At 70.1% G+C, this 53,200-nt stretch carries 58 protein-coding genes and 1 tRNA gene; 29 read left to right on the forward strand and 30 right to left on the reverse strand.

What is annotated here, in order from left to right:
- Window positions 1–296: 296 nt before the first annotated feature.
- The 8 genes from K8Z61_RS17845 to K8Z61_RS17880 all read right to left on the reverse strand — a co-directional run bounded on the left by K8Z61_RS17845 (window position 297) and on the right by K8Z61_RS17880 (window position 9,442).
- Window positions 297–1,217, reverse strand: a complete 921-nt coding sequence (locus K8Z61_RS17845) for a nuclease-related domain-containing protein (RefSeq protein WP_224131575.1) — start codon at window positions 1,215–1,217, stop codon at window positions 297–299.
- Between the two features lie 77 nt (window positions 1,218–1,294).
- Window positions 1,295–1,963, reverse strand: a complete 669-nt coding sequence (locus K8Z61_RS17850) for a hypothetical protein (RefSeq protein ID WP_224131577.1) — start codon at window positions 1,961–1,963, stop codon at window positions 1,295–1,297.
- A gap of 190 nt (window positions 1,964–2,153) precedes the next feature.
- Window positions 2,154–3,263 carry a cellulase family glycosylhydrolase gene (locus K8Z61_RS17855; RefSeq protein ID WP_224131579.1) on the reverse strand — a complete coding sequence of 370 codons (1,110 nt, stop codon included), beginning with the start codon at window positions 3,261–3,263 and terminating at the stop codon, window positions 2,154–2,156.
- A 228-nt stretch (window positions 3,264–3,491) separates the two neighbouring features.
- Window positions 3,492–3,578: transfer RNA gene (locus tag K8Z61_RS17860), tRNA-Ser, on the reverse strand.
- A 117-nt stretch (window positions 3,579–3,695) separates the two neighbouring features.
- The gene (locus tag K8Z61_RS17865; RefSeq protein ID WP_224131581.1) at window positions 3,696–5,375 is read right to left on the reverse strand and encodes an ABC transporter family substrate-binding protein; all 1,680 of its coding nucleotides are present in this window, start codon (window positions 5,373–5,375) and stop codon (window positions 3,696–3,698) included.
- Window positions 5,376–5,415: 40 nt separating this feature from the next.
- Window positions 5,416–7,527 (reverse strand): ABC transporter ATP-binding protein, encoded by a 2,112-nt coding sequence (locus tag K8Z61_RS17870; protein WP_224131583.1) that lies wholly within the window; start codon window positions 7,525–7,527, stop codon window positions 5,416–5,418.
- Complete coding sequence (locus tag K8Z61_RS17875) at window positions 7,524–8,459, reverse strand: ABC transporter permease (RefSeq protein ID WP_224131585.1); 936 nt, start codon at window positions 8,457–8,459, stop codon at window positions 7,524–7,526. Before K8Z61_RS17875 ends, K8Z61_RS17870 begins: the two co-directional genes overlap by 4 nt.
- On the reverse strand, window positions 8,459–9,442 hold the full coding sequence (locus K8Z61_RS17880) for an ABC transporter permease (protein WP_224131587.1): 984 nt from the start codon (window positions 9,440–9,442) through the stop codon (window positions 8,459–8,461). Before K8Z61_RS17880 ends, K8Z61_RS17875 begins: the two co-directional genes overlap by 1 nt.
- 301 nt (window positions 9,443–9,743) lie before the next feature.
- Here K8Z61_RS17880 and K8Z61_RS17885 point away from each other — a divergent pair, with 301 nt between their 5' ends.
- From K8Z61_RS17885 to K8Z61_RS17895, 3 genes are all read left to right on the forward strand, one after another.
- The gene (locus K8Z61_RS17885) at window positions 9,744–10,931 is read left to right on the forward strand and encodes a helix-turn-helix domain-containing protein (RefSeq protein WP_224131589.1); all 1,188 of its coding nucleotides are present in this window, start codon (window positions 9,744–9,746) and stop codon (window positions 10,929–10,931) included.
- A gap of 155 nt (window positions 10,932–11,086) precedes the next feature.
- Window positions 11,087–12,610 (forward strand): aldehyde dehydrogenase family protein, encoded by a 1,524-nt coding sequence (locus K8Z61_RS17890; RefSeq protein WP_224131590.1) that lies wholly within the window; start codon window positions 11,087–11,089, stop codon window positions 12,608–12,610.
- A 22-nt stretch (window positions 12,611–12,632) separates the two neighbouring features.
- Entirely contained in the window at window positions 12,633–12,992 is a 360-nt protein-coding gene (locus K8Z61_RS17895; protein ID WP_224131684.1) for a DUF779 domain-containing protein, read from the forward strand.
- Window positions 12,993–13,016: 24 nt separating this feature from the next.
- On the opposite strand, the gene K8Z61_RS17900 is transcribed toward K8Z61_RS17895, so the two are convergent.
- The 3 genes from K8Z61_RS17900 to K8Z61_RS17910 are packed head-to-tail and all read right to left on the reverse strand — an operon-like array spanning window position 13,017 to window position 15,047.
- The gene (locus K8Z61_RS17900; protein WP_224131592.1) at window positions 13,017–14,027 is read right to left on the reverse strand and encodes an aldo/keto reductase; all 1,011 of its coding nucleotides are present in this window, start codon (window positions 14,025–14,027) and stop codon (window positions 13,017–13,019) included.
- 49 nt (window positions 14,028–14,076) lie between these two features.
- Window positions 14,077–14,508, reverse strand: coding sequence for a nucleoside deaminase (locus K8Z61_RS17905; protein ID WP_224131686.1), 432 nt, complete (start codon window positions 14,506–14,508; stop codon window positions 14,077–14,079).
- 35 nt (window positions 14,509–14,543) lie between these two features.
- Entirely contained in the window at window positions 14,544–15,047 is a 504-nt protein-coding gene (locus K8Z61_RS17910; protein WP_224131594.1) for a tRNA adenosine deaminase-associated protein, read from the reverse strand.
- A 125-nt stretch (window positions 15,048–15,172) separates the two neighbouring features.
- Here K8Z61_RS17910 and upp point away from each other — a divergent pair, with 125 nt between their 5' ends.
- Window positions 15,173–15,814, forward strand: a complete 642-nt coding sequence (upp, locus tag K8Z61_RS17915) for a uracil phosphoribosyltransferase (protein WP_224131596.1) — start codon at window positions 15,173–15,175, stop codon at window positions 15,812–15,814.
- Between the two features lie 42 nt (window positions 15,815–15,856).
- Here upp and K8Z61_RS17920 read toward each other — a convergent pair whose 3' ends face one another.
- Together K8Z61_RS17920 and K8Z61_RS17925 are read right to left on the reverse strand one after the other, a co-directional pair.
- Window positions 15,857–16,618, reverse strand: coding sequence for a VIT family protein (locus K8Z61_RS17920; RefSeq protein ID WP_224131598.1), 762 nt, complete (start codon window positions 16,616–16,618; stop codon window positions 15,857–15,859).
- A gap of 132 nt (window positions 16,619–16,750) precedes the next feature.
- Window positions 16,751–17,896, reverse strand: a complete 1,146-nt coding sequence (locus tag K8Z61_RS17925; RefSeq protein WP_224131599.1) for an acyl-CoA dehydrogenase family protein — start codon at window positions 17,894–17,896, stop codon at window positions 16,751–16,753.
- Window positions 17,897–18,042: 146 nt separating this feature from the next.
- Here K8Z61_RS17925 and K8Z61_RS17930 point away from each other — a divergent pair, with 146 nt between their 5' ends.
- The 5 genes from K8Z61_RS17930 (at window position 18,043) to K8Z61_RS17950 (ending at window position 22,342) form a co-directional block, all read left to right on the forward strand.
- The gene (locus tag K8Z61_RS17930; protein ID WP_224131600.1) at window positions 18,043–18,336 is read left to right on the forward strand and encodes a hypothetical protein; all 294 of its coding nucleotides are present in this window, start codon (window positions 18,043–18,045) and stop codon (window positions 18,334–18,336) included.
- The gene (locus K8Z61_RS17935; protein ID WP_224131601.1) at window positions 18,333–19,691 is read left to right on the forward strand and encodes a hypothetical protein; all 1,359 of its coding nucleotides are present in this window, start codon (window positions 18,333–18,335) and stop codon (window positions 19,689–19,691) included. Before K8Z61_RS17930 ends, K8Z61_RS17935 begins: the two co-directional genes overlap by 4 nt.
- Complete coding sequence (locus K8Z61_RS17940) at window positions 19,688–21,001, forward strand: hypothetical protein (RefSeq protein ID WP_224131603.1); 1,314 nt, start codon at window positions 19,688–19,690, stop codon at window positions 20,999–21,001. Before K8Z61_RS17935 ends, K8Z61_RS17940 begins: the two co-directional genes overlap by 4 nt.
- Before the next feature lie 79 nt (window positions 21,002–21,080).
- Window positions 21,081–21,677, forward strand: coding sequence for a hypothetical protein (locus K8Z61_RS17945; protein ID WP_224131605.1), 597 nt, complete (start codon window positions 21,081–21,083; stop codon window positions 21,675–21,677).
- Window positions 21,677–22,342 carry a hypothetical protein gene (locus tag K8Z61_RS17950; protein ID WP_224131607.1) on the forward strand — a complete coding sequence of 222 codons (666 nt, stop codon included), beginning with the start codon at window positions 21,677–21,679 and terminating at the stop codon, window positions 22,340–22,342. Before K8Z61_RS17945 ends, K8Z61_RS17950 begins: the two co-directional genes overlap by 1 nt.
- On the opposite strand, the gene K8Z61_RS17955 is transcribed toward K8Z61_RS17950, so the two are convergent.
- Complete coding sequence (locus K8Z61_RS17955) at window positions 22,335–24,533, reverse strand: MMPL family transporter (RefSeq protein WP_224131609.1); 2,199 nt, start codon at window positions 24,531–24,533, stop codon at window positions 22,335–22,337. The genes K8Z61_RS17950 and K8Z61_RS17955 overlap by 8 nt on opposite strands.
- 92 nt (window positions 24,534–24,625) lie before the next feature.
- On the opposite strand from K8Z61_RS17955, the gene K8Z61_RS17960 reads away from it, so the two are divergent.
- Window positions 24,626–25,408 (forward strand): TetR/AcrR family transcriptional regulator, encoded by a 783-nt coding sequence (locus K8Z61_RS17960; protein ID WP_224131611.1) that lies wholly within the window; start codon window positions 24,626–24,628, stop codon window positions 25,406–25,408.
- On the opposite strand, the gene K8Z61_RS17965 is transcribed toward K8Z61_RS17960, so the two are convergent.
- From K8Z61_RS17965 to K8Z61_RS17990, 6 genes are all read right to left on the reverse strand, one after another.
- Window positions 25,398–26,096 (reverse strand): NAD-dependent deacylase, encoded by a 699-nt coding sequence (locus K8Z61_RS17965; RefSeq protein WP_224131613.1) that lies wholly within the window; start codon window positions 26,094–26,096, stop codon window positions 25,398–25,400. The genes K8Z61_RS17960 and K8Z61_RS17965 overlap by 11 nt on opposite strands.
- A 178-nt stretch (window positions 26,097–26,274) precedes the next feature.
- Window positions 26,275–26,622, reverse strand: coding sequence for a DUF4333 domain-containing protein (locus K8Z61_RS17970; protein WP_224131615.1), 348 nt, complete (start codon window positions 26,620–26,622; stop codon window positions 26,275–26,277).
- Between the two features lie 586 nt (window positions 26,623–27,208).
- Window positions 27,209–27,445 carry a hypothetical protein gene (locus K8Z61_RS17975; RefSeq protein WP_224131617.1) on the reverse strand — a complete coding sequence of 79 codons (237 nt, stop codon included), beginning with the start codon at window positions 27,443–27,445 and terminating at the stop codon, window positions 27,209–27,211.
- 260 nt (window positions 27,446–27,705) lie between these two features.
- Window positions 27,706–27,885, reverse strand: a complete 180-nt coding sequence (locus K8Z61_RS17980) for a hypothetical protein (RefSeq protein ID WP_224131620.1) — start codon at window positions 27,883–27,885, stop codon at window positions 27,706–27,708.
- A gap of 10 nt (window positions 27,886–27,895) precedes the next feature.
- Window positions 27,896–28,099, reverse strand: coding sequence for a heavy-metal-associated domain-containing protein (locus K8Z61_RS17985; protein WP_224131622.1), 204 nt, complete (start codon window positions 28,097–28,099; stop codon window positions 27,896–27,898).
- Window positions 28,100–28,166: 67 nt separating this feature from the next.
- On the reverse strand, window positions 28,167–28,577 hold the full coding sequence (locus K8Z61_RS17990; protein WP_224131624.1) for a DUF2752 domain-containing protein: 411 nt from the start codon (window positions 28,575–28,577) through the stop codon (window positions 28,167–28,169).
- Between the two features lie 341 nt (window positions 28,578–28,918).
- Between K8Z61_RS17990 and K8Z61_RS17995 the strand changes: the two genes are divergently transcribed.
- The 6 genes from K8Z61_RS17995 to ccsB all read left to right on the forward strand — a co-directional run bounded on the left by K8Z61_RS17995 (window position 28,919) and on the right by ccsB (window position 35,228).
- The gene (locus K8Z61_RS17995; RefSeq protein ID WP_224131626.1) at window positions 28,919–29,599 is read left to right on the forward strand and encodes a M23 family metallopeptidase; all 681 of its coding nucleotides are present in this window, start codon (window positions 28,919–28,921) and stop codon (window positions 29,597–29,599) included.
- A 231-nt stretch (window positions 29,600–29,830) separates the two neighbouring features.
- A complete protein-coding gene (locus K8Z61_RS18000) occupies window positions 29,831–31,423 on the forward strand; it encodes an N-acetylmuramoyl-L-alanine amidase (protein WP_224131628.1) in 1,593 nt (530 codons plus the stop codon).
- Between the two features lie 143 nt (window positions 31,424–31,566).
- Window positions 31,567–31,821 (forward strand): hypothetical protein, encoded by a 255-nt coding sequence (locus tag K8Z61_RS18005; protein ID WP_224131630.1) that lies wholly within the window; start codon window positions 31,567–31,569, stop codon window positions 31,819–31,821.
- Window positions 31,822–31,829: 8 nt separating this feature from the next.
- Window positions 31,830–32,666 carry a prolipoprotein diacylglyceryl transferase gene (gene lgt, locus K8Z61_RS18010; protein WP_224131632.1) on the forward strand — a complete coding sequence of 279 codons (837 nt, stop codon included), beginning with the start codon at window positions 31,830–31,832 and terminating at the stop codon, window positions 32,664–32,666.
- Complete coding sequence (locus K8Z61_RS18015; protein WP_224131633.1) at window positions 32,659–34,275, forward strand: cytochrome c biogenesis protein ResB; 1,617 nt, start codon at window positions 32,659–32,661, stop codon at window positions 34,273–34,275. Before lgt ends, K8Z61_RS18015 begins: the two co-directional genes overlap by 8 nt.
- Window positions 34,272–35,228 (forward strand): c-type cytochrome biogenesis protein CcsB, encoded by a 957-nt coding sequence (gene ccsB / locus K8Z61_RS18020; RefSeq protein ID WP_224131635.1) that lies wholly within the window; start codon window positions 34,272–34,274, stop codon window positions 35,226–35,228. The genes K8Z61_RS18015 and ccsB overlap by 4 nt, the downstream gene beginning before the upstream one ends.
- Before the next feature lie 62 nt (window positions 35,229–35,290).
- On the opposite strand, the gene K8Z61_RS18025 is transcribed toward ccsB, so the two are convergent.
- Genes K8Z61_RS18025 through K8Z61_RS18035 form a run of 3 tightly spaced genes read right to left on the reverse strand, consistent with a single transcriptional unit; the run spans window position 35,291 to window position 37,493 of the window.
- The gene (locus tag K8Z61_RS18025; protein WP_224131638.1) at window positions 35,291–36,241 is read right to left on the reverse strand and encodes a M56 family metallopeptidase; all 951 of its coding nucleotides are present in this window, start codon (window positions 36,239–36,241) and stop codon (window positions 35,291–35,293) included.
- Window positions 36,234–36,581, reverse strand: coding sequence for a BlaI/MecI/CopY family transcriptional regulator (locus K8Z61_RS18030; RefSeq protein ID WP_224131640.1), 348 nt, complete (start codon window positions 36,579–36,581; stop codon window positions 36,234–36,236). The genes K8Z61_RS18025 and K8Z61_RS18030 overlap by 8 nt, the downstream gene beginning before the upstream one ends.
- 48 nt (window positions 36,582–36,629) lie before the next feature.
- The gene (locus K8Z61_RS18035; RefSeq protein ID WP_224131642.1) at window positions 36,630–37,493 is read right to left on the reverse strand and encodes a hypothetical protein; all 864 of its coding nucleotides are present in this window, start codon (window positions 37,491–37,493) and stop codon (window positions 36,630–36,632) included.
- 126 nt (window positions 37,494–37,619) lie between these two features.
- On the opposite strand from K8Z61_RS18035, the gene K8Z61_RS18040 reads away from it, so the two are divergent.
- The 3 genes from K8Z61_RS18040 to K8Z61_RS18050 are packed head-to-tail and all read left to right on the forward strand — an operon-like array spanning window position 37,620 to window position 39,414.
- Window positions 37,620–38,171, forward strand: a complete 552-nt coding sequence (locus K8Z61_RS18040) for a TlpA disulfide reductase family protein (RefSeq protein ID WP_224131644.1) — start codon at window positions 37,620–37,622, stop codon at window positions 38,169–38,171.
- Window positions 38,168–38,941, forward strand: a complete 774-nt coding sequence (locus tag K8Z61_RS18045; protein WP_224131646.1) for a cytochrome c biogenesis CcdA family protein — start codon at window positions 38,168–38,170, stop codon at window positions 38,939–38,941. The genes K8Z61_RS18040 and K8Z61_RS18045 overlap by 4 nt, the downstream gene beginning before the upstream one ends.
- Window positions 38,942–38,976: 35 nt before the next feature.
- Complete coding sequence (locus K8Z61_RS18050) at window positions 38,977–39,414, forward strand: hypothetical protein (protein WP_224131648.1); 438 nt, start codon at window positions 38,977–38,979, stop codon at window positions 39,412–39,414.
- A gap of 3 nt (window positions 39,415–39,417) precedes the next feature.
- Here K8Z61_RS18050 and K8Z61_RS18055 read toward each other — a convergent pair whose 3' ends face one another.
- Entirely contained in the window at window positions 39,418–39,978 is a 561-nt protein-coding gene (locus K8Z61_RS18055; RefSeq protein WP_224131650.1) for a TetR/AcrR family transcriptional regulator, read from the reverse strand.
- A gap of 96 nt (window positions 39,979–40,074) precedes the next feature.
- Between K8Z61_RS18055 and K8Z61_RS18060 the strand changes: the two genes are divergently transcribed.
- Window positions 40,075–40,671, forward strand: coding sequence for a DUF2218 domain-containing protein (locus K8Z61_RS18060; protein ID WP_224131653.1), 597 nt, complete (start codon window positions 40,075–40,077; stop codon window positions 40,669–40,671).
- Window positions 40,672–40,680: 9 nt separating this feature from the next.
- On the opposite strand, the gene K8Z61_RS18065 is transcribed toward K8Z61_RS18060, so the two are convergent.
- From K8Z61_RS18065 to K8Z61_RS18080, 4 genes are all read right to left on the reverse strand, one after another.
- Window positions 40,681–41,328 (reverse strand): hypothetical protein, encoded by a 648-nt coding sequence (locus K8Z61_RS18065; RefSeq protein ID WP_224131655.1) that lies wholly within the window; start codon window positions 41,326–41,328, stop codon window positions 40,681–40,683.
- On the reverse strand, window positions 41,325–42,395 hold the full coding sequence (locus K8Z61_RS18070) for a HAMP domain-containing sensor histidine kinase (protein WP_224131657.1): 1,071 nt from the start codon (window positions 42,393–42,395) through the stop codon (window positions 41,325–41,327). Before K8Z61_RS18070 ends, K8Z61_RS18065 begins: the two co-directional genes overlap by 4 nt.
- Before the next feature lie 71 nt (window positions 42,396–42,466).
- Complete coding sequence (locus K8Z61_RS18075) at window positions 42,467–43,189, reverse strand: response regulator transcription factor (protein ID WP_224131659.1); 723 nt, start codon at window positions 43,187–43,189, stop codon at window positions 42,467–42,469.
- A gap of 30 nt (window positions 43,190–43,219) precedes the next feature.
- Complete coding sequence (locus K8Z61_RS18080) at window positions 43,220–45,712, reverse strand: heavy metal translocating P-type ATPase (protein WP_224131661.1); 2,493 nt, start codon at window positions 45,710–45,712, stop codon at window positions 43,220–43,222.
- 30 nt (window positions 45,713–45,742) lie between these two features.
- On the opposite strand from K8Z61_RS18080, the gene K8Z61_RS19460 reads away from it, so the two are divergent.
- The 7 genes from K8Z61_RS19460 to K8Z61_RS18115 all read left to right on the forward strand — a co-directional run bounded on the left by K8Z61_RS19460 (window position 45,743) and on the right by K8Z61_RS18115 (window position 51,142).
- Window positions 45,743–46,051, forward strand: a complete 309-nt coding sequence (locus K8Z61_RS19460) for an SHOCT domain-containing protein (RefSeq protein WP_224131663.1) — start codon at window positions 45,743–45,745, stop codon at window positions 46,049–46,051.
- A 39-nt stretch (window positions 46,052–46,090) separates the two neighbouring features.
- A complete protein-coding gene (locus K8Z61_RS18090) occupies window positions 46,091–47,620 on the forward strand; it encodes a multicopper oxidase family protein (RefSeq protein ID WP_224131664.1) in 1,530 nt (509 codons plus the stop codon).
- Window positions 47,621–47,688: 68 nt separating this feature from the next.
- On the forward strand, window positions 47,689–48,300 hold the full coding sequence (locus tag K8Z61_RS18095) for a DUF305 domain-containing protein (RefSeq protein WP_224131666.1): 612 nt from the start codon (window positions 47,689–47,691) through the stop codon (window positions 48,298–48,300).
- Between the two features lie 69 nt (window positions 48,301–48,369).
- Window positions 48,370–48,954, forward strand: a complete 585-nt coding sequence (locus K8Z61_RS18100) for a class I SAM-dependent methyltransferase (RefSeq protein ID WP_224131668.1) — start codon at window positions 48,370–48,372, stop codon at window positions 48,952–48,954.
- A gap of 463 nt (window positions 48,955–49,417) precedes the next feature.
- Window positions 49,418–49,948 (forward strand): DUF3152 domain-containing protein, encoded by a 531-nt coding sequence (locus K8Z61_RS18105; RefSeq protein ID WP_224131670.1) that lies wholly within the window; start codon window positions 49,418–49,420, stop codon window positions 49,946–49,948.
- Window positions 49,949–49,980: 32 nt separating this feature from the next.
- Window positions 49,981–50,427, forward strand: a complete 447-nt coding sequence (locus tag K8Z61_RS18110) for a hypothetical protein (RefSeq protein ID WP_224131672.1) — start codon at window positions 49,981–49,983, stop codon at window positions 50,425–50,427.
- Window positions 50,360–51,142, forward strand: coding sequence for a hypothetical protein (locus K8Z61_RS18115; protein ID WP_224131674.1), 783 nt, complete (start codon window positions 50,360–50,362; stop codon window positions 51,140–51,142). The genes K8Z61_RS18110 and K8Z61_RS18115 overlap by 68 nt, the downstream gene beginning before the upstream one ends.
- A gap of 19 nt (window positions 51,143–51,161) precedes the next feature.
- Here the strand turns inward: K8Z61_RS18115 and K8Z61_RS18120 are convergent, their stop codons facing one another.
- Together K8Z61_RS18120 and K8Z61_RS18125 are read right to left on the reverse strand one after the other, a co-directional pair.
- Window positions 51,162–51,449, reverse strand: a complete 288-nt coding sequence (locus K8Z61_RS18120; RefSeq protein ID WP_224131676.1) for a hypothetical protein — start codon at window positions 51,447–51,449, stop codon at window positions 51,162–51,164.
- A 196-nt stretch (window positions 51,450–51,645) separates the two neighbouring features.
- Window positions 51,646–52,116 carry a hypothetical protein gene (locus K8Z61_RS18125; RefSeq protein WP_224131678.1) on the reverse strand — a complete coding sequence of 157 codons (471 nt, stop codon included), beginning with the start codon at window positions 52,114–52,116 and terminating at the stop codon, window positions 51,646–51,648.
- A gap of 173 nt (window positions 52,117–52,289) precedes the next feature.
- Between K8Z61_RS18125 and K8Z61_RS18130 the strand changes: the two genes are divergently transcribed.
- Both K8Z61_RS18130 and K8Z61_RS18135 read left to right on the forward strand, forming a co-directional pair.
- Window positions 52,290–52,451, forward strand: a complete 162-nt coding sequence (locus tag K8Z61_RS18130; RefSeq protein ID WP_224131680.1) for a hypothetical protein — start codon at window positions 52,290–52,292, stop codon at window positions 52,449–52,451.
- On the forward strand, window positions 52,448–53,128 hold the full coding sequence (locus tag K8Z61_RS18135) for a hypothetical protein (RefSeq protein ID WP_224131682.1): 681 nt from the start codon (window positions 52,448–52,450) through the stop codon (window positions 53,126–53,128). The genes K8Z61_RS18130 and K8Z61_RS18135 overlap by 4 nt, the downstream gene beginning before the upstream one ends.
- Window positions 53,129–53,200: the final 72 nt, after the last annotated feature.

Raw genomic sequence — 53,200 nt, forward strand, 5'->3', positions numbered from 1 at the left:
GCCTCGATCCCTACCTCGTGACGCGGTCGGTCTACTTGCGCTGAAGACCGCAGGACCGGCCTTCGAGGCGTGGGGGGGGCCCCGGGGGGCGGCGCCCCCCCCCCCCCCGCCCCGGGGGGGGGGGGGCCGGCCCCCCGCCCCCCCCCCCCCGACCGGTTTCGCCTGCCGCGATCAGGCGCGGGCGTGGTCGCGCGCCCAGCGCACCTGACCACCAGCGACAGCAGCCGGGCGTCGGCGGCAGGCTTGCCGAGGCCGACGACGGCGCGAGCCGGCAGCTCCGGCGCGGAGCCGATCCCTCAGCGCCAGGTCGTCGACCGTCGCGCCGCCTCGAACACGGCCTCGCACGCCTCCGGGGCCAGCACCTCGCCGTGGCGGGCGAGCCAGCGGCCGAGCTGCATGCGCGGGAGCAGCGTGACGTCCGCCGGCTGCGCCTTCACCACGACGTCCCCCGCCCGGACGACGGCGATCACCCCGACCACCGGCACCTCCAGGCCGGTGGCCTCGGAGAGCAGTCGCGCCGCGCGGCGCGCCTCGTGGCGGGCGTTGCGGACGTACGGCACCCGCGCGCCGTCGATCATCACGGTGTCGCCGCCGACCCACACCGTCGCGCCCGGGTGGTGCTTGGCGTTGACGGTGAAGACGCCGCCGGGGCCGACGACGACGTGGTCGATGTCGGAGCCACGCGAGCCGACCGGCACGGCGTGCAGCGCGCGCCACCGCGGGTCCTTGCGGGCGAGCCGGGCCAGCTGCGCGGCCACCTTCTCCTCCCCGTCGGCGCCGATGCGCCACGCGCGCTCGTCGGTGTGCACGCCGAGCATCCGGGCGAGGGTCGAGCGCACAGGGGCGGCGACGAACGCCGCGTCCGCACGCTCGCGCGCCTGGGCGCCGGGGCGGTTGGTCGCGAGGTCGACCCACGGCCGATCGATCGTCGGCGCGGCGACCGGCGGCTCGACGTCCTGCGGCTCGGGCTGCGGCTCGGGCTCGGGCTGCGAGTCGGTCTGCCCGGCCGACGCGACGACGGCCGGCACGAGGTGCTCGGTGCGCCACGCGTCCACCGCCGAGACGAGCGTCGACGCGAGGACGGCGTCGGCGGGATCCGTCGGGTGCGCGGTCTCGTCGAGCAGGTCCCAGTACCCGAGCTTGAGCCCGTCAGGACCCTCCACGTAGAGCCGGTCCTTGCCGTAGCGCCGCCAGCGGTTCACCGAGATCCCGTCCATGGGCAGGCCATCGGCCAGATCGCGGCCGGCCCGAGGAGAACCGGGCGCCGATCTGAGCACCCCTCCTCAGGCGCGCGTCAGCCGTCCGTCGGGCAGTCGTCCGGGCCGTACCAGTGCTGGTCGACGGTGACGACGGCCGTGCGGTCTGAGCCGCCGCTGGTGTAGGCGACCCGGACAGCACGAAGCTCCGCGCCGCGCGGGGTGTCGGTGACCTCGGGATCGACCCGCAGGTGCACGACGAGCAGACCGGTGTCGCTGGCGCTGAGGTCCTTGCCCTGCACCTCCTCGGCGCGCTCGACGTCGAGGCCGTAGCCCGGCAGGCCCGAGCGCCAGTCGGCCCAGGTCACCGTGCCGCTGGAGACGATGCGTCCGCCCGGGTTCACCGGCGGTACGACGAACGACTCGGTGGGGTCGGTCGAGAGCCGGACGCCGCGCGCGCCGAGCGCCTCGACGGACTCGAGCATCAGGTCGCCGTCGGCCTTGAGGTCGATCTCGGCGAAGGCGAGGTCCGTCCAGGACGGGGTGATCGCGCCGATCCGGCACGCCTGGCCGCCCGGATCGGTCGAGAGCCGGAGTGACGGGGTGAGGGCGCTGAGGCTCGCCGAGGCCGAGCCCGACGCGGGCCCTGTGGAGCCGGGGTCGGCGGTCGAGGCGTCCGTCGCGGTGCAGGCCGCGAGGCCGGCGACGGCGAGCAGGGCGAGGACGGCAGGGGTCGCCAGGAGGCGGGGGCGCAGGTGGGTCGGCATGGCTGGTCTCTCCGCTGGGGAACGGGACGCCCCGCTGGGGACGGGGCGTGCCGAGTGTTCCGCCGCCGCCTCAGCGGGGAAACCGCCCCACCACGGTTGTGCACCGAGCGTTACCGGACTGTTCCCTCCGGCGTGACCGAGATCATCGAAAGCCCAGGTGAGAGGCTTCTTCAGCCGCCGGGCAGGGCGCTCAGCGCACGTCGACGAACGCCTGCCAGGCCGGCTTCGGCGACCCGTCGGCGCGCTTGAGGCCGAAGAACGCCTCGGCCCCGACGAGCCCCGGCTCGTCGCGATAGGAGTACCAGTAGAGCGAGACGACGCCCGGCTCGGTGCGCGCGGTCGCATAGGCGTCCTGGACGATCTGCGCCTGCACCGACTCGGTGACGTAGTTCGGCACCACGTTGTTCGAGCCGGTGGGCGCGCCGACCTCGGTGAGCCAGATCGGCAGGTCGGGCACACCGCTGTCGGCGAGCACCGAGCGCAGGGACGGCGTCGTCCGGCTGATCTTCGCCCAGGCCGAGAGCTGGTTGGTCTTCGAGGGCAGCGTGCCGTCGGTGTAGGGGTGGTAGGCGAGCCCGCTGGCCACGCGACAGGCGGAGGTGAGCAGGCAGACGCCCCGCAGGAACGGCCGCGGGTCCAGGCCGCCCCCGATCAGGGTCGCGCCGCCGGCGAGCCCGCCCAGCAGCACGGTCGCGCCGGGGTCGACGCTCGTGATCGCGGACTGCGCGGCGACGAAGAGCCGTCCGTAGCCGAGCGGGTTCGGGACGGCCCAGAACCGCGCCAGGTTCGGCTCGTTCCAGATCTCCCAGGCGCGCACCCCGAGCGGCGCGTAGCGCTCGGCGGCCGCACGGGCGAACCGCGCGAAGTCGTCCGGGTCGCGCGGCGGGCACGCCCCGGGGACGACGCAGAGCAGGCGACGCGCCCAGTCCGGCGTCTCGGTCAGGATCGGCAGCAGGCCGACGCCGTGCCGGTTCGCGGCCTCGACGATGCGGTCGGTCTGCGCCCAGTCGTACGCCGTGCGCCCGCCGGCCTGGACGAGGCGCCACGAGAAGTCGCCGCGCACCGACGTGACGCCGGCGGCCGCGGCGTCGCTCATCAGCCGGTCGAGCTGGGCCTCGGACATGAAGCTCATCGCGTTGCCGACCGCGAGGCCCTTGGCGACCGTCCCGGTGCCGGCCGCGCTCAGCGTCGCCGCGTCTCGCCGACCGACGACGGTCTGCGCCACGACCGCTCCCGCGGCGAGCACCGCCAGCGCGACGAGGATGATCGAGATGCGGAGACCGCGGGGGGCGGACGACATCGGGGAGACCTCCTGGGGAGCGCAGGGTCGGGGGTGTCCCTGGATCGGTGGCGTCCGGGCGTCCTCACCCGGTCGGGCGAATCTTCCCAGCGCGCGGGCCCCCCGACGTCGCACCGCCACGCCGACGGCGGGTGAAGAACGGGTCGGACGCGTCACGTCTCCGCATCCCGGGGGCACGCTGACGCACGGAACCCCGCGCAGATCGCTCTGCGCGGGGCTCCGGACCGGCGGTGGCGGAGGGATTTGAACCCTCGGTGGGCTTGCACCCACAAACGCTTTCGAGGCGTTCTCCTTAGGCCGCTCGGACACGCCACCGCCGGAGACCTTACCGGTGGGGCGGTCGCGCGGCGAAATCGCAACAGGGGACCGCCGCGGCTGCGGCGGGCCCCCTGCGAGGCGGACGACGGGCCGAGGCGGCCCGCCGTCACCGGATCACTTGGTGAAGCCGATGTCCTCGATGCGGCCGATGTAGAAGAGGCCGGCGCCGTAGTTGGCGAGGTTCTTCTTGGTCGCGATGATCGACGGGCCGTTGGTCGTCGGCAGGATGCCGTAGGTCTCCCCGAAGATCTTGGTCTCGAGCTTGTTGCCCTCCTCGATCTGCTGCTGCGGGTCGCCGATCTTGGCGACCTTGGCGATCTCGGCGTCCATCTCCTTGGTGCCGGTGCCGCTGACGTTCAGCGGGCTGTTGCTGCACCAGATCTGGCAGAAGTAGGCGAAGCCGAACGGGTCGCTGGAGCTGAAGCCCAGGCCGAACAGGTCGAACTGCTTCTTGGTGAAGACGTCGGAGAACTCGCTGCTCGGGTGCTGGTCGATCTTCACGTCGACGCCGATCTCCTTGAGCATGGAGACGGTGGCCTTGGCCTCGGCCTGCGTGGTCGGGTCGTCGCCGATGACGGCGTAGTCGAGCGTCAGCGGCTTGCCGTCCTTGGCCCGGATGCCGTCGGAGCCCTTGGCCCAGCCGGCCTCGTCGAGGAGCTGGTTGGCCTTGGCGGGGTCGAACTTGTAGCCCGACGCCGCGAGGTTGTCCTGGTAGCCCGGCTGGAACGGGTAGAGGGCGAAGGAGCCCGGCTCCGGCTCGGAGTAGTCGAGGCCGTTGAAGGCGATCTTCGCGAGCACCGAGCGGTCGATGCCGGTGAAGATGGCCTGGCGGACCTTGAGGTCGGTGAGCTGCGGGCTCGTGGCGTTGAGGGTCAGCAGGTTCTGCGACGGACGCGCCGAGCGGCGGATGTCGATGTCCTGCATGTCCTTGACCTGCGCGAGGCGGTCCTTGGACGCCACGCCGACGGCGTCGATCTGGCCGGCCTTGAAGGCGTTGATCTCGGCGGTCGACTCCAGCGCCAGGAAGACGCGCTTGTCGAGCATGCCCTTGTCGCCCCACCACTTCGGGTTCGGGACGAAGGTGATGGTGCCGTTCTTCTTGTCGAAGCTGTCGACGGTGTACGGGCCGGCGCCCCACTCGGCGTGCGGGGTGTTGATGTAGCCCTTGTTGAACGTGTCGGCGTCGAGGGCCTCGGGGTTCAGCAGGAAGTTGAACAGACCGTCGACCCAGGCGTAGGTGCCCTTGAAGGTGACGACGGCCTGCCGGTCGTCGCTGCCCTGCTTGACCGACTCGATCTGCGAGTAGCCGTCGGTCGAGGAGACCTGGTAGGCCTCGTCGGTGCCGTTGTTGGCCTTCCAGGTGGCCTCGAAGGACTTCCAGTCGATCGGGGTGCCGTCGTTGTACGTGGCCTTGGGGTTGATCGTGTAGGTGACGACGGTCTTGCCGCCCTCTTCCTTCTTCTCGTACCCGGAGAGGTAGTCGGGGTCGGCGTAGGCGGTGCCGTCCGGCTTGAAGAGGATGACCTGCGGGTTGTACCAGCGCCACACGTTGGACGTGTAGAGGGTGCCGTCGGCCTGGAAGGGGTTGAACTGCGCCGAGATCTCCGGCACGGCGGTGGTGAACGTGCCACCCTGCGCCAGCGCGTCACGCGGCTGCTCGTTGATCTGGTAGCTCTTCGACAGCTCGGTGCTGTTCGTCGACGCACCGTCGCCGCCCGAGCTGCCGCAGGCGGCCAGACCGGTGACGGCGACCGCCGTCACGGCGGCGGACGCGACCCAACGGGTCAGTTTCATGAGGGGCCCTCTCTGGTTGGACGTGATCGACGATCGACGATCAGCGGAAGTGGCAGGCATGGAGGTGATCCGCCTGGTCCGAGCCGCGGGTGAGCTCGGGCACGACCTCGCGGCACTTCTGCTGCTGCGAGGAGTCGAGGGTCAGGTGCAACGGGCACCTGCTGACGAACCGGCAGCCGGTGGCCTGGTCCGTCGGGCTGGGGAGGTCGCCGCGGAGCACGACGCGCTCGCGGGTGCGCTCCTTGATCGGGTCGGGCAGCGGGATCGCCGAGATCAGCGCCTGCGTGTACGGGTGCCGCGGGTCGTCGAAGACGGTGTCGACGTCGCCGTGCTCGACGAACGCGCCGAGGTACATCACCGCGACCCGGTCGGCGAGGTGACGCACGACCGAGAGGTCGTGCGCGACGAACAGGTACGACAGCCCCAGCTTGGCCTTGAGCTCGTCGAGCAGGTTGATCACGCCGGCCTGGATCGAGACGTCGAGCGCGGAGACCGGCTCGTCGAGGACGACGACCTTGGGGTTGGTGGACAGCGCGCGGGCGATGCCGATGCGCTGGCGCTGGCCGCCGGAGAACGCCGCCGGGAAGCGGTCGATCTGGGCGGGGTCGAGGCCGACGAGCTCCATCAGCTCGCTGACGCGGGCGTCGACCTCGTCCTTCGGCGTGCCGATGGCCTGCATCGGCTCGGCGATGATGTCGAAGACCGTCAGCCGCGGGTCGATGGCGCTGGCGGGGTCCTGGAACACCATCTGCAGGTCGCGGCGGAGCGCCCGCTGCTCGCGGGCCTTCGACAGCGACGCCGTGCTGACGCCGCCGACGATCAGGTCGCCGCCCTCGGGCGCGGAGAGGTTCATGATCTCCAGCAGCGTGGTGGTCTTGCCGCTGCCGGACTCGCCGACGATCGCGAGCGTCTCGCCCTGCCGGATGTCGAAGCTGACGCCGTCGACGGCGTGCACCGTGCCGACCTTGCGCTTGAGCACCGCGCCCCGCACCAGCGGGAACTCCTTGCGCAGGTTGCGCGCCTCGAGCACGGTCGGACGCTCCTCGCGCGGCACCGCCGCGAGGCGGTTCTCGGGCACCTCGGGCACCGGGTACACCGGCTGCCCGCCGATCCGGCGGTCGGCGATCTCGTGGGCCCGGATGCACGCGGCCCGGTGGTCGAGGTCGCTGTCCTGGCCCGGCACCTCTCCGACCTCCGCGACGACGCGGGCGCCGAGGTCGGAGGCCACCGGCAGGAGGTCGGGCTCCTTCTCGCGGCAGGCGTCGATCGCGATGGGGCAGCGGGCGACGTACGGGCAGCCCGGCGGCAGGTCGATGAGCAGCGGCGGGTTGCCGGCGATCGGCACCAGCGGACGTCCGCGCGGGGTGTCGACCCGCGGGATCGCCTCGAGCAGGCCGATCGTGTACGGCATCCGCGGCGCGTAGAAGGCCTCGTTGACCGGCGCGGTCTCGACCGCGCGCCCGGCGTACATGACCAGCACGTCGTCGGCGCTGCCGGCGACGACGCCGAGGTCGTGGGTGATCATGATGACCGCGGCGCCGGTCTCGGCCTGCGCGGTCTTGAGCACCTCCAGGATCTGCGCCTGGATGGTGACGTCGAGGGCCGTCGTCGGCTCGTCGGCGATGATCAGCTTCGGGTCGTTGGCCATCGCCATCGCGATCATCACGCGCTGGCGCATGCCGCCGGAGAACTCGTGCGGGAACGCCTTAAGCCGGGTCTCCGGACGCGGGATGCCGACGAGCCGCAGCAGGTCGATCGCGCGGTCGGCCGCGGCCTTCGGCGAGACGTCCTGGTGGATGCGGATGGCCTCGACGATCTGGCGTCCGATCGGGAAGACCGGCGTGAGCGAGGAGAGGGGGTCCTGGAAGACCATCGCGACGTCCTTGCCGCGGATGCCCGACATGTCCTTGTCGCTCAGCCCGAGCAGCTCGCGGCCGCCGAGGCGCACCGAGCCCTCGACCCGTGCGCTCTCGGAGAGCAGCCCCATGACCGCCAGCGACGTGACGGACTTGCCGGAGCCGGACTCGCCCACGATGCCGAGGGTCTTGCCGGGGTGGAGGTCGAAGGAGACGCCGCGCACGGCGTCGACGCGTCCGGCCTCGGAGGGGAAGGAGACCTTGAGATCGCGGACGGACAGCAGGGGGTCGCTCACGCGGTGCCTCCCGAGGCGGAGTTCGGGTCGATGGCGTCGCGCAGGCCGTCGGCGATCAGCGCCATCGAGACGGTGAGCAGGGTCAGCGTGGCGGCCGGGAAGTAGAACAGCCACGGCGAGCTGCTGACCTGGTCGGCGCCCTCGCTGATCAGCGAGCCGAGCGAGACGTCGGGCGCCTTGACGCCGAACCCGAGGAACGACAGGCCGGTCTCGGCCATCACCGTGCCGACGACGCCCAGCGTGAACTGCAGGATCAGCAGCGAGCTGAGGCCCGGGATGATGTGCCGGACGACGATCTTGATGCCGGGCACGCCCATGAACCGCGCGGCCGTGACGAAGTCGCGCTCGCGCAGCGACAGCGACATCGTCCAGATCGTGCGGGCCGCGTAGAACCAGCTGGTGAGCGTCAGGATCAGCGCGATGACGCGCCAGTCGCCGCCGGAGCTGTTCGAGAGCAGCGCGAGCAGCAGGAAGGTCGGCACCACCATCAGGAAGTGGATGACCAGCAGCCAGCCGCGCTCGTACAGCCCGCCGAAGTAGGCGGCCGAGGCGCCCACGAGGGCGGAGATGATCGTGCTGAGCACCGAGACGATCAGCGCGATCGCCAGCGAGCGCTGCAGGCCGTGCACGGTCTGGGCGTAGAGGTCGTTGCCGGCCTGGTTCGTGCCGAACCAGTGGTCGGCGGTCGGGCCGGTGGCGATGTTGACGAAGTCGGTGGCCAGGTAGTCGTAGGAGCCGATCACGTTGCCGAGCAGCGCGAAGAGCACCAGCAGCACGAAGATCACGGCGCCGGCGACGGCCGGCCGGTTGCGCAGGAAGCGGCGCAGGTAGAGCCGGCGCTTCGACAGCCGCCGGCGGGGTGCGGCGTCGACGAGCACGGCTGCGGGGTCGTCGATGCCGCCGACGACGTGCGGGTCACGGACCTCGGTCATCAGCCGAGCCTCACTCTCGGGTCGAGGACGACGACCGCGATGTCGGCGAGCATCGCGCCGATGGCCGTCATGGCGGCGCCGAAGGCGGCCACGGCCACCACGCCGTTGATGTCGTTGGTGCGCAGCGTCGTCGCGAAGTACTGCCCCATGCCCTGCCAGCCGAAGATCGACTCGGTCAGCACGGCGCCGGTGAACAGCGCCGGGATCGAGAAGGCGACGTTGGTCGCCGTCGGGATCAGCGAGGTGCGCAGCGCGTGCCGGCGGATGGCCTGCTGACGGGTCAGGCCCTTCGCTCGGGCGGTGCGCACGTAGTCGGTGCCGAGCGAGTCGAGCAGCAGCGTGCGCTGGAGGAAGTGGACGCTGGCGTAGCCGGTGAGCACGAGCACGATCGTCGGCAGGATCAGGTGCTGGAGCCGGTCGAGCAGCACCGGGAGGAAGCCGTGCACGTCGAGGCTCTGCGAGCCGACGACGTAGAAGATCGTCGAGCCGGTGGCCTGGTTGACCTTGATCGCCAGGATGACGACGACCAGCGCCGCCACCACGACCGGGATGTTCAGCGTGATGATCGAGCTGCCCTGGGCCACGCGGTCGGCCGCGGAGTACTGCCGCGCCGCGGTGTAGACGCCGAGCGCCACGCCCAGGAGCGTCACCAGGATCGTCGCGCCCAGCACCAGCTCGGCGGAGACCCAGATGCGGAAGCCGATCTGGCCGTTGACGGAGTCGCCGATCGGGCTGGTGCCCCAGTTCCAGTGGGCGACGACGCCCTCGAGCCAGTGCCACCAGCGACTCAGGATCGGGTCCTGGTCGTTGATGTTGGCGGCGCTGAGCGTCGCGTTGATCGTCTCCTCCGGAACGGGCGGACGCCGTCCCGCGTAGTTGGAGCGGGGATCGAGATAGAAGCTGGCCAGGAAGTAGGTGAGGTTGGTGGCGACGAAGATCATCACCAACCAGCCCACCAAGCGGCGCCCGAGGTAGCGGACCATTCGCGCATCCTAAGCAGACCCATGACCGGTCTGGACAGCCTCGGCAAGGGCCTGTGAGCGCATTGTGACCGTCTTGTGTTCTAAGGATCGGGCTTTCTCATCGTCCTCTCATGTGGTGGGACGGATGTCCGCGCAGCGGTGCTCGGCACGGCCTGCAACGTCGATGCAACCTGCCGATCGCCACGCTCGGCCGCAGGCCGGCCTGAGACGCCGGTCACATCCACACGTTGTCGAGAGGTGGGCCGTGGCGTTTACTGGGCTGGTGGCGCAGCGGGCAGGCCGGCCGGGAAGCGGCTCCGCCATGCGCGCCGAGGTCGCCGAGTCGTGGCAGCGCTCCGCCGCCGCCGGCGTCTCCGCCGAGCAGACCGAGGCGCCCATCGCGATCTCCGAGAGCGACCTGCGGGCCCTCCGCGAGGCGCACCCGCTCTCCCGCGTCTTCCCCCTGCTCGACGACGTGCTCGGCCAGGCGGTGCGCGACTGCGACGCGATGATGGCGATCTCGGACGCCGCCGGCACCCTGCTGTGGGTCTGCGGCACGCCGGCGACGCTGCGCCAGGCCGAGCGCATCGGCTTCGTCGAGGGCAGCAACTGGGACGAGCGCGTCGCCGGCACCAACGCGCCCGGCCTCGCCCTGGCCACCGACCGCGCGGCCGTCGTCACGCGGTCGGAGCACTTCCGGGCCTCGGTGCAGCCGTGGAGCTGCGCGGCGACGCCCATCCACGACCCGCACACCTCCGAGCTCCTCGGCGTCCTCGACGTCACCGGCGGCGACCAGGTCGTCGTCCCGCAGACGCTGGCGATGGTCCGGGCGGCGGCGCGGATGGCCGAGGCCGAGCTCGCGCGCGACCTGCTGGCGCGTCCTGCCGCGTCCGCCGCCGCACCCCGCTCGGGGCTGCAGATGATGATCGAGGCGCTGGGCCGCACGGAGGCCCTCGTCACCGTCGACGACGGGCGCGGGCGTCTGCAGACGCTGCGCCTCAGCCCGCGCCACAGCGAGATCGTCCTGCTCCTCGCCGCCGCGCCGCACGGACTGTCCGGCGACGAGCTGGGCGTGCTGCTCTACGAGGACGACGGCGCGTCGTCCACCCTGCGTGCGGAGCTGAACCGGCTGCGCCACCTCCTCGGCGACCAGCTGCTCGCGTCGCGGCCCTACCGGGTGTCGGCGGGCGTCACCGGCGACTGGCTGGCCACCGAGGCGCTGCTCGCGGCCGGCGACCTGCGCGGTGCGATGCGCGGCTACCGCGGGCCGCTGCTCCCCCGCTCGAGCGCGCCGGGCGTCGTCCGGCTGCGCGAGACGCTCGAGTCCTCCCTGCGGCACGCGCTGCTGCGCAGCCGCGAGGCCGACCTGATGTCGGCCTGGACGCGCTCGGCCTGGGGCCGCGACGACTACGCCATGTGGGAGGCGCAGCGGGCCGCCGTCGGCGCCGCCTCGCCGATGCTCGCCCTGATCGACGGCCAGCTCGCCCGGCTCGACCGCGAGCTCGGCTGACCCTCCCGCACCGGCCTGATCCTCCAGGGTCGCGCGTCCACGGAAGTCGGGTCCGTGGACCCGGCGCGACGCAACGGGGCCGCAACGTTGCGCTCCCTAGCGTTGTGAGCGCCGTCACAGCCGACGGCGTCAACACCCTTTCCGAGGAGAGATCCATGACCGTCTACGCAGCGCCCGGAGCCCCCGACTCCCTCGTGTCCGTCCAGAGCCGCTACGGCCACTACATCGGCGGCGAGTGGGTCGACCCGATCAAGGGCGCGTACTTCGAGAACATCTCGCCGGTCAACGGCAAGCCGTTCTGCGAGATCGCCCGCGGCACCGCCGAGGACATCGACGCCGCGCTCGACGCCGCCCACGCCGCGGCCGACTCGTGGGGCCGCACCAGCGCGACCGAGCGCTCCAACATCCTGCTCAAGATCGCGGACCTGATGGAGGAGAACCTCCCCGCGCTCGCGGTCGCGGAGACCTGGGAGAACGGCAAGCCGGTGCGCGAGACGCTCGCCGCCGACCTCCCGCTCGCGGTCGATCACTTCCGCTACTTCGCCGGCTGCCTGCGGGCGCAGGAGGGCAGCATCGGCGAGGTCGACGAGAACACGATCGCCTACCACTTCCACGAGCCGCTGGGCGTCGTCGGCCAGATCATCCCCTGGAACTTCCCGATCCTGATGGCCGTGTGGAAGCTCGCTCCGGCGCTCGCCGCCGGCAACTGCGTCGTCCTCAAGCCGGCCGAGCAGACCCCGTGGTCGATCCTCAAGCTGATCGAGCTCGTCGGCCACCTGCTGCCCGCGGGCGTGCTCAACGTCGTCAACGGCTTCGGCGTCGAGGCCGGCAAGCCGCTGGCGTCCTCGCCGCGCGTCGCCAAGGTCGCCTTCACCGGCGAGACCACGACCGGCCGGCTGATCATGCAGTACGCCAGCCAGAACATCATCCCGGTCACCCTCGAGCTCGGCGGCAAGAGCCCGAACGTCTTCTTCGAGTCCGTCGCCGCGCAGCACGACGCCTTCTACGACAAGGCGCTCGAGGGCTTCGCGATGTTCGCCCTCAACCAGGGCGAGGTCTGCACCTGCCCGAGCCGCGCGCTGGTGCAGCGCTCGATCTACACCGACTTCGTCCACGACGCCGTCGCGCGGGTGGAGAAGATCGTCCAGGGCAACCCGCTCGACGACGCGACGATGATCGGCGCGCAGGCGTCCAACGACCAGCTCGAGAAGATCCTCAGCTACATCGACATCGGCAAGCAGGAGGGCGCCAAGATCCTCACCGGCGGCGAGCGCGCGGTGCTCGACGGCGACCTCGCCGGCGGCTACTACGTGCAGCCCACCGTCTTCGAGGGCGACAACTCGATGCGGATCTTCCAGGAGGAGATCTTCGGCCCGGTCGTCTCGCTCACCTCGTTCGACGACGAGGCCGACGCGCTGAAGATCGCGAACGACACCCTGTACGGCCTCGGCGCCGGCGTGTGGTCGCGCGACGGCTCGCAGGCCTTCCGCGCCGGCAAGGAGATCAAGGCCGGACGCGTGTGGACCAACTGCTACCACGCCTACCCGGCCCACGCGGCCTTCGGCGGCTACAAGCAGTCCGGCATCGGCCGCGAGACCCACAAGATGATGCTCGACCACTACCAGCAGACGAAGAACCTGCTCGTGTCGTACAGCCCCGACGCGCTCGGCTTCTTCTGATCGGCGGGGCGTGAGCCTGCAGATGGTCGACGTCACCGGTGAGGCTGCGGAGATGATCCGCAGCCTCACCGAGGCGCACGGCCCGGTGATGTTCCACCAGTCCGGCGGCTGCTGCGACGGGTCGGCGCCGATGTGCTACCCCGACGGCGACTTCCTGACCGGCGACGCAGACATCCGCATCGGCGATCTCGACGTCGGCCTCGAGCGGGCCGTCCCGGTGTGGATGTCGCGCTCGCAGTACGAGTACTGGCGCCACACGCACCTGACGATCGACGTCGTGAAGGGTCGGGGCGCGGGGTTCTCGCTGGAGGCGCCGCACGGGGTGCGGTTCCTCATCCGCAGCCGGATCCTCACCGACGACGAGTACGCCGCGCAGGGCTGACCTGCGGCCTGATCACCGGCCTGCTCACCAGCGCGGGTGGATCGCCGCCCGCAGCCGCCGGTCGTAGAGCGCGCGCACCCCGTCGAGGAACGCCTCGGGCAGCGGGCCCAGCCCGCCGCCCGAGGCGTTCGCGCGCGCCTGCTCGGGGTTGCGCGCGCCGGGGATGACGGTCGTGACGCCGGGCTGCTGCGCGACCCAGGCGATCGCCGCCTGCGCCGGCGTGACGCCCTCGCCGAGGTGCTCGCGCACCAGGGCGGAGAACTCCTGGGCCGCGGCCACGCCGGTGGCGAAGTCGACGCCGGAGAAGGTCTCGCCGACGTCGAAGGCGCTGCCGTCGCGGTTGAACGTGCGGTGGTCGTCGGGCGCGAAGGTGGTGTCGGCGGCGTAGCGCCCCGAGAGCAGGCCCGAGGCCAGCGGCACCCGCGCGATGACGGCCACCCCGGCCTCGCGGGCGGCGGGCAGCACGTCGTCCAGCGGCTTGAGGCGGAAGGCGTTGAGGATGATCTGCACCGACGCGCAGCCGGGCCGCCCGATCGCGCTCAGCGCCTGGTCGCAGGTCTCGACGCTGACGCCGTAGGCGCCGACCAGCCCCTCCTCGACCAGCCGGTCGAGGGTCATCCAGGTGACGTCGTCGTCGATCACCTGCGACGGCGGGCAGTGCAGCTGGACGAGGTCGAGCGTCTCGACGCCGAGGTTGCGGCGCGAGCGCTCGACCCACGCCCGCAGGTTCGCCTCGGAGTAGCTCTCCGGCACCTGCGGCGCCCGGCGTCCGGCCTTGGTGGCGACGACGAGCTCGTGCCCGGCGGCGCGCTGGTCGGCGAGGAAGCGGCCGATGATCTGCTCGCTGCGCCCGTCGCCGTACACGTCGGCGGTGTCGAGGAACGTGACGCCGGCGTCGACGGCCGCCTGCAGCACCCCGCGGGCGTCGTCCTCGCTCACCTCGCCCCAGTCGGCGCCGAGCTGCCAGGTGCCCAGGCCGATGGCCGAGGCGTGCAGGCGGGTGCGGGGCAGGGGACGTCGCTCGAGATCGGCCATGGGCCGATCCTGCCCCGCACGGCGTGCACGCCCTACACCCGGGGAGGCGTCAGCGATGGTCCCGGAAGAACTCCCGCAGCAGGGCGACGGCGTCGTCCTCGAGCACCCGGGCGACGACCTCGGGCCGGTGGTTGAGGCGGCGATCGCGGACGACGTCCCACAGGCTGCCGACCGCGCCGCCCTTCTCGTCGAAGGCCGCGAACACCACGCGCTCGACCCGGGCGAGCACGGCGGCGCCGGCGCACATGGTGCACGGCTCGAGGGTGACGACGAGCGTGCAGCCCTCCAGCCGCCACTCCCCCCGGACGCGGGCCGCGGCCCGCAGCGCGACGACCTCGGCATGGGCGGTGGGGTCGGCGTCGGCCTCGCGCCGGTTGCGGCCCGCGCCGATCACGGCGCCCGTCGGGTCGAGCACGACCGCGCCGATCGGCACGTCACCGGTGGTCATCGCGGCGCGCGCCTCCGCGAGGGCGGCGCGCATCGGCTCGTGCCAGCGGGTCACGCGGGGACGCCCGGTCAGGCCGGGGTGAGGCCGACGGCGTCGTCGAAGATCTCGCCGAAGCCCAGCAGGTCGGCGATCTCGGAGAGCGCCTCGTCGGGGTAGAGCTCGGGGTCGTCGAGCAGCTCGGCCAGCTCGGCGGCCTCGACGCCGAGGTCGGCGAGCAGCCCGAGGTCGCCGACCGGACGCGGGTGGTCGGGGTCGGCGAGGTCGCCGAGGTCGTCGGCGTCGGCGAGGCCGAGGAGCTCCAGCGCCGACTCGGCGAGGTCCCACTCGTCGGCGGCCGTGACGTCGGAGAGCAGCACCCGGGTGCGCTCGCCGACGACCCGCACCACGAGGAAGAAGTCCTCGTCGACGCCGATGAGCGCCAGCGCGCCGTCGTCGCCGGGGAGGCGGCTCAGCGCCTCGGCGATGTCGGCGACGTCGCGCAGGTGGTGGTCGGCGAGGTCGTCGAGCACCCACTCGTCGTCCTCGAGGTAGGCCACGAAGGCGAAGTCGACCGCGTCGAGCTGCTCGCTCACTGGTGTCCCTCCCCGCGACGGTCCGGCCGGACGGCTGCGGCGCCCAGCGTGACACAGCCGCGCAGCGGGCGTCGATCCCCTTTCCCACCGGGCGAGGGCCGACGGGACGCCACTAGGGTGCGGACATGCGCGTGCACGTCGTCGACCATCCGCTCGTGGCCCACAAGCTCACCGTCCTGCGCGACGAGCGGACGCCGTCGCCGACGTTCCGCTCGCTGACCGACGAGCTCGTGACGCTGCTGGCCTACGAGGCGACGCGCGACGTGCGCGCCGAGGCCACCGAGATCCGCACGCCCGTGGCGCCGACCGTCGGCGTCCGGCTGGCCAGCCCCGCCCCGCTGGTGGTGCCGATCCTGCGGGCCGGGCTCGGCATGCTCGACGGCATGATGCGGCTGCTGCCGACCGCCGAGGTCGGGTTCCTCGGCATGGTGCGCAACGAGGAGACGCTCGAGGCCTCCACCTACGCCGAGCGCCTGCCCGAGGACCTCTCGGGACGCCAGTGCTACGTGCTCGACCCGATGCTCGCCACCGGCGGCACGCTCGCCGCCGCGATCCGGTTCCTCACCGATCGGGGGGCCGACCACATCACCGCGATCTGCCTGCTGGCCGCACCCGAGGGCTGCGAGCGGCTGGCCGCCGGGCTCGAGGGCCTCGACGTGCCGGTCACGGTCGTCACCGCGGCGATGGACGAGCGGCTGAACGAGAAGGGCTACATCGTGCCCGGGCTCGGCGACGCCGGCGACCGGCTCTACGGCCTGGCCCACTAGCCCCCGCCAGCCCCCCGCTGCTCCGGCGGCGCGGCGGCGGGCTCAGACCTGGGTGCCGATCAGCGTGCCGATCAGGTAGGTGACGCCCATCGCGAGCAGGCCGCCGAGCATGTTGCGCACCACGGCCGGCCGCGTCGGGCCGTAGCCGAACCGGGCGCTGCCCCAGCCGGTGATCGCCAGCGCGACCGTCACCGCGGCCACCGTGACGGCGACCCGCGCCTGCGCCACCACGAGCGTGATCGTCAGCAGCGGCAGCAGCGCCCCGAGGAAGAACGAGACCATCGACGCCCAGGCCGCGCTCCACGGGTTGGTGACGTCGTCGGGGTCGATGCCCAGCTCGGCCTCCGCGTGGGCGGCCAGCGCGTCGTTCTCCGTCAGCTGCTTGGCGACCTCGAGCGCGAGCTCAGGCGTGAGGCCCTTCTCGACGTAGATGCCGGCGAGCTCCTCGAGCTCGTGGACGGGGTCCTCGGCCAGCTCACGGCGCTCCTTCTCGAGCAGGGCGAGCTCGGAGTCGCGCTGGGTGCTCACCGAGACGTACTCGCCGGCGCCCATGCTGACGGCGCCCGCCACCAGGCCGGCCACGCCGGCGACGAAGATCGCGGTGCGATCGGTGGTGGCGCCCGCGACGCCCATGACCAGGCCGGCGGTGGAGACGATGCCGTCGTTGGCGCCGAGCACGCCGGCGCGCAGCCAGTTGAGCCGGTTGTTGAGCCCGGAGGGGTGCGGCTCCTCCTCGTGCGGGCCGATGCTGTCGGGCTGGACGGCGTCGAGGTCGGCCTCGGGGGTCTCCACGGTGTCGCTCATGGGGTCAAGGGTCCCGTGCCGCGCGGGCCCACGCAACGAAGGCGAGCCTGCGCTGGGGGGCGGACGTCCGGACGCACGGACGCCCCCGACGCGGGGCGTCGGGGGCGTCGCGGGCGCGCGGGGCGCGGGGCGTCAGAGGCCGAGGTCGCGGCCGATGAGCTCCTTCATGATCTCGTTCGAGCCGGCCCAGATCTTCGAGACGCGGGCGTCGCGCCAGGCGCGGGCGACGCGGTACTCGTTCATGAAGCCGTACCCGCCGTGCAGCTGGACGCAGTGGTCGAGCACGTCGTTCTGGATCTGGCTGCTCCACCACTTCGCCTTGGCGGCGTCGACCGGCGTCAGCTCGCCCTTGTCGTGCGCCACGACGCACTGGTCGAGGAAGGCCTCGGAGACCTCGATCTGGGTGAACAGCTCGGCCAGCAGGAACTTCGAGTGCTGGAAGGTGCCGATCGGGGCCCCGAACGCGTGCCGCTCCTTGGTGTACTGCAGCGTCTCGAGCAGGATCTGCTTGGCGTGGGCGATGTTCGAGATCGAGCAGCCCAGACGCTCCTGCGGCAGCTTCTGCATCATGTGGATGAAGCCGCCGTCGAGCTCGCCGACGATGTGGTCGTCGCCGAGGCGGACGTCCTCGAAGAACAGCTCGGCGGTGTCGGACTCGTCCTGGCCGACCTTGTCGAGCTTGCGGCCGCGGCTGAAGCCGGGGGCGTCGGCGGGGATGGCGAACAGGGTGATGCCGCGGGCCTTCTTCTCCGGGCTGGTGCGCACCGCGGTGATGATGAGGTCGGCGGAGTAGCCGTTGGTGATGAAGGTCTTCGAGCCGTTGATGACCCAGTCGTCGCCGTCCTTGACGGCGGTGGTCTTCAGCGCGGCGAGGTCGGAGCCGCCGGACGGCTCGGTCATGCCGATCGCCAGCAGGATCTCGCCGGACGCGACGCCCGGGAGCCAGCGCTGCTTCTGCTCCTCGGTGCCGAGCGCCACCAGGTAGGGAGCGGTGATGTCGGCGTGGATGCCCCAGCAGGAGCCGAGGGCCGCGTTGACCTTCGAGAGCTCCTCGGTGGCGACCGCGTTGAAGCGGTAGTCGCCCGCACCCGCGCCGCCGTACTCCTCCGGGATCTCCAGGCCCAGGAAGCCCTGCTTGCCGGCCTCGAGCCAGAACTCCCGCGGGATCGCCTTGTTCGCGGCGTAGTCCTCGACGTGGGGGATGACGGAGCGCTCCAGGAACTCGCGCACCGACTTGCGGAACGTCTCGTGGTCCTCGCCGTAGATCTCACGCTTCATGACGGCGGATACTACCCGCGGGTAACCGGACCGTGCCAGGTGATCCAGACCGCGAGGATGGGTAAGGACCACCCGCGACGGTGCTGTCGCGGCGATGCCGGTCGCCTACCCTGCTCCCGCTCCCCTCTCGGACCCCAGGAAGCCCCATGCCCGATCTGCAGTACGACCTCGAGCTGCTCCGCGAGTTCGGCGCGACGCTCACCCGCATCGCCGACGACCTCCACCACGACAAGCGCCTCGCCGAGCACGGCGTCGATGATCTCGCCCATCGCGACGTCGTCGACGCCGTCCGCGACTTCGTCGACGACTGGGACGACAAGCGGCGCAAGCTGACGCAGCGCGTCGAGTCGCTCGGCAGCATGGCCAGCGACTCCGCCACGAGGCTCGACGAGGCCGATCGCGAGCTCGCCCGGGCCCTGCGAGAGGCGTCGAGGTCGTGAGCCGGCGCGCAGGCGACTGGAGCCTGGTCGGACGCGACTCCGACCCCGTGCCGGCCGACGGAGCCGCGGTCGACCGCGTGGCCGCCGAGTTCGAGAGCCGTGGCCGCGACATGACGACCGCCGCCGACGTGCTCTCGCGGCTCGCGAAGCGCACCGAGTGGGTCGGCGAGGCCGGCGAGTCCTTCGCCGACGAGGCGGGCTCCACCCACGAGGACCTCGCCGACGCCGCCCGCAAGTACGTCGACGCCGGCAAGGCGCTGCGCACCTTCTCCGAGGCCGTCTTCGACGCCCGGAGCGAGACCTGGGCCGGCCTGCTGGCCGCCGAGCTCGCCGACGGCGACCGCGCCCGCAACGCCGACCCCGCGCCGGGCTCGGCCGTGCCGACCGCCACGCCCGATCCCGCCGCCGAGGCCGAGGAGTCGCGGCGACGCGCCCGCCTCCTGCAGGCGCAGGACGAGCTCGCGGCGGCCCGTCGTCGGGTCGACAAGGCGATGCACGCGCTCGACGAGGCGGCCCAGCGGGCCCGCAAGGCGATCGACGCCGCCTCCGGCCACTACAAGGACGGCTTCTGGGACGACGTCAAGGGCTTCGTCAGCACGGCGATCAAGGCGATCCTCGACGTGCTGAACGTCATCGCGATCATCCTGGCCGTCGTGATCATCGTCCTCGTGGTCATCGGCACCGGTGGCGCCGCGCTCGCCTTCCTGATCCCGGCGGCGTTCTGGCTCGGCGTGGCGATCTTCGGCCTCACGGCCGTGCAGGTGGCGATGGGCGACGCCGGGTGGGGCGACCTCGCCTGGGCTTCCCTGGGCCTGATCGGCGGCGGCCTCGGCAAGGGCGGTGCCGCGCTCGGCAAGTACTCGCTCCAGTCGCTGCGTCTCGCCGGCGAGGCGAGGGTCGCCGCATCCGCGAGGAACGCCATCCCGGCGGTGCTCCGCCGCGGCCTCCAGTCGACGTACCCGCGCTCGCGTGCCCTCGCCGAGACGATCCTCCAGCGGCGCATCGCTCGCGAGGTGGCGGCGTTCAAGAGCACGGTCGACGGGGCCGCCACGATCGCGAGCCGTCCAGTGCGGACGCTCGCCCAGATCGCGGACGCCGACGAGGCGCTGAGCACGATCCGGCAGATCCGCGCCCTGAGGCCGCACGTCGATGCCGGTCTCCTCAGCACCCGGCTGGGGCACGCGTCCGTCGGGCTCATGGGCGCCGGCTCCGCGACCGCGCTCGCCGGGCAGATCCACGACTTCGGCGGCGTCGTCGACCTGGTCAAGGACCTTCCCGGCGACCTCCAGGACGCCTGGGACGAGCAGGGCCAGCTGCTGGAGTCCGCGACGTCGCTGGTGGGCATCGGACGATGACGTCCGGCGACCGGGCATGCGTCGTCGGCCCGGCGGGTCCGGGCGTCGGCGCGCAGCTGGACGACGTCCGCCACTGGCGGCTGGTCGCCACCGCCGAGGGCCGCCTCCTCGAACGCCGCGGACCCGACGACCAGCGCGAGCTCTGCGCCCCCGGCCAGGCCGCCCGCGCCGTCGTCGCGCCCGCCATCGGCGATCCCCGCAGCCCCCGGCACGGCGAGGTGCTGGGCCTGCTCGACGACCACGGCTCCGTCCTCGCCGCCGTGCCCGTCGCCCACCTCGCCGACACCACCCTCACCGACGACCCCACGGCCCTGCGCCAGCGAGCCCGCCTCGCCGACCTCGCCACCCGCCTCGGGCTCACCCTCGAACGCGCCACGCCCGAGGAGGCCACCGCCGTCCGCGCCGCCCGCCGCACCTGGCTGCGCCCACCCCACGAGACCCGCACCCGCCGCCTCGCCTGGGCCACGGCGCCGACCGCGATCCTCGGCACCCTGGCCGCGATCGCGGCGACCGGCGACGACGGGCGCGCCCCCGGCCCGGGCGGCCACCTGGCGACCCTCGTCGCCGTCGCCCTGCTCGCGTCCGCGACCGTCCTGCTCCACCTCGTCCTGCGCCGCACCCTGCGCCACGACCCAGCCGGCGCCGACGAGCTGCCCCTCTCGTCCGCCGCGGCCACCGTCGCCGTCTCCGAAGGCGTCTCCCGCCCCCTGCCGGAGGTGCTCTCGCTCGAGATCGGCTCCCGGGAGGTCGTCCATCGCTTCGGCGCACGCACTCGGCGGGTGCCGGGGCCCGACGTGCTCGGCGCGACGAGCGCGAGGATCGATCTCTGGCGGGTCCGGTTGCTCGACGAGCACGAGGTCTCGCTGCTCGTCCTGCCGTCCACGCCCTGGCTCGACGCCGACGGCACGCCGACCCGGCTCGCGCGGACCGCGAGAGCGGCCGGTCTGCGAGTCGACGATCGCGACACCTGGGAGGACGAGCCCCCCCACACCGAGTCGATGGCCCTGATCGACTCCGCCCAGGCACAGACCTACACCCTGGGGCTCGGTCCGCTCCTCGGGATCGGCGTGCGAGGAACGCCGCTGCTGACCATCGTCGGCGGCACCTTCCTCGCAGTCTTCGGGCTCGGAGCCCCCGGATACGCCACCGATCACGATCCGGCGTCCCTCGCCTCCGGCCTGGCCGGCCTCGCGGTGCTCGTCTCGGCACTCGTCCAGGCCGTCCGCATCTCCCGCTGGACCCGCCGCTGGCCCGGCGACGACAGCCTCCACGCCGTCCTCGCCCCGGGCAGCCCTCGGAGCTGGACATGACCGACACGCTCGCCGCCTCGTCCGGGGCCGCCCCCATCGGGTGTCGGCCCGTCCCCCCACCACTCCCCAGGAGCGTCCGATGACCGCACCCGAGCCCGCGCCGCACGTCGGCGATCGGCCCGTCTGGTTCCCCGTCGACCACGAGGCCGACGCCGCGACCACGCGCGTCGCGCTGGCCGAGGAGTTCCCCCAGACGCCGGCCTCCTTGCTGGACTCCTACGCCGCGGGCATCACCACGCTGGCCGGGCAGCTGAGCAGCGCCATGGAGGGCACCGAGACGCTCCTGGGCGTGTGGGTGATGCTGCCGCGGGGCGGTGCGGAGCTCGGCGTCGACGCCGCCGCCACCTTCAGCCTCGTGCCCGCGGACGCCGACCTGCAGATCGGCGAGGTCATCGACCTGCTGATCGGCGGCTCGGAGCTCCACCAGCCGCCGGACGTGCAGGAGGTCGACACCGCCTCGGGGCCCTCGACGCTCGTGCGCATCCGCAGGGCCAGCCGGTCGGGCTGGCGGGGTCGGCGGATCGAGCTCTCCGAGACGGCGGCGGTCGTCTGGCTGCCCACGTCCACGCGGCGCGCCCTGCTGCTCCTGCGCACCGTCCCGGTCGACGACCTCGTGCTGGCCGCCGACGTCGCCGAGAACCTGGTGGCGCTGGCCGCCGGGATCCAGGGCGTCTGATGGCCACGGGCGGGACGCAGCGGTCCACCCGGGTCGTCGCCGACGAGCACGGGTGGCGCCTGGTGCTCCCGGCGGGATGGTCGAGCATCTCGACCTCGGCCGAGCAGCGCGACGCCGACGTCAAGCGGCTGCTCGACCGGCGCTTCGCGGGCAGGGCACGCGACGAGCTGATCCGCCTGCGCATCGACCTCGACCAGCGGCTCAAGGCCGACGTCGCCCGCGCGGGCGAGGCCGGCGCGACCCAGGTGATGGCGCTGGTCGACCCCGTCGACGGGCTGCCGGTCTCGGCCACCCTGGTCGTCGCCGAGCTGACCACCACCGACGACGGCTTCGAGGACGCCCTGGCCCGCGCGCTGCGCGGCGACGCCGGCGTCCTCGAGGTCGGCGCCGTCGAGGTCGCCGGACGCTCGGCCGTGCGCCGGCGCCGCCGTCTCCTCGAGGGCCTCGAGCCCGACGCCCCCGAGGAGCAGCGGCTCTGGCACACCCACCTCGACTACGTGATCGCGGTCGGCGACGACACCGTCCTGGTGCTGACCTTCGTCACCTCCACCGATCCGCTCGCCGACCCGCTGGTGGCGGTCTTCGACTCCATCGCCCAGTCGCTGCACCGGGCCGACGAGCCCGGGGCGGGCGCGCTGGCGTGGGAGACGACGCCGCTCAGCTGACCGGCACGCGGGCGTCCGGGCCGGCGCCGGTCGGGACCGGCGCCCCGGGCGCGGGCGGCTCCTCGTGGAACCCGTGCCGCTCCCACCAGCGGGCCAGCGGCCCCGGCGCCCACCAGTTCCAGCGGCCCAGGAGGCGCATCGTCGCCGGCACCAGCAGGGCGCGGACGACGGTCGCGTCGATGAGCAGGGCGACGAGCATGCCGAGGCCGAGCATCTTCATGAACACGATGCCGCTGGTGGAGAAGGCGCCGATCACGACGCCGAGCAGCAGCGCGGCGCTGGTGATGATCCGGCCGGTGCGGCGCACCCCGAGCGCGACGGCCTGCACGTTGTCACCGGTGCGGTCCCACTCCTCGCGCACCCGCGAGAGCAGGAAGACCTCGTAGTCCATCGAGAGCCCGAAGAGGATCGCCAGCATCAGGATCGGGTTGGTGGCGTCGAGGAAGCCCTGGCTGGTGAAGCCGAGCAGGCCCGCGCCGTGCCCGTCGCTGAAGATCCAGGTGACGACGCCGAACGACGCGCCGATCGAGACCAGGTTCATCGCGATCGCCTTGACCGGCAGCACCAGCGAGCCGAAGGCGAGGAAGAGCAGCACGAGCATCACGACGGCGACGATCAGCGCCATCCACGGCAGGTGCGCCCCGACCGAGGCGATCAGGTCGACCGTGCTGGCCGCCAGGCCGCCCACGAGCACCGGGGCGCCGTCCGCCGGCACCGCCCGCAGGGCCCGGACGACGTCCTGCGAGGCCTCGGTCTGGCTGTTGCCCGTCCAGGTGACCCGCAGCAGCGTCGCGTCCGCGCGCTCGGCCACCGGCGCGACGGAGACGACGCTCGGCACGTCCTGCGCCCCGGCCCGGTAGGCGGCCACCGCCCGGGCGTCGCCGCGCACCAGCACGTCGGCGGTGGACGTCTCGTCGCCGAACACCTCGATGATCCGCTCGGCGGCGAGCGCCGACGGCTCGTCGGCCGGCAGCACCCGGTGATCGACGCTGCCCCAGCGCACGCCGAGGAAGGGGCTCGCGACCGCGAGCAGCACGACCGCGGTGGCGGCCACCACGAGCACGGGGCGCCGCATGACGCCACGGGCCAGGCGCTCCCAGCGCTCGCCCTCCTCGGCCCCGTCGGCGCTCCGGCGGCGGCCCAGCCGGCCCGGCAGGCGGCCGGCGTCGATGCGCGGGCCGAGCAGCCGCAGCACCGCCGGCAGGACGGTGAGCGCGGCCAGCACCGCCACCAGCACCGCGGCCATGCCGCCGAAGCCCATCGAGCGCAGGAAGCCCTGCGGGAAGATCAGCAGGCTCGCCATGGCGGCGGCGACCGTCAGGCCGCTGAACAGCACGGTGCGGCCCGCCGTGGCCAGCGTGCGGCGCAGCGCGGCGTCGACGACGTCCGGGCCGGTGCCGCGGCCCGCCGCGCGGTGGCCGGCGAGCTCCTCGCGGAAGCGGCTGACGACGAAGAGCGCGTAGTCGATCGCCAGGCCGATGCCGAGCAGCGAGATCACGTTGACCGAGAAGACCGAGACGTCGGTGACCAGCGTGATCAGCCGGACGACCGCCAGCGCGCCGAGCAGCGCCACGAGCCCGACCAGGGCGGGCATCAGCGCAGCCACCGCGCTGCGGAAGATCAGCAGCGCCAGGAGCACGACCAGCGGGAGGCTGATCAGCTCGGCGCGGGCGAGGTCCTCCGAGGTGCGCCGGTTGACGTCGGTGTAGACCGCGTACGCGCCGGCGACGTCGGTGCTCACGCCGGGGGCGGTCGCCACGAGATCGGTGCGGATGCGGTCGTAGGAGGCCAGCAGGTCGGCCTCGGTGCTACCGGCGAGGGAGACCAGCACCAGGGCGTGGCGTCCGTCGGCGCTGACCAGCGACGGCGCCCGCCAGTACGGCACCACCGTCGTCACGGCGTCCTGCGGGAGCCGCCGGACGACCTGCTCGACAGCGTCGCGGAAGCCGGCGTCGTCGGCGCGCAGCGTGTCGGAGGAGTAGAGCACCTGGACGTCGACGGTGCGGTTGCCGAAGAGCGCCCGCGTCTCGCGCAGCTGGGCCGCCGACTGCGAGCCGGCGTCGTCGAAGCCGCCCTGCGAGAGCGACCCGAAGACGCCCGCCCCGAACGCCGCGGCCAGCACCGTGAGCAGCAGCCCGACGCCCAGCACCCGGCGCGGTCGCCCGGCCACGATCCGTCCCCAGCGCTCCATGACGACCTCCTGAGTGACACCCCGTCAGTTTCGTGAACGGCGTTAACGATAAACGGTGTAAACTGCACGCGTCAACCATCTCGAGGAGCCGCGTGACCCCGACCGCCAGCACCGACGCCGACCGAGCGGTCAGCCGCCGGGCACGCCACCGCGAGCAGACGACGGGCGAGATCGTCGACGCCGCCCGCGCCCTGCTCGCCGAGGACGTCGAGCTGTCGCTGCGGGCGATCGCCGGCCGGATCGGCATGACCGCCCCGGCGCTGTACCGCTACGTCGGCAGCCACCAGGAGCTCGTCGAGCTGGTGGCGTTCGAGATCGACCGGGCCGCCACCGTCGAGCTCGCCGCCGCCGCCGACTCCCACCCGGCCGACGACCATGCCGCCCGCCTCTGCGCGTCCGCCGCCGCCTTCCGGACGTGGGGCCTGCGGGAGCCCCGCGAGTTCGCCTTGGCCTTCGCCAACCCGATCGCGGAGTCGAGCTGCGCGCGGCGCGACCTCGTCACGGTCGCCCACTCCGCCATGCACTTCACCGACCAGCTGCGCGCGATCTGGGAGCAGCGGCGCTTCCCGCTGCCGCGCGTCGAGGACCTGCCGCCGGCGGTGCAGGAGGCCGTGCGCGACCCGCTGATCCCCGCGAAGACCGCCGGCCTCGACGACGCCGACCGGGGCCTGCTGTGGGTCTACATCCAGGGCTGGGTGCGGCTCTACGGCATCGTCACCCTCGAGGTGATGGGCCACCTCGACCCGCGGATCATCGACAGCGGCGACATGTTCCTGCAGGCCATGCTCGGCTTCCTGCCGACCATCGGCCTCGCGGACGAGCGCGAGCGGCTCGAGGGCGTGCTGCGCGCCCACCTCGTGCCGGTCACGGGGTGACGGCGAGCAGCACCTCGTCCACCCACCGGGGCACCAGCTCGGACGCCGGCCCGTGGCGGGTCTCGGAGAACCAGAGGGATCCCTCGCTGGGCTCGAGGTTGAGCTCCAGCGTGCGCGCGCCGGCCCGCATGGCCTGCTGCACGAAGCCGGCGGCGGGATAGACCGCGCCCGAGGTGCCGATCGAGACGAACAGGTCGGCGCCCGCGAGCGCGCCCATGATCCGCTCCATCTGGTACGGCATCTCGCCGAACCACACGACGTCGGGACGCAGCGCGGTGACGCCGCAGCACGGACACGGCGGCAGGTCGCCGAGGTCGCGCGTCCACGGCACGTGGGCGTCACAGCCCTGGCACCAGGCCGAGAGCAGCTCGCCGTGCATGTGGATCAGCCGGGTCGAGCCCGCGCGGTCGTGCAGGTCGTCGATGTTCTGCGTGACGACGAGGAGGTCGTCGCCGAGGACGTCCTCGAGCCGGGCCAGCGCGCGATGCGCCTCGTTCGGCTCGACCTCGGCCAGCGAGCGGCGTCGCTCGTCGTAGAAGCGGTGCACCAGCGACGGCTGCGCCTCGAAGCCCTCGGGGGTCGCGACGTCCTCGACGCGGTGACCGACCCACAGGCCGTCGGCGTCGCGGAAGGTCGGCACCCCGCTCTCCGCGGAGATGCCGGCACCGGTGAGGACGACGACCTTCATGGGTCCTGTCTACGCCCTGGCCGCACCGGCGCGCCAACGCGCCCGAGGGTCGGGACCGCTCGGGCTCAGGACGGACGCCACGACGACCGACGGCGCGACGCCGGCCGCAGCCGGACGTCGCGCCGTCGAGGTCAGGCGGACGGGGTCATCGTCCGATCATCGTCGGGTCACCGTCGGGTCACTCCGAGGGGGACTCGCTCGGAGCGTCCGAGCTCTGCTCCTCGATCGAGAAGTTGATGTTGTCGCCGTCGACGGAGGTGACGGTGACCTTGACGTCGACCGACTCGCCGTTGACCACGACGGTGCAGGTCTGCGCCTGACCGACCTCGGCCTTGAGGTCGCCGGGGCAGCTGACGGAGTCGAGCGGGGTGTCGGGGTTGTTCTGCTCGAAGTTCTCGGTCAGCTTCTTCTCGAGGTCGGCCTTGCTCATCGACTTCTCGCTGCCGACGCTCACCTCGGCGCTGCAGGCGCCGAGGAGGGCGAGGGAGGCGACGGACAGGGAGGCGGCGAGGACACGGAGACGCATGGCGACATGACAGCGTGCGCGGCGCTGTGACGTCCCGGAAACACGACAGATTTTGCCCGCGCGCGGGGTCGCCCGGGTCACAGCCGGCGTCGGGGGTCCGTCCGGGGCAGGCGGCTCAGTAGTACCAGGGGAACCCCTGCACGCTTGACGCAAGCAAACGTCTAGTGACGTCGATGTGCTCCTGACCTGCGGAAACGTTCCGATCGCTGACGACCGCTGACGGTCCGTGATGATCGTGCTGTGCGCAGTACGTGCACAGTGGGCGGTTGCTCAGCGTGGCACCGGGAGGCAAGGCCTAGTTGAATGGTTCGGCGTCGGATTGGGCGACCGCGGTGCCGACTGACGACCGGCTCCGGACCGGCGAATGGTGCTGCATGAACTGATCGACGTCGGGGCGACCAGTTGAGCGAACGGTTGCGCCGCACCGTACGAACGCACACCCGACCGGGTGACCGAACGCAACGGACTATCGGCCACGCGCGCTCACGTCCAGGGCCGCCGACATCGACCTGCGAATCCCGGAAGCTGCGCCAAGGATCGTTCCCCAGCGCGGGCTGTTTGGGGCACCTTGTGGGGAGGTGCCTACTCACCGGTCGCTGCCGGCGCCAATCGGGGTGAGGAAGCGGCGGAGCTCTCCTACGGTTGTGTAGAGCCGTCCGTTGCCGTTGAACTTCCACCACCGCGGACCGATGCATCGCTGCTTCCAGTCGCGCACTGTGCGTTGTGGAGTGTGAATGAACGTACAGAACTCCTCGAACAACAGAATGCCGTTGTCGTCCCAGTCGTCGGGGATCTGGATTGGCCCCATCTTGAGTTCTGACATGGCCGGTACCTCCCTCTATGACGCGCCGAACCTGATTGCAGGCGCTGATGTCGGGACAAGCAACAGCATCCCGCCCGGATCGGACACGATCCGTCAACTCCTCGCGGACCGACGGCTTCGGTGCACCTAGACCGCGGAAGTCGGCCGGGCCGTCAATAGGCGCCGGAGAGCGCACGGGCGGCGACACGCTCATAGCCCGCGGGAATGGGCCTTCTCAATGTCTATAAGCGGGTGTCCGCTCAGCGCGATCAGAGCGGCTTCTACTGCTGGTGGCCTGCTGCTTCTTGCTCTTCTTTGAAGAAGGCTGCTCGCATGCGGAGGTCCTTGCGGGGGTCGGCTGGGGCGCAACATCCCGAGGTCGCTTTGATGCGACCTGTCAGCGTGCCGTAGGTGAGCATTGTTACGACGAGCAGGACGGCGATGACGCCGATGACGGCCATGGGTGACATTTCAGGCGAGGTTGTAGCCGGCTTCTTCGACTGCGCCCCGGACGGCGGCCGGGTCGAGGGGCGCGGCGCTGTTGACCTCGACCTTGCCGGTGCTGAGATCGACGGCAACGTCTTCGACTCCGGGGATGGCCTTGAGTTCCTCGGTGACGGAGGCGACGCAGTGGCCACAGGTCATGCCGGTCACGGTGTAGGTGCTGGAGGTCATGATCGATTGTTCCTCCATGGTGTCAGTAGGGCTTGGTCAAGAGGTCGGCGCGGCCTTGTTGGCGGATCTAGAGCACGATCAGCACGCCAACGACAAGAATGAGCGTGGCCCATCGCAGCCGCGGGCTCCAGTGGATCTGGAGGTTCAACCATCGTCGCGCGGTCACGCCGACGATCATCCGCAGCACGGCCGCCGCGGCCACGAAGGTCGCGAGGATTCCGAGGGGGTTGTAGGTCCAGGCGGAGCCCAGTTTGCCTTGGGCGGTGAGGCGTGCCGCGCGCGTCCCCCCGCAGAGCGGGTCCATGATACCCATCCGGTGCAGGGGGCCATGAAGGTCGACCGGTGGAAGCCCGAACCGAGCCATGACGATGGCGAGCCCGAGACCGGCGATGCCGGCCCACGTCACCAGACGCATTTCGTCGCGGCGAGACCACCGCACACCCACGAGAGCTTGCGAGAAGCTCACAGCGGTAGCCATTCAAGCGCTCCTTGCTCCTCGACACGCGTTTTGGTTGCCTACTCCTGAATCTACTATGGTCAATAGTAGAGCGGGGCATCGTTCCCACCCCGGTGGGTGCCCGGCTTCCCCGTTTTGGGCACCCACCATCCCCTCTTGCCCGGGCAGGGCCGTGTCATAGGGAGGCGGAAGGGAAGTGTGTGGGACGGCATCGCCAAACGGGCCACGACGAGCCACCGGCAGCACCGTACGCGGGAGCTGGCAAACGCCGGAAGACGGCTGACCACCCGACCAGCGGCCGACACCGCGCCGCACCCAGCGCCGGCCTACTGCGGTCGCTGCCGTCCTCCTACCCCAAGGTGATGGGCGCGTTGGTGGTGGCGGGCGCGGTCGGCGGCGGCGCGGCGATGGCAGCCGAGCACGGCGCTGCGCCGCGCGCGGTCGCAGCCGACTGGCGCGCGCCGGTCGCAGCAATCGCGGCCGATCCCAGCACGCTCGAGCAGCGGGAGTCGGGGATCAGCCGGTCGACGAACCGTACGTCGGCGGCGCCCGTCGACCCGGCCGACCAAGCCGCCCGGCAGCGTCAGCGAGTTCTCCGTAAGCAGCAGGCCGAGGCCCGCGCCTACGCTCGCGAACTCGACGCGCGGCGTTGGGTGCTCCCGGTGCGGGACTACCACCTGACCGGAACGTTCGGCGAGGCGAGCTCACTGTGGAGCTCTACCCACACCGGCCTCGACTTCGCGACCACCTACGGCACCGCCATCCATGCCGTTGCTGCAGGGACGATCACCGAGGCCGGCTGGGCCGGCTCCTACGGCTACCGCACCATCGAGACACTGTTGGACGGAACAGAGATCTGGTACGCCCACCAGTCGAAGATCCTCGCTCGCGTCGGCGACCCAGTCGATCGAGACGAGGTCATCGGTGAGGTCGGGAGCACCGGCAACAGCACCGGCTCGCACGTTCACCTGGAGGTGCGGCCCCACGGCGGCGATCCGATCGACCCCCAGATCGCGCTTCCCGAACACGGCGTGACGCCATAGCGGTTCCCCGGGATTGATCAACTATCTGGGATAGTTGATTGTGTGACTCGTGATGCAGATGATTCTCGTGGTGCTGTTTTCCAGGCGGGGCGGCGCCCGGTCATCAAGGGCGCTCTTGCCCTTGCCGCTTTCGGGACTGCCGGGGCCGCCGGCGTGCGGCTCACACTGGGCCACGGTGCTGCCGGAACCGGGCGCGGCGGACTGGAGTTGTCCTCCCATGTCCAGCCAGGGATGGACACGCTGGAGGTCCCCATCGCCACGGCAGGGGTGCAGACCGTCGGGCCCACCCATTGGCGCTCTGGTCTCCTGGACGCCACTGCTTTCACGATGATCGGGTTCGCGTGGGCAACGACGAGCCCCCAGACACCGACGGTTCGGGTCAGGACGCGCCGCGCGGGAACGTGGAGCAACTGGTGGCCCCTTCCGCCAGCACACGAGGCGGCAACTTCGGGCGGCGCCGCGGCGAGCGACCACACCGGAACCGAACTTGTGTGGGTCGGCCTGTCAGACGGAGTCCAGTTCGATGTACGCGGCGTGCTCGCGCCGCAAATGAAACTGGTCCTGCTCTACCCCAAGCCCCTGCCCAGCGACGCGACCGTCCCGGCTGTCGGCCCCGCAGGCACCTCGATCCCCTCCACACTCCTCGAGGGGACGACCAACGCGACCGAGCGGCTTCGCCCGACAGTTCTATCGCGCGCCACCTGGGGCGCCGACGAGTCGTGGCGAGACAGCGCACCGCGCTACAACCACGCCTTCCAGCAAGTCCATGTCCACCACACCGCAAGCGTGAACGACTATGCGGTCACCGATGTCCCCGCGATCATCCGCGGCATGTATCGGTATCACACTCACAACCTCGGCTGGTCGGACCTGGCCTACAACTTTCTCGTCGACCGCTTCGGTCGGATCTGGGAAGGACGGGCCGGGGGTGTCGCACGTCGGGTTCGCGGCGCACACACCCTCGGCTTCAACGCCACATCCGCCGGGGTGGCGGTGATCGGCAACTTCGAGGTCGGCGCACCCGATCCGAGGATCCCGAACGCGGTGGCGGCAATCGCCGCCTGGAAACTCAGCCGATGGTCCGGCGACCCCCTCGGCCAGGCACGGGTCGTCTCCGAGGGAAGCGACAAGTTTGCTCCCGGCCGCGCTGTCGACCTGCCCGTGATCGACGGGCACCGCGACACGAACGACACCGCCTGCCCGGGCAGCCACCTCTACGCCCAGTTGCCCCAGATCCGCCAGCAGACTCGTGCGCTGATGGATGAGGCAGCGAAAACACTGCTCGCAGTCGTCGACCCTGTCGCGGTCTCTGGAACCGCGGAGGTCGGCGGGGCTCTCACGGCCATCCCCGGACGGGTTGACGCATCGGACGCAACGTTCACCTACACCTGGATGCGCAACGGCACCCCGATCGCAGGTGCAACGGGTCCGACCTATGCAGTAGCTCCAGCCGACTTCGGGATGAGCCTGTCGGTTTCGGTCACCGCGTCGGCACCAGGCCGACTCGCCATCACCCAAGTCGCACCGTTCGGCAAGACTGTCACGGCCCGACCCACGATCACATTGACCACCCGAGTCCGCCGTCGCCGCATCGGGGTGAAGGCCGTCCTCGTTCCGCCGGAGGGCCTGGGGCGCGTGCCCTCGGGATCGGTGCGCATTCGGGTCGCCGGCCTCGAGGCCACCAAGACGTTGGTCGACGGTGTCGCGGGAAGCCGTTCACGGCGTCTTCAGCCTGGCATGAAGCATGTGGTCGTCACTTACGCCAGCGACAACGGCTACGAGACCACATCAGCGAGCACGGCGGTCCTGATTCCTGGTTCCTAGGGCCACGCGTGGTCGCGCCCTGCTGGCGACCACCGTGACCACCAGCGCTGGGGCTGTGAAGGCGTCTGCCTCCCCGGGTGAGATTTCCTCCGCCGAGGATCTACTATGCGTCATAGTAGATACATGGAGGAGGTTGGTCTGCCGTGAGCAGCATCAGGCGACGCGCCAAGAACAGCGCTGTCGACAAGCAACTGTCCAACTGGACGAAGCGTCGGGTCATCTCGTGGACGCTGTTCGCGCTGGCGGGGCTTGTCGCCGTGCAGCACCTGCTTGCGCATGCGGGCTTCCGACCACTTCCGATCTCGATGGGCTGGCAGGACCTGCTGCTCGGCTACCCCATGGCCATCGTCATCGCGGTCATCGGCGGTATCGCCATGGACCCGAACCCGCGGATCTGAGGACCACGGTGACCGTTCTGGCGTTACCGAGCCCTGCCCAAGGTGTATGGCATCTCGGGGTCTTCCCCGTGCGTGCCTATGCGCTGTGCATCATCACCGGCATCGTCGTGGCCTGCTGGCTGGCCGAGCGGCGCCTGGTGAAGCGCGGGGGGCCGCCGGGAGCTATCAGCGACATCGCCCTGTGGGCGGTTCCCTTCGGGATCCTCGGGGGTCGGCTCTACCACGTGCTGACCGACCCTGAGCTCTACTTCGCCGCCGGACGGAACCCGTGGAACGCGTTCGCGATCTGGAACGGTGGCCTGGGGATCTGGGGAGCGGTGGCTCTCGGCGCGATCGGTGCGTGGATCGGTGCTCGCCGCGCTGGCGTCTCCTTCGCACTCGTCGCCGAGGCCGTCGCGCCCGCGTTGCCGATCGGGCAGGCCATCGGACGATGGGGAAACTGGTTCAACCAGGAACTCTTCGGTCGCCCCACGAGTCTGCCGTGGGGTCTGCAGATCGCGCCGTCTCACCGGCCCCCCGGATACGAGACGGTCACGACCTTCCAACCGACGTTCCTCTACGAATCTCTGTGGGATCTCGGCGTCGCTGCACTCGTGTGGTGGGTGGGCAGCCGGTTCAAGGTCGGCGGGTTTCGCCTCTTCGCCGTCTACGTCGCCGCTTACACGGTGGGTCGCGGCTGGATCGAGTACCTGCGCATCGACAAGGTCAACCACTTCCTCGGTCTGCGCCTCAACGACTGGACCAGCCTGCTGATCTTCGCGGCCGCCGTGTCGTTCTTGGTACTGACCCGGCGCGCCACGTCCACGTCGCGGCCTCTGGAGTCGACGGTGCCCTCGCGTGACTGATCTCGATCAGACTTCCCCGCTCAGCACGCAGCCCGTTGAGCCGGCCGCGGTCCCCTCAGCGATGTCACCTCGAGAGCTGGGTCGCTGGGCCTGGCGCCAGCTCACCTCGATGCGCACCGCGCTGATGCTGCTGATGCTCTTGGGCCTCGCCTCGATCCCCGGCTCCCTGATTCCGCAAACCAGGGTGGACCCCAACGCGGTCATCAACTGGCAGACGGCTCACCCGGATCTCACCCGGATCTACACGAAGCTTGACCTCTTCACCGTCTACGGATCGCCCTGGTTCTCGGCGGTCTATCTGTTGCTGATGGTGTCGTTGATCGGGTGCATCGTGCCGCGGGTTCGCGTCTACTGGCGTGCTGTGCGAGCACGGCCGCCACGGGTTCCCCGGAACCTGCAGCGGCTACCCGCCTCGATCACCACGATGACGAGTCTCCCCGCCCGGGCCGTCGCCGAGCACGCCTCACGGCTGCTGCAGCGCGCACGGTACCGAGTCGACGTCGTAGAGGAGGCCGATGGCGGCTTCGCTGTCGCTGCTCAACGTGGATACCTCCGCGAGGCCGGCAACCTGCTGTTCCATGTCAGCCTGCTCGCCGTCTTGGTCGCCTTCGCCGTCGGCGACATGTTCGGCTACAAGGGCTCGGTCAACATCGTGTCGGGCCAGACGTTCACCAACACACGAGAGGCGTACGACGACTACGCCCCCGGGAGTCTCTTCAGCGCCGATCGGCTCGCCGGCTTCAACCTGAAGCTCAACGACTTCAAGGTCAACTACCTGACGTCCGGGCCGGAGCTCGGTCAACCCACCTCGTTCCGGGCCGACGTCACCTATTCCACTCCCAGCGGCGCGTCCCCGACGAACATCGCCCTCGAGGTCAACCATCCCCTCAGCATCGACGGCACCGACGTCTTCCTGACCGGCAACGGCTACGCCCCAGAGATCACCGTTCGCGACGGCGACGGCAAGGTCGTTTACTCCGGGCCGACGGTCTTCCTGCCGACCAGCAGTACCTACGCCTCATGGGGCGTGATCAAGGCACCCGATGCCTCGCCGACCCAACTGGGGTTCGAGGGCCAGTTCCTCCCCACCTATGCCACCGCGCCTGGCGTCGGCCCGTACTCAGCGTTCCCCAACGCCCTGGCACCCACACTGTCCCTGACCGCGTTCACCGGTGATCTTGGGCTCGGCTCCGGCGTACCGCAATCGGTCTACTCGTTAACCAAAACCCACCTCACCCAGGTCCGCAACAACGCCGGCAAGCCACTCACCCTCACCATCGCACTCGGCCAGACACGGAAGCTGCCCGGCGGGATCGGGTCCGTCCGCTTCGACGGACTGCGCCGCTACGCGCGGCTGCAGATCGCCTCCTCGCCGGCGTCTCCGCTCGCCTTGACCGCCGTAGTGCTGGCACTACTGGGGCTGATCGGGTCGCTGTACGTGCGCCCACGGCGGATCTGGATCAGAGCACGCGCCACCGCAGGCCAGACCGAGCTCGAGCTGGCCGGCTTGGACCAACGCGACGGCCCGGCCCGAGGAGCCGCCCTCACCAAGGTCCTCAACGACCTCACTGCCGAGCTCACCACCGACGTCACAGGGGCATCCGAATGAACGCCGTCCAGTACTCCCACTTCAGCAACACCGCGATCATGTCGGCAGCGATCATCTACTGCCTAGCGATGACCGCTCACATCACCGAGTGGGCCCTCACACGGACACCCGTAGCGGAGCCAGCCCTTCCCCGCGAGTACGTCTCGACGGCCAGCACCCCGACCCCGACGCAGATCGCGGCCGAGCCGGTGCCGCAGTCCTACCGGAAGGATTTGGCCGGCCACCTCGGCGTCTCCCTGACCGCCGTGGCTTTCCTGCTGCATGTCGCTGGCGTCGTGTCGCGTGGACTGGCCGCCGGCCGCGTGCCGTGGGGCAACATGTATGAGTTCACGATCACGGGCACCGCGGTGGCCGTCGGTACCTACCTTGTATGGCTGCGATTCCAGCCGGTCCGGTGGCTGGGCCTGGCGATGACGGGATTCACAGTCGTGCTGCTGATGGTGGCCGTCCTGCTGCTGGATGTCCCTGCCGGCCCGCTGGTCCCGGCGTTGCAGTCCTATTGGCTCTACATCCATGTCACCGCCGCGATGATCGCGACCGGCTCGTTCACCGTCGGGGCGTTGGTCACCGCGATGTACCTGATTCGAAGCCGAGCTGAAACAGCGGGACGGACCAAGGGGCTCGGATCCCGGCTGCCCGACGCGGACACGATCGATGCCCTCGCGTACCAGATCCATGCCTTCGCGTTCCCGGTGTGGACCTTTGCCGCGCTCATTGCCGGGCCGATATGGGCGAAGTACGCGTGGGGTCGCTACTGGGGTTGGGACCCGAAGGAAGTGTGGGCCTTCATCACCTGGGTGGCGTACGCCGCCTACCTTCACGCCAGGGCCACAGCGGGGTGGCGGGGCCGCAAGGCCGCCTACTTGGCGCTTGCAGGGTTCGCTGCACTCTGGTTCAACTTCATCGGCGTGAACTTCTTCATCAGCGGGCTTCACTCCTACGCCGGAAAGTAGTCCGTTCGGCAGGCGCCGCACGCTGCTGACGCGACGGTCGGGCTGGAACGTCGCCACCCGGTTCAGCCCAGCAGGCAGATGCCTTCCCAGGCCATCGCCAGTGCGGGTCCGGCTGCGAGCAGCAGCGGCACCACGATGGCAGCTCCGATCCCGAGAGCGCCGAACGCGGTCGACCCGCGGCCTAGTCGACGGTTCGGAGCTTCCAGGCGCAACAGGCGGGTCTCGACGTCGAGCGCGCTTGCAGCGAGAGTTGCGGCGGGCGCTGGAAGGCACGCGAGCCGCAGAAGTGCGCTGCGCAGTGACCCGGCGTCGACGTGGCGACGTGCGGAGTCATCAGCACTGAGCTCGGCGTACATGCGCACTTGCGGCATCGCTCGGCGGAAGGCTGGGAAGAACGGGACCAGGGTCGAGAACAAGATGCGGCAGGCCGACATGGTGAGGTGGTGGCGCTGGCGCAGGTGGGCGTGCTCGTGGGCCAGGACCGCGTCGAGCTCATCTTGGTCCAGGGTGGCCAGCAGGCCGCTGGTCACCACGATCCGGTGGCTTCGCCCACCGATACAGAACGCGTAGGGCGCGTCGTGGTCGACGACGAGCGCTCCCGGCAGAAGATCGGAGCGGCCGAGTAGGTCGAGGGCCGCAACCCGGGTGGTCCGTTCGCGACGGTCGGCAGTGGTCGTGCGTAGTGCGCACCAGGTGGCACGCGCGAGCAACGCAAGGAAGAGCGTCAAGCCCAGCAATGACGTCAGTGTGCCGCCGGGTGAGGCGTACCCGTGGCGCAGGTTCTCCGCGCAGAGATTGAACAGACCGGCGAGGTCGGCGCTGACGTGCGGGAAGGAGATCGCCAGGGCCAGTCCGCTCGCCGCCAGCGAGAGCAGGACCGATGCGGCCAGTGCCTGCCAGGCCGCGATTGCTAACTGCGGGGCACGGGTGGTCCACGTCGCATCGCGCAGCCATCCTGCGGCTAGCGTGCCTGCGGTGAGCGCGTAGGTCGCCAGCAGGATGGCGCTAATCACCGAGTGCTCGCTTCAATCGGTTCACCTCGGTCGGTGACATCTGGTCGAGGAACCTCAGCAGGGTCACCGACGTGTCACCGCTGTCGCTCACGAGCTCGTGCATCAGCTCCGCGGTGTGCGCTGCGCGGTCCTTGGTGGGCTGGTAGGCGAAGGCGCGACCGGTCTTCTCGCGGGTGAGGAATCCCTTGCGGTGCAGGTTGTCCATCACCGTCAGAACGGTCGTGTAGGCCAGCGGCGGGTCGCGATCGATCCGAGCGAGGACGTCACGGACGGTCAGCGGATCGCCGGTGGACCAGAGGTGGTCCATCACGACGGCTTCCAGATCCCCGAACTGGCGCATGCCTGTCGACCTCCTTCTCAATCGTTCAATCGCGCTCACTGGCGGCGCTTACACCAGAGGGTCCCAGCCGTTCGCGGTCTGACGGTAAACGTTGGCCCGGTCACCAGCTAGTGCCGCAACGAGAAGGTCTCCGCTCGAAGTGTAGGAGGCCGCGCTGGTTCCCTGAGGAACCGCGAGCGCGGACCAGGTCTGTCCCCCGTCGTTGCTCTGTTGTGCTCCGTCCATGCCGACCTCGACCATGTTCGTCCCATTCCGGTCAACAGCGACGGCCATCGACCCCATCGCGCTGCCGAGCGGGCTCCAGGTCCGGCCGCCGTCGGTGGTTTTGACGACGCCTTGCTGCATGGACGGGGCGATCGCGACGTCGGGGTTGGCAGGATCGACCCAGATGGTGCCCATGAAGGCGCGGCCGGCTTCGCTGCGAAGGTCGAACACACGCCCACCGTCGTGGGACACCATCACCCCCAGGTCCGTGGTCGCCAGATAGATCACGTCGTCGCTGGCACCGACCGCATGAACGTCGGCCCTGGACATGTCGCGGACCGGATTGAACGTCTGCCCCGCGTCCGTAGACGTGAACAGACCCGCGTGTCCGCCTGCGAACAGCGTCGCCCCCGACATGCCCCACGCCATGACGTCCTTGTCGTCCAGCGAGGTGATTTGCGTCCATCCTCCCCCGCTGAGCCGGTAGCCGGCGCCGCCGTGTCCGCCGACGAACACACGGTCGCCCATCTGAGCCACGGCGTGGAGGTCCCCACCGACAACCGGCCCGGCCGCGCTCGCGGTCTCGTAGCGGCGGTTGGCGTATGTCCCGATGATGATGACCGCCAGCATGACGACGAACGCCGGGATGACGAAGCGTCGGGCGCGCGGCGAGAGGCCGAAGAGTCGATTGTCGGCCGAGGTGCTCATCGTTTGGTGGTCCTTCGCTGACCCCGATTCCCAGATGGCGAGGTCTACCCATCTACTATCAACTACCGACGATAGTAGATGGGTAGACGGTTGAACGAGACACTCCGGAAGGCACGAACGGGGATCGTGCTGCTCATCATCGTGTCGGTGGTCGGCATCGGTTGGTGGCAGGTCCGACACCTGAAGGCGACCGCCGGGAACGACGGCTCCAACGCCGGCGTCGGGCTCACCTTGTACAGGGGGGATGCCGGCATCGCACTCCCGACGATCAGCGGCAAGACAGTGGACGGAAAGTCGCTAGACCTTGCAGACCTCCACGGGCACGTGCTGGTTCTCAACGTGTGGGGCTCGTGGTGCGCGCCATGTCGAGCCGAAGCACCCGACCTGTCGAGAATCGCGGCCGAAACCGCGCCCCGCGGGGTGCGGTTCGTCGGCATCGACGTACGCGACAACCCCGCAGCGGCCCGCGCCTTCGCAAGCAACTACGCCATCACCTATCCCAGCTTCGATGACCAGAACGGACTCGTTCTGGCACAGTTCACCGGCATCATTCCGGTCAGCGCGGTGCCATCGACCCTCGTGGTCGACCGGGCCGGCGTCATCCGGGCACGCGTCGTCGGCCAGGTCGACGGCAACACACTTCGGGGACTCATCGAGGACACGGAGAAGCTGTCGTGATCCACGCCATGTCGGTGGGCACAACCGTCGCGTATGGCCCCCTGCTGGCCGCACTTCCGTTCGCGGTGCTTGCTGGCCTGGTCTCGTTCCTCAGCCCCTGCTGCCTGCCGCTCGTGCCCGGCTACCTCGCCTATGTGACCGGCGCAGCGGGTGCGGATGCGACCGGACAGGCCTCGCCGGCTCGGCGTTCCACGGCGGTGGTCGGCACTGGCCTGTTCGTTCTCGGGTTCGCCGCGGTGTTCACCAGCTATGGCCTGTTCTTCGGCGCTCTGGGCAGTACCCTGATCCGTCACCAGGACGTGATCCTCCGCATCCTCGGAGTGCTCACCGTCGCGCTCGGCCTCAGCTTCGCCGGCGTCCTCGCGACGATCCCGGTGCTCTCCGGTACGTTCAAGATGGCCTACAAGCCGCGCGTCGGGCTCGCTGGAGCACCACTCTTGGGCGTGATGTTCGGCGTTGGTTGGACACCGTGCATCGGGCCGACGTTGGCCGCCGTGCTCTCGCTGGCCACCACCTCCGGCACCGCCGGTCGTGGTGCCGTGCTGTCGTTCGCCTACAGCCTCGGCCTCGGCATCCCGTTCCTCCTGGCAGCGCTCGGAATCAGTCGTGTCTTCCGCGCTTTCGCGTTCGCCAGGCGACACGCGCTTGCAGTGATGCGGATCGGAGGCGGGCTGCTGATTGTGCTCGGGGTCCTCGAGGTCAGCGGCGTATGGGGAGCGTGGTTGGCCAGCCTCCGTACCCTCATCGGTACTTGGCAGCCGCCGCTGTGACGGGCCGCGTCGTGGTCTGGTTGATCCGGCATCCGATGAGCGCCGTCTTCCTCGTGCTGGCGCTGTTCGCCGTCATCGGCATCGGTCTGGCCGGCGCCTTCACCGACAGCAGTCCCGCCCCTGGGCCTGCGAGCCCGGTGGTCATCGGCGGTACTGCGAAATCCACGCTGCCGACACCGACCCAGTTCCCGCCTCAGAATCGAGTCGAGGAGACACACCGTGCACTGCACGCGATGGGCCGCGCCTGCAAGGTGCCGATCTCGACGCGTCGACCCGGATCAGTGCGCGGCCCGGTCGAAACGATGGAGCAGTTCGCTCGCGACTTCCCGAACGGCGGCTTCACGATGGATGACGAACCAGGAAGCACGCTGTCGCTGCTGGTCGTCGTGCGCTACGAACTGCAAAGCTGTGACCCCTCGCTGCTACCCAGCGTTGACGAATTGCTGCCCGAACGGTTCCGAGACCCCGCCTAGGGTTCAGGGTTGGAGGCCGGCGAGCACCACCGGCACGAGCACGGCGCCCGACGCTTCGGAGCCACCGGGAGCTGCCAGTGCGTAGAGGCAGTACCGCGCCAGATCGGCGGGTGCCACATCGCCACGCACGGCTCCCGCCTCAACGGCGCTGGTGATCGCCTCGGCGAACAGATCGAGTACCTGCTGCTCGGCCTGCTCCAGGTGGGCACCCTGATGCAGCAGAGTGGCGAGCTCGCCTCCGCGTGGCACGCCGCGCGCGATCGTGGCGTAGCAGGTCAGGACCGCGGCGAGTCTCTCGGCCGGGTCAGTGACGTCGGCCGCGGCGTGCCGTAGTTGCGTGACGTGGGCGTGGACTTTGTCGGTGTGCCATTCGACGAGGATCGAGTCGACGTCGGGGAAGTAGCGGTACAACGTCGCCCTTGAGATTTCGACGCGATCGGCGATCTGCGACATCGATAGGCCCGCGGCGCCGTGCTCGTGGACCAGTGACCACGTGGCGTCCTTGATGGCGTCGCGCACCGCGCTGCGGTGCGTGGCCACCGACTCACCCCATGACTTCGGCATGTCTCCACTCTACAGATCGTCACTGTTGCGACAGTCTGTATCGTATCGGTCATAGTGTTTCGTGATGATGTTCCGAAGCCCGATGAAGGAGGAGCGATGCTCCATTCGACCGCCAGGATCGACACGCCGCGTGCCGAGCGCTACCGCGATCAGCTGGCCCGGCACGGTGCGGGCATGCTCCGTCAGACTCAGATCGGGGGTGCCGTGGGGCTGCCTCCGATCCGGGACGCGTCCACGGTTGAGGGGGCGGTGGTCCTCGAGTTTGCGTGGGGGCGGTGCACCGTCACGGCCACGCAGGGCGAGCTCGTACTGTTCGCCGAGGCGTCTACTGCGGCGGACCTGGAGCGGATCCAGTCGGGGGTGGGAGGCCGCGTGACGCGCATCGGTCGTCGTGACGGTCTGTCGGTGGCCTGGTCGGCAGCCGAGGGTGAGCAGTCGCCCGAAAGTGTGCTCGGGTCGTCTCCACGGCATGGGCGACTCTTCGGCGGGATCGCGTTCGTCGTCATCCTCGCGGCGGTCGTGGTTGTTCACCTGGGTCTCGCTGCGGCGCTTGTGGGCAACGGGTGGACGTGGTGGGCGCTGCTCGCGCTCGGGTTGGTCGTCACCGGGAAGGTTCTCGCAGTCCGCCACTTTGCAGCCCGCCATTTGGTGGCCAGCTTGCGTGGACATTTGCCACCGTGGCGCCGGCATTGAAGGTGGTCGTTAGTCGTGGCCTGTGTGGGTCTCTGGCTCGGAGGCGAATCGGCGGGCGCAGTCGAGTGAGAAGAACCAGTACTCGGCGTCGTGGTAGCGCAGAGAGCCGGCGGCGGTGGCGCGGTCGACCCACATGCGGCAGACGGGGTCGACGCTTCCCGTCCGGGGCAGCGGACCGATCCCGAGCTCGAAGAGTTCTTGGTGCTCGGAGACGTTGCGCAGTGCCACCTTGCCGATCCGGGTCACTGGGTAGCTGAGTTCTCGGGCAGCCTCGGCCACTTCCCTGGTCGCGAGGGTCTGGCCGCCTGCGGCCTGGCCAGCGACTCGTGCGGCCAGATTGATCGCCGCGCCGAACATGTCCCCGTCGCGCTCGACTGCGGGGCCGTGGTGGAGGCCGGCGCGGGCGAGGGGAAAACCGTCGAGTTCTGCAGTGGCCGTCAGGAGCCGATCGACGAGAGCGACGGCCGCGCGCGGGCCGGTTGATGCCAGCAGCACGGCATCGCCAATCGGCTTGATGAGGCGATCGCCGTCGTCGAGGTTGGCTCGAGCGAGTCCGGCGAACGCGACGGCCAGGTCAGCGGCCAGGTCGTCGCCATGGGTCTCGGTCAGCGCGGTGTACCCGGCGAGGTCGACCATCGCGAAGGTCCAACTGGTCATCGACGGCGATCCTTGGTGCTGGTGTGCGGGAGGGTCAGCACGAAGGAGGACCCGGTTTCGCGCCCCTTGCTCGTGGCGGCGAGTGTGCCACGGTGAGCCTCGGCGATCGCCCTGCTGATGGTGAGCCCGATGCCCGAGCCCTGTTGTTCGCGATCACGCGCGGTGTCGCCGCGGTAGAAGCGTTCGAAGATGTGGGGCAATTGTTCGGGGGTGATCCCCTCGCCAGTGTCCGTGACGGTGATTGACAGGGTGTCGCCCTCGGATTTCCATGCAACGGTCACCGTTCCTCCGGGAGGGGTGTGGCGCGCGGCGTTGCCGAGCAGGTTGGCCAGCACCTGCATGATCCGTTCTCGGTCCATGGTGAGCGCTGTCGGCGGTCCGGGTCTCACCTCTAACGCGATGCGTTTCGCCTCGTAGATCTGGCGATGGGAGCGGAGCGCGGACTCGACGACCTCTGCTATCGGCGTCTCGGCGAGGTCGAGGTGGAGCCGTCCCTCTTCGGCGCGCGAGACCGCGTCGATGTCTTGGGCTAGGCGTGCGAGTCGAGCGACCTGGTCGCTCAGCACGGTTCGGGTGGCCTCGTCCCAGGTGCGTACGCCGTCGTCGAGTCCTTCGAGGTGGGCGCTCAGCGTGGCGATCGGGGTGCGGAGCTCGTGGGCGAGGTCGGACAGGAGCCGCCGGCGGGTGTCCTCGGTGTGGGCGAGTTTGGCGGCCATGGTGTTAAACGCGCTCGCGAGGGTGTCCAGTTCAGGTCCGGCACCGCCGACGGCGACGCGGGTGTCGTAGGTGCCTCCAGAGACCTCCGTGGCCGCGTTCGTCAGATCGGTGAGGGGTTTCTGGAACCGTCGTGTGAGGTACCAGCTGACGACGAGCGCGAGCGCCAGAGCAGTGAGTACGGCCAGACCGAGGGAGATGGCGCTGGCGGTGCGGTAGGCCTCTTCGACGTGCATGCGTTCGGACGGGTCGGGTGTGTGGTCGGCCTTGAGCATGTGCTCGTGGAACAGCGGCGGTCCCACCAGAGCGGCGATCACTGCCGCGGTTGCAATGGCGGCCACGAGCACGAGCATCTGGGCCAGTAACAGGCGGGTGCCGATCCGCCAGGTCGGCCGCGGGGCGGGGTGTCTGTGCGGATCGGGAGTCATGGACGCGGCTCAGCAACGAATCGGTAGCCGACACCGCGAACAGTGTCGATGAACCTCGGTGACGTCGCGTCGTCGCTGATCTTGCGGCGCAGGTGGGTGATGTGGACGTCCACGATGTGCTCGTCACCGCCCCAGCCTTCGCCCCAGACGTCGTCGACGAGTTGGCGGCGGGTGAAGACCCGCCGCGGGGCTGCGGCCAGCGTTGCGAGGAGGTCGAATTCGGTGCGGGTCAGCGCCACGTCGCGATCATCGACCCAGATCTCGCGGGTAGCGATGCTGAGCCGCATCGCGTCGAAGCGGGCTTCGTCGGTCGGTGCCGGGCTGGTGGCTAGTTTGCTGGCCCGGGGCCGACGTAATGCGGTCTGGATTCGGGCGATGAGCTCGCGCGGGGAGAACGGCTTGGTGATGTAATCGTCGGCTCCGACCCCCAGACCGATGAGTTTGTCGACCTCGTCGTCGCGGGCGGTGACCATGATGATGTAGCAGTCGGAGAAGGTGCGGATCTCACGACACACCTCCACTCCGTCCAAGCCAGGGAGCCCGAGGTCGAGCACGACCAGGTCCGGGTCGATCTCGCGAGCGGCGGTGACTCCGTCGGGCCCGGTGTGGACCTGGATGGCGTGGTACCCGCCCTTGGTCAGGTAGTCGGCCACGATCTGTGCCAGCGGCTTCTCGTCCTCGACCACCAGCACCGGCGAGGCTTGTTCAGGCGTGCTCATGACACCAGTCTTCCGCGTGCCGGCAGCAGACTAGCCAAGGTGTTCGCTGTTGAGCCGCAGAGCGTTGGTGATCACGCTGACCGACGACAGGGCCATCGCTGCCGCAGCGATGATTGGGGAGAGAAGCAGCCCGGTGAAGGGGTAGAGCACGCCGGCGGCGATCGGGATTCCTGCAACGTTGTACACGAAGGCGAAGAGCAGGTTCTGCCGGATGTTGCGCATCGTCAGCCCGGAGAGCCGTCGGGCGCGGGCGATTCCCATCAGGTCGCCGTTGAGGAGAGTGACACCTGCGGACTCCATGGCGACGTCGGTGCCTGAGCTCATGGCCAGGCCGACGTCGGCCGCGGCCAGTGCCGGGGCGTCGTTGACGCCGTCGCCGGCCATCGCCACGACCTTGCCCTGGGATTGGAGTTTCTGGACGACCTCAGCTTTCCGGTCGGGCAAGACGCCGGCCTCGACGTGCTCGATCCCCAACGTGCGGGCGACCGCTTCGGCCGTGGTGCGATTGTCGCCGGTGAGCATGACGACCTCGACGCCCTGGTCGCGCAGGTCTTTCACCGCGGCGGGAGTGGTGGGTTTGATCGGGTCGGCGATGGCGATCACTGCCTGGACCTGGCCGCCGACCGCGATGAAGATCGCAGTCGCGCCGCTTGCGCGGAGCCCCTCGGCGCGGGCTGCGAGTGGGCCAGTATCGACGTGCTCACTGGCGAGGAACTCCGCGCTTCCCAAGCGGACCGTGTGGCCCTCGATGGTGCCGGTCACGCCGCGGCCGACAGGTGAGTCGAAATCGCTGACCTGCGGCAGGGTGAGATCGCGGGATTCGGCTGCTTCGACAATGGCGCGTGCGAGGGGGTGCTCCGAGGGGCGTTCGACCGCCGCCGCCAGTCGCAGGACCTCGTTCTCCGTGACGTCGATCGCCGGTGCGAGTTCGATCCGCGTCACGGCCGGGCGCCCCTCGGTCAGCGTTCCGGTCTTGTCCACGACGACAGTGTCGACCTTCTCCATGCGCTCAAGTGCTTCGGCGTTCTTGATCAGGACGCCGTTGGCGGCACCCCGTCCAACGCCGACCTTGATGCTGATCGGTGTCGCCAGTCCGAGCGCGCAGGGGCAGGCGATGATCAGGACCGCCACCGCGACGATCAGGCCGTGGGCGAATCGGGGGTCAGGTCCGACGAGTAGCCAGACGATGAAAGCCACGAGGGCGATTCCGATGACGGCGGGCACGAAGATGCCTGCGACCCGGTCGGCCATCCGCTGGATAGGTGCTCGGGAACGCTGTGCCTCGGCGACCAGGGACACGATGCGCGAGAGCATCGTGTCCGTGCCGACGCGCTCGGCGGTGATGACCAGGGCGCCGGTGGTGTTGATGGTGCCGCCGATGACGGTGTCGCCGACCTGCTTGGTGACCGGCATCGACTCACCGGTCACAAGTGACTCGTCCAGCGTCGAGCGGCCCTCGATCACGCCGCCGTCGGTGGGGACTTTCTCGCCAGGACGGACCCGTAGGCGGTCACCGATCTGGACCTCATCCAGTTCCACCTCCTGCTCGGAGCCGTCGGCGGCGATTCGTCGCGCGGTCGTCGGTGTTAGGTCCAGGAGAGCTCGGATCGCTCCGGAGGTCTGCTCCCGGGCACGAAGTTCGAGGACCTGGCCTAGCAGCACCAGCACGGTGATGACCGCGGCCGCTTCGAAGTACACGTCGACCGCGCCGGTGGCCATGCCGTCGCCCATGTCCTTGCGGAAGGAGGCGGGGAAGATCCCGGGCGCGATGGTCGCGACGACGCTGTAGATCCAAGCGGTGCCGGTGCCCATCGCGATCAGCGTGAACATGTTGAGGTTGCGGGTGCGAACAGAGGCCCAGCCCCGTATGAAGAACGGCCACCCGGCCCACACCACGACCGGCGTCGCGAGCGCGAACTGGATCCAGTTCGAGGTCTGCGCGCTGACCATGTCACCGATGAAGCCGAAGAGGTGGCCGCCCATCTCCAACACGAGAACGGGCACGCTCAACGCGAGACCGATCCAGAACCTGCGGGTCATGTCCCGCAGCTCGGGGCTTGGCCCGTCATCGAGCGTCACCGTCACCGGTTCCAGCGCCATTCCGCAGATCGGGCAGGCGCCGGGCCCGGGGCGGCGGATCTCGGGATGCATCGGGCATGTCCACTCGGTCGAATCGCCAACCGCCACTTCCGCGGCACCGGCGGTCGCCGGTTGCGCGTCGCGGGCGGTGCCGGTGTCCACCGGATGCGCGCGGGCGACGTTCTCGGACCGCGGTTGGGTTCCCGGTGTCCCGCCGTGGTGGTGATGGTGGCTTGTCAACGGTGTCGAGGGTGCGGCGGCAACGTAGGCGCCGGGGTCGGCCACGAACTTGGCCCTGCAGCCAGGTGAGCAGAAGTGGTAGGTATCGCCGTCAAAGGTCGCGGTGCTCGTCGCGGTGGTCGGGTCGACACTCATTCCGCAGACGGGGTCCTTCACGGCGGGCACCGCAGGGACGCTGTCGCCGGCTTGCGAGGGGCTGCTCATGGAGCCATCCTGTCCGCCCGCTTCGCGTGGGTGAAGAAAACCGCAACCCGGGCAGGCGGTCTTAGTCAAACCTTCATCGTTCCTGCGGTGGAATCACAATCCGGCGTCGGCAGGCTGCGGTTTGTGATGATGGGTTCGGGTGGCATGTGGCTGTGGATGATCCTCGGCTTGGCCGCGCTCTGGGCGCTGGTGGCATGCGCGATCCGGTGCACGATCGGCCCTCGCAAGTCCACGCCGGAGCAGGACCCGATCAAGGTCCTCGACGCACGGCTTGCTCGTGGGGAGATCACCTCCGAGGAGTACCGACGCGTCCGCGACCTCCTCGCGACCGGACACTGACCGACCGTTGACCGCGCACTGAAACGAGCCCTCCGACACATGGATCTTTCCCGCCGGACACTGGTGCTGGGCGGCCTCGCGGCCGCTGGCGCCGGCGCCCTGTCCGCCTGCTCGGGCAAGTCCACGGCCACCTCGGGCCTAGTTCTCCCCTCCCAGTCCGCGTTGACGCCGAGGGCTGGCCAGAACGTGGTCACCAAAACCCTGGTCGCAGAACCGACGACTCTCGATCTCGGCGGGCCTAAGGTCGCCACGTGGGCCTACGGCGACACGCTTCCCGGGCCACTGGTGCGGGCCACTGCCGGCGACCTGCTGCGGATCACCCTGGACAACCAACTGCCCGCCGAGTCCACGATTCACTGGCACGGGATAGCGTTGAGAAACGCGGCCGACGGCGTCCCCGGCCTCACACAGAACCCGGTCTCCGCCGGGAAGAAGTTCGTCTACGAGTTCATCGCACCCGACCCCGGCACCTACTTCTACCACCCGCACGTCGGAGTCCAGCTCGACCGCGGCCTCTACGCCCCGCTCATCATCGATGACCCAAACGAGGCCGGCGACTACGACGCCGAATGGATCGTCGTCCTCGACGACTGGATCGACGGGACCGGCACCACCCCCGATCAAGTGCTGGCCCGCCTCACCGCCCCCGCGCCGCCCCCCAGCTCATCCTCCACGGGCATGGACGGCATGGATATGTCGGACTCCCCCATGGGCGGCATGGACATGTCCGGCATGAACGGCGGGATGAGCATGGGCTCGAGCGACTCGCCGTTCGGCGACGCCGGCGATGTCACCTACCCCTATTTCCTGCTCAACGGCCGCGTGAACACCGCACCGGAGGTGCTCTCAGCCAAGCCCGGGCAACGGGTCCGGATCCGTGTTATCAACGCAGCAGCCGACACCATCTTTTCAGTAGCGATCGCTCAACACCACCTCACGCTCACCCACACCGACGGGTATGCCGTCCAGCCGCAAGAAGCCGCAGCCTTCTATATCGGGATGGGAGAACGGTACGACGTCACCGTCACATTGAAAGATGGGGTGTTCCCGCTCGTGGCCAAGCCCGTCGGCAAGGACGGCGTCGCGCTGGGGTTGATCCGCACCGGACCGGGCAAGCCGCCGTCAGCCGAACAGGCCGCAATGATCCGCGAGCTTGGTGGAAGGGTTGTACTCGGCTCCGACCTGCAACCCGCTGAATCCTCGCGGCTGCCGGCAAAGGACATCGGGCAGACCGTCACCCTCAACTTGAGCGGCCAGATGAGCCCCTACGCGTGGGCGATAAACGGAGCGCCGTACGGCAAGAACAATCCGGTCACCCTCCAGTCCGGCAAACGGGTCGCAGTACAGCTCAACAACACGACCATGATGACCCACCCGATGCACCTGCACGGACACACGTTCGCGCTGCCCAACGGCCTGCGCAAGGACACCGTGCTGCTCGAGCCGATGCAGAACATGGCTGTCCAACTCGAGGCCGACAACCCCGGCAACTGGATGGCCCACTGCCACAACATCTATCACGCCGAGGCCGGAATGATGGCCGCCCTCGTCTACGACAACGCCAGCTGAGCCACCCGATAGCCGCCGACGACGCCGACCCACCACAACCCCGCAGCCACCCGACTAGGAGAACCACCGTGCGCAAGAAGAGCATCACCCTGGCCGCACTCGCGGTCGCCGGAAGCCTCACCCTCGCCGCCTGTGGCAGCAGCGACTCCATGGGCAACATGCCCGGCATGGGGTCGTCCTCGACCTCATCGTCCCCGACCCCGAACAGCTCGTCGATGGCGGACTTCAACGATGCCGACGTCACCTTTGCGACCGACATGATCCCGCATCACCGTCAGGCAGTCGAGATGGCCAAACTCGCCGAGACCCGCGCCGCGAGCCAGAAGGTCAAGGACCTCGCCATGCAGATCATGAACGCGCAGGACCCGGAGATCCAGACGATGTCGAGCTGGCTGACGGCCTGGGGCAAGCCCGTGCCCGCGGACATGGGCGGTATGGACATGTCCGGATCGATGCCCGGAATGATGAGCAGCTCCGACATGGCCGACCTCAAGAAGGCAAGCGGCGCCGACTTCGACCAGATGTTCCTGACCATGATGATTGCCCATCACCAAGGCGCGATCGAGATGGCCAAGACAGAAGAGACAGGCGGCATGAACACCGACGCGATCGCGCTGGCCCAGCAGATCGAGGCGGCGCAGACCACGGAGATCACCACCATGAAGGGGCTGCTCAAGTAGCACCCCGACCGGCCCCGGCGACCCAGGTCGCCGGGCTCCGGCTTTGAGGAGTTGTCGACCATGCCCGTGATGTCAGTCATCGAAGGTGCCTTCTGCCGCAGTGGGCCGTGGCGTTCGTTCGCGCGCCGCCGCGTCCTGCCATGGGCCTTGGCCGGCCACCCGCTCTCGGGTGATGTCCTCGAGATCGGAGGCGGCAGCGGAGCCATGGCCGCAGGCGTGGCTCGCGCTTACCCGGGCGTCCGCCTCACCGTCACCGACGTCGATGAGGCAATGGTCGCGTCCGCCGGTGAGCGCCTCGCACCGTTCCCGCAGGTCGAGGTCACCCTTGCCGATGTCACCAATCTGCCGTTCCAGACGGCACGCTTTGATGCGGTGACGTCCTACTTGATGCTGCACCACGTCATCGATTGGGTGGATGCCCTCGCCGAGGTCGCCCGGGTCTTGAAGCCGGGCGGGGCCTTGATCGGGTACGACCTGACCGACACCCGCCTCGCACGCGCCATCCATCGAGCCGACGGCTCGCCCCACCGGATCATCGCCCCCGACGAACTCCGTGACGGACTCAGGGTCGCCGGATTCACAGAGATCACGATCCGTCCGGCGTGGCGGGGGCACCTGATGCGCTTCCATGCCCATCGGCCCGGCGCGAGCTGATGCACCAGAGTCTTCTAGAGCCTCAATGCGAGGTCCGTGGCGTCGGGCATAAGGCCGACCCTGACGTTCCGCTCGTCGGGCTGGGAGTTAGGCACTCGTTGCCCGGTCGTCGACACGTAGCGGTCGAAGGTAGCCTGCTCGCCCGGATCCGGCCCCAAGGCCGGTGAGCGGGAAGCATCGGGCCGTTCGAGACGGCCGTCGGCGGGCCAGGCGCCGTCGTGCTCCCGCAGCCGCGGCCGCAACTGCCGTCCTGGTCGTCGCGGTAGCGCTCACATTGCGACTTACGATCAGCGCCACCGACCCAATCGCCCAGGTCACGGCGAACGACAGCACGGCCGCGGCGGGCCCGAGTCCGAGCACCGCACCCGAGTCCGGGACAACCCCGACCTCGGGTATCGATGCACGTACTTCGCGAACGGCCCCCGCCGCGTCGGCAACCCGCATCCCGCCGTCCCAACGTTTGGTGCCCGAACAGGGGTCCGGCCATTTCACCGTGGCGGACGGAAGGTCAAAGGCGGTTGGGCACGGCGAGCTGGTGACCTACAGCGTCGAGGTTGAGGCCGGACTCCCGATCAGTCCCGAGGCACTGACACGCGTCGTCGACAAGGTGGTGGGCGATGCGCGGGGATGGACCGGCGTCAGCGGCCACTCGTTTCAGCGGGTCGCGATGAATCCAGACTTCCGGATCCGCCTCGCCACGCCCCGGATGACGGACGCGCTGTGCTCACCGCTCGAGACCGCTGGCAGGTTGTCGTGCCGCAACGGCGAGTACGTCGTTCTCAATGGGTGGCGTTGGGAGAACGGAGCCACCTCCTACAACGGCCAGATCACCGACTACCGCCGCTACATGATCAATCACGAGTTCGGGCATGCCCTCGGCTTCGGGCACCGCACGTGTCCTCATCCGGGAGCGCCAGCCCCGGTCATGCTCCAGCAAACCAAGGGCCTCGACGGCTGCCTAGCAAACCCCTGGCCCGCGATCACCAGCGGTTGACTACTATGCGACCTAGTAGAGAGAGGGTTGACATGCTTCTGGCGCGACGGCTAGCTGTCGGGATCCTTGCCGCTGCGGTCACCGCACTGGCGATCGGCATCCCGACCGGCATCATCCAGACCTCCTTCTATCACCGCATGACCCCCGTGTTGTGGTGGAACTACCCGGTCTGGGCTCTCTCAGCGGTCCTGACCGGCGCGCTCGTGGCTACCTATGTCCGCGATCCCGCCGTGGAGGTCCCCGCGACGCAGGGCGGCAAGACCTTCGCGGGCAGCATGCTCTCGCTGTTCGCGGTCGGATGCCCGATCTGCAACAAGTTGGTCGTGACGGCCATCGGGGTCAGCGGCGCACTCAACTGGTTTGCGCCCATCCAGCCTGTCCTCGCGCTCGCGTCCCTCGGGCTTCTCGCCTATGCGCTGTGGGCGCGGCAGCGCACCGCAGCTTCGTGCCGCGTCGTCCTCAGCTCGACCGGAGGATGAAAGCACAAAGAACGCTCGGGGACGCGGCGGCAAGATCATCTCGCATGAGCGGCGAGATGCCTACGCACTGCTGCAACTCGAGGCGCTGGCCGAGAAGCTGGAGAGCAAGACCAAGGTCGGTGACCTCGCGACCGCCGCCAAGGCTGCCGAGGCCAAGTCCCGGGATTGGCTCGCCGTGCTGGCTCGCTGCTTCCAGCTCCAGGACGCGATCGCGGTCCTCGAGCTCGACCGCGTCCTTGAGACCGCACCAGAGGACCTCGACGGGCACCGTCTGGGGTTGAGGGCCGCGCGAGGGGATCGGCTCGCGACGATCGCCCGCAGCACCGAGCAGCTGATGGCTCGCCTCGACGCAGCGGCCAGTGTGGCGAACACGAAGGTGCTCGCACACCCGTCCAAGTCGCGTGCAGTGGTCCATTCACGCAACCACGTCGGCACCTCAGTGCTCGACTTCCAAGGCCTGTTGGGGATCGAGTCCAGCAGCGAGCCCGTCGACGCACGCCGCTGGGTCGATGCCGCCTCCGAGGTCCGGGACAAGGCGTTCGTCGCGGGTGCCGAGGGTGTCGATGCCGCGAAGCGGTTCGGCAACGAGACCCGCGACCGGGCACGGTCGGCAACCCATCGGCTCTCGGGTGAGATCTCCCAGCGCACCCGCCGCCGTGGCGCCGACCACGACGCCACCGATGACCAGGACACGGGGCTCGAAGTCGGAGACTGAGCCCAACCAGGGGCCCGGCTTATTCGACGATGCGGAGGTCGGGGCGACGCCGCCCGCACGGCATCGTCGCCGGGAGGCTCTGCGCGGCCTCGACGACAGCGTCAGCGACGATCCGAGGGAGGTCGCCGGGCGCGTAGCTCAGTGCGGTACGGGGTGTGACGTCCATCAGTTCAGCGACGGCATCGACCCGGTTGCGGAGGATCTGGTCGACGACGTCGGCGTCAAGGTCAATGTGGCGGGCGCGTAGCTCGACTTCGACTGCTCGCGCGAGCTCGCCGAACAGCTGGGTGCGTCGGGTAAGGGCCACGTCGACCACCATAAGGAACTCGGGTGCCTCTCACAGCCGAACCGGGGTGACAGTGCACTCGTCGGCGTCACAGGCACCGGAGCTTCCGTGTTGCGGGGACAGGACCTCCCGGTGGATGCGATGCTCCCTGTTGAGAGCCCGCTGGTGTCCCGAGACCACCGCGGGCTCTCAACGCGCCCAGACGGGTGCCCGCGTTTCAGCGGAGACCGGTGTCCTTGGTCAGCCGGGCTGTGACGTCTCGGACGGCGTCACCGATCGAGACCGGTGCTCGGTCGTCGTCTCCGAGCTGGTCGAGCAACTCTTCCACGGCGGGATCGGGCAACTGCGGGGTGCAGTAGTCGACCCACATGCCGGTCGCCTCTCCTAACCGGTCATAGCTCGCGCCGCTGCCTGACGGTCCGAGCCAAGTGAGGGCGGCGTCTGCCACCGCGACCGCGAGGCGGGCTGCGTCCTCGTCCATGACATCGAAAGCGCGTCGAGCGGCGCGGCGCAGTTGGGCCGCGATCTCGTCGTCGGGCTGCTCGCCGAGATGGGGCGCCCGGTAGGCAGCCCAGTGACCGGCGGCGAGGACGAGACGCCGGTAGGCCTCCGCGTCGGCGCGCGCATGGAGCCAGGCCGCTGCGGCAACCGCTACCTGCCGCGCCCGCAGCACCTGCTCGTCGTCCATAACCCCGTCAGTGTCAACGACGGGCGGCCCGGGCGGAAGACCCCCGGCCAGCCGCCGCAGCGGCGGCAAGGACGTTCGCGTCGGCCGAAGGAACTCGGTGCGGTGACGTCCGATCCAGCGGCGCCCCGGTTGCTTGTCCCTCTAGGAGCCCAAGATCTGGAGGAGACGGACTCATGAACCAGCCCACGAACACGATGCCTGCCGGCGGAAGCCCTGAGCATCCGGTGGTCACGCTGCGTGAGCAGCTCACGCAGGCCCTCGGCGCGGCAGGTCAGCTCCGTGCGATCCTCGCGACTCTTGAGGACCCTGGCCGCCGGGTTGGTGAGCGGCGGTGAACCGGCGCGGCGTGCTCGCGGCCGCCGAGGCGGTCTTCGATGCCGAACGGGCCTTGCGGAGGGCAGCCGACACCGTCGATGCGCTCGGCGACGTCGCGGCGTCCTCGCTCAGGGTGCTCGACGAGGCTGCGACCGACACCTTCTACGCGCACCAGGAGGAGCGTCGCGACTTCTACCTGGAGTCCGCCGGCGAGCACCTCGCGCGTCTGCGGAACCGATCCGGTGTGATGAACGAACTCGGCGAGGACCTGACGCGCCACCTGACGACGGCGAGCAACGCGATCGAGCAGGCCGGCCACGAGATCAGCCGCAGCACCGACACCAACGACCATGACAACGAGATCCAGGCGCTGAAGACTCAGATCGATGTGCTCGGCGAGGTCGTGTCGCTGGCCCGGCCCGTGGCCGAGCAGATCACCCGTCACGCACAGCACGCGGCCGAGTCCGCCACCGCGACCGATGCGCTGATGCTGCTCGACTCCCGCGTCCACGACACCGGCAAAGAGATGAACCGCGCCGACGAGGGCGTGTCGGTGATGCGTTCAGTCATCGAGCACGCCCAGAGCCGCGCCCACACCTCCGCCGCGCTCGCGGGCTCGCTGACCTACGCAGCAAGCCACCCGACTCCGCCGGACGCCGAGACCCACAGGCCGGGCCAGTCCGGCATCGCCATCTGAACCGTCCGCGGTCTGGTGACTGGTCTGAAGCCACGAGAGGGTGGTTGATGTGCCAGCACCGAGGAAGTACCC

This window comes from Nocardioides sp. TRM66260-LWL (assembly GCF_020075545.1).
Taxonomy (GTDB): Bacteria; Actinomycetota; Actinomycetes; order Propionibacteriales; family Nocardioidaceae; genus Nocardioides.

Excerpts from the sequence above, each read along its gene's own strand:
- K8Z61_RS17875 (WP_224131585.1), bottom strand. The coding sequence starts at position 8,459 with ATGACCGAGGTCCGTGACCCGCACGTCGTCGGCGGCATCGACGACCCC.
- K8Z61_RS17920 (WP_224131598.1), bottom strand. The coding sequence starts at position 16,618 with ATGAGCGACACCGTGGAGACCCCCGAGGCCGACCTCGACGCCGTCCAG.
- K8Z61_RS17965 (WP_224131613.1), bottom strand. The coding sequence starts at position 26,096 with ATGAAGGTCGTCGTCCTCACCGGTGCCGGCATCTCCGCGGAGAGCGGG.
- K8Z61_RS17940 (WP_224131603.1), top strand. The coding sequence starts at position 19,688 with ATGACGTCCGGCGACCGGGCATGCGTCGTCGGCCCGGCGGGTCCGGGC.
- K8Z61_RS18070 (WP_224131657.1), bottom strand. The coding sequence starts at position 42,395 with ATGCTCGTGCTCGTGGCCGCCATTGCAACCGCGGCAGTGATCGCCGCT.
- K8Z61_RS18080 (WP_224131661.1), bottom strand. The coding sequence starts at position 45,712 with ATGAGCAGCCCCTCGCAAGCCGGCGACAGCGTCCCTGCGGTGCCCGCC.
- K8Z61_RS17945 (WP_224131605.1), top strand. The coding sequence starts at position 21,081 with ATGACCGCACCCGAGCCCGCGCCGCACGTCGGCGATCGGCCCGTCTGG.
- K8Z61_RS17955 (WP_224131609.1), bottom strand. The coding sequence starts at position 24,533 with ATGGAGCGCTGGGGACGGATCGTGGCCGGGCGACCGCGCCGGGTGCTG.
- K8Z61_RS18030 (WP_224131640.1), bottom strand. The coding sequence starts at position 36,581 with ATGCGCCAGTTCGGGGATCTGGAAGCCGTCGTGATGGACCACCTCTGG.
- K8Z61_RS17985 (WP_224131622.1), bottom strand. The coding sequence starts at position 28,099 with ATGACCTCCAGCACCTACACCGTGACCGGCATGACCTGTGGCCACTGC.
- K8Z61_RS17890 (WP_224131590.1), top strand. The coding sequence starts at position 11,087 with ATGACCGTCTACGCAGCGCCCGGAGCCCCCGACTCCCTCGTGTCCGTC.
- K8Z61_RS18115 (WP_224131674.1), top strand. The coding sequence starts at position 50,360 with ATGCGCTGTGGGCGCGGCAGCGCACCGCAGCTTCGTGCCGCGTCGTCC.
- upp (WP_224131596.1), top strand. The coding sequence starts at position 15,173 with ATGCGCGTGCACGTCGTCGACCATCCGCTCGTGGCCCACAAGCTCACC.
- K8Z61_RS17880 (WP_224131587.1), bottom strand. The coding sequence starts at position 9,442 with ATGGTCCGCTACCTCGGGCGCCGCTTGGTGGGCTGGTTGGTGATGATC.
- K8Z61_RS18110 (WP_224131672.1), top strand. The coding sequence starts at position 49,981 with ATGCTTCTGGCGCGACGGCTAGCTGTCGGGATCCTTGCCGCTGCGGTC.
- K8Z61_RS17900 (WP_224131592.1), bottom strand. The coding sequence starts at position 14,027 with ATGGCCGATCTCGAGCGACGTCCCCTGCCCCGCACCCGCCTGCACGCC.
- K8Z61_RS17990 (WP_224131624.1), bottom strand. The coding sequence starts at position 28,577 with ATGGCTACCGCTGTGAGCTTCTCGCAAGCTCTCGTGGGTGTGCGGTGG.
- K8Z61_RS17850 (WP_224131577.1), bottom strand. The coding sequence starts at position 1,963 with ATGCCGACCCACCTGCGCCCCCGCCTCCTGGCGACCCCTGCCGTCCTC.
- K8Z61_RS17995 (WP_224131626.1), top strand. The coding sequence starts at position 28,919 with ATGGGCGCGTTGGTGGTGGCGGGCGCGGTCGGCGGCGGCGCGGCGATG.
- K8Z61_RS17930 (WP_224131600.1), top strand. The coding sequence starts at position 18,043 with ATGCCCGATCTGCAGTACGACCTCGAGCTGCTCCGCGAGTTCGGCGCG.
- K8Z61_RS17975 (WP_224131617.1), bottom strand. The coding sequence starts at position 27,445 with ATGTCAGAACTCAAGATGGGGCCAATCCAGATCCCCGACGACTGGGAC.
- K8Z61_RS17845 (WP_224131575.1), bottom strand. The coding sequence starts at position 1,217 with ATGGACGGGATCTCGGTGAACCGCTGGCGGCGCTACGGCAAGGACCGG.
- K8Z61_RS17895 (WP_224131684.1), top strand. The coding sequence starts at position 12,633 with ATGGTCGACGTCACCGGTGAGGCTGCGGAGATGATCCGCAGCCTCACC.
- K8Z61_RS18035 (WP_224131642.1), bottom strand. The coding sequence starts at position 37,493 with ATGAGCACCTCGGCCGACAATCGACTCTTCGGCCTCTCGCCGCGCGCC.
- ccsB (WP_224131635.1), top strand. The coding sequence starts at position 34,272 with ATGAACGCCGTCCAGTACTCCCACTTCAGCAACACCGCGATCATGTCG.
- K8Z61_RS18055 (WP_224131650.1), bottom strand. The coding sequence starts at position 39,978 with ATGCCGAAGTCATGGGGTGAGTCGGTGGCCACGCACCGCAGCGCGGTG.
- K8Z61_RS18075 (WP_224131659.1), bottom strand. The coding sequence starts at position 43,189 with ATGAGCACGCCTGAACAAGCCTCGCCGGTGCTGGTGGTCGAGGACGAG.
- K8Z61_RS18130 (WP_224131680.1), top strand. The coding sequence starts at position 52,290 with ATGAACCAGCCCACGAACACGATGCCTGCCGGCGGAAGCCCTGAGCAT.
- K8Z61_RS18000 (WP_224131628.1), top strand. The coding sequence starts at position 29,831 with ATGGACACGCTGGAGGTCCCCATCGCCACGGCAGGGGTGCAGACCGTC.
- K8Z61_RS18060 (WP_224131653.1), top strand. The coding sequence starts at position 40,075 with ATGCTCCATTCGACCGCCAGGATCGACACGCCGCGTGCCGAGCGCTAC.
- K8Z61_RS17905 (WP_224131686.1), bottom strand. The coding sequence starts at position 14,508 with ATGCGCGCCGCCCTCGCGGAGGCGCGCGCCGCGATGACCACCGGTGAC.
- K8Z61_RS17885 (WP_224131589.1), top strand. The coding sequence starts at position 9,744 with ATGCGCGCCGAGGTCGCCGAGTCGTGGCAGCGCTCCGCCGCCGCCGGC.
- K8Z61_RS17925 (WP_224131599.1), bottom strand. The coding sequence starts at position 17,896 with ATGAAGCGTGAGATCTACGGCGAGGACCACGAGACGTTCCGCAAGTCG.
- K8Z61_RS17950 (WP_224131607.1), top strand. The coding sequence starts at position 21,677 with ATGGCCACGGGCGGGACGCAGCGGTCCACCCGGGTCGTCGCCGACGAG.
- K8Z61_RS18125 (WP_224131678.1), bottom strand. The coding sequence starts at position 52,116 with ATGGACGACGAGCAGGTGCTGCGGGCGCGGCAGGTAGCGGTTGCCGCA.
- K8Z61_RS18050 (WP_224131648.1), top strand. The coding sequence starts at position 38,977 with ATGAGCGCCGTCTTCCTCGTGCTGGCGCTGTTCGCCGTCATCGGCATC.
- K8Z61_RS17980 (WP_224131620.1), bottom strand. The coding sequence starts at position 27,885 with ATGGCCGTCATCGGCGTCATCGCCGTCCTGCTCGTCGTAACAATGCTC.
- K8Z61_RS17855 (WP_224131579.1), bottom strand. The coding sequence starts at position 3,263 with ATGTCGTCCGCCCCCCGCGGTCTCCGCATCTCGATCATCCTCGTCGCG.
- K8Z61_RS18100 (WP_224131668.1), top strand. The coding sequence starts at position 48,370 with ATGTCAGTCATCGAAGGTGCCTTCTGCCGCAGTGGGCCGTGGCGTTCG.
- K8Z61_RS18065 (WP_224131655.1), bottom strand. The coding sequence starts at position 41,328 with ATGACCAGTTGGACCTTCGCGATGGTCGACCTCGCCGGGTACACCGCG.
- K8Z61_RS18090 (WP_224131664.1), top strand. The coding sequence starts at position 46,091 with ATGGATCTTTCCCGCCGGACACTGGTGCTGGGCGGCCTCGCGGCCGCT.
- K8Z61_RS17865 (WP_224131581.1), bottom strand. The coding sequence starts at position 5,375 with ATGAAACTGACCCGTTGGGTCGCGTCCGCCGCCGTGACGGCGGTCGCC.
- K8Z61_RS17970 (WP_224131615.1), bottom strand. The coding sequence starts at position 26,622 with ATGCGTCTCCGTGTCCTCGCCGCCTCCCTGTCCGTCGCCTCCCTCGCC.